This window comes from Guptibacillus hwajinpoensis (assembly GCF_020171785.1).
GTDB lineage: Bacteria > Bacillota > Bacilli > Bacillales > Guptibacillaceae > Guptibacillus > Guptibacillus sedimenti.
In genome coordinates this window covers 1-57,671 of sequence record NZ_JAIVAE010000006.1, presented here as the reverse complement: position 1 = coordinate 57,671, position 57,671 = coordinate 1, and the positions used below count along the sequence as shown (strand labels likewise).

At 42.4% G+C, this 57,671-nt stretch carries 53 protein-coding genes, 1 pseudogene and 1 riboswitch (1 of these 55 running past the window's edge); of the genes and pseudogenes, 10 read left to right on the top strand and 44 right to left on the bottom strand.

The genetic code is table 11. From position 1 onward, the window contains the following. From tagH to LCL91_RS09525, 7 genes and pseudogenes are all read right to left on the bottom strand, one after another. A pseudogene (tagH, locus tag LCL91_RS09555) lies at positions 1-471 on the bottom strand (teichoic acids export ABC transporter ATP-binding subunit TagH); its annotated part reaches 315 nt to the left of the window's first position; the annotation flags it as partial. Positions 472-486: 15 nt separating this feature from the next. Next, positions 487-1,290, bottom strand: coding sequence for an ABC transporter permease (locus tag LCL91_RS09550; protein ID WP_224881971.1), 804 nt, complete (start codon positions 1,288-1,290; stop codon positions 487-489). 2 nt (positions 1,291-1,292) lie between these two features. Then, positions 1,293-2,495, bottom strand: coding sequence for a CDP-glycerol glycerophosphotransferase family protein (locus LCL91_RS09545; protein WP_425589673.1), 1,203 nt, complete (start codon positions 2,493-2,495; stop codon positions 1,293-1,295). Between the two features lie 121 nt (positions 2,496-2,616). Further along, positions 2,617-4,776, bottom strand: coding sequence for a bifunctional glycosyltransferase/CDP-glycerol:glycerophosphate glycerophosphotransferase (locus LCL91_RS09540; RefSeq protein ID WP_224881970.1), 2,160 nt, complete (start codon positions 4,774-4,776; stop codon positions 2,617-2,619). 47 nt (positions 4,777-4,823) lie between these two features. After that, a complete protein-coding gene (tagD, locus tag LCL91_RS09535) occupies positions 4,824-5,219 on the bottom strand; it encodes a glycerol-3-phosphate cytidylyltransferase (protein ID WP_165998134.1) in 396 nt (131 codons plus the stop codon). 130 nt (positions 5,220-5,349) lie between these two features. Continuing rightward, positions 5,350-6,123: a CDP-alcohol phosphatidyltransferase family protein gene (locus tag LCL91_RS09530; protein ID WP_224881969.1), complete on the bottom strand. Its 774-nt coding sequence runs from the start codon at positions 6,121-6,123 to the stop codon at positions 5,350-5,352. Further along, positions 6,083-7,138, bottom strand: coding sequence for a glycosyltransferase family 2 protein (locus LCL91_RS09525; RefSeq protein WP_224881968.1), 1,056 nt, complete (start codon positions 7,136-7,138; stop codon positions 6,083-6,085). The genes LCL91_RS09530 and LCL91_RS09525 overlap by 41 nt, the downstream gene beginning before the upstream one ends. Before the next feature lie 836 nt (positions 7,139-7,974). Here LCL91_RS09525 and galU point away from each other — a divergent pair. After that, positions 7,975-8,865, top strand: coding sequence for a UTP--glucose-1-phosphate uridylyltransferase GalU (galU, locus tag LCL91_RS09520; RefSeq protein WP_224881965.1), 891 nt, complete (start codon positions 7,975-7,977; stop codon positions 8,863-8,865). 75 nt (positions 8,866-8,940) lie between these two features. Here galU and LCL91_RS09515 read toward each other — a convergent pair whose 3' ends face one another. Beyond that, the gene (locus LCL91_RS09515; protein WP_224881964.1) at positions 8,941-9,318 is read right to left on the bottom strand and encodes a DUF4870 domain-containing protein; all 378 of its coding nucleotides are present in this window, start codon (positions 9,316-9,318) and stop codon (positions 8,941-8,943) included. A 138-nt stretch (positions 9,319-9,456) separates the two neighbouring features. Here LCL91_RS09515 and LCL91_RS09510 point away from each other — a divergent pair, with 138 nt between their 5' ends. Both LCL91_RS09510 and LCL91_RS09505 read left to right on the top strand, forming a co-directional pair. Continuing rightward, positions 9,457-11,433 (top strand): LuxR C-terminal-related transcriptional regulator, encoded by a 1,977-nt coding sequence (locus LCL91_RS09510; protein WP_224881963.1) that lies wholly within the window; start codon positions 9,457-9,459, stop codon positions 11,431-11,433. A 57-nt stretch (positions 11,434-11,490) separates the two neighbouring features. Continuing rightward, positions 11,491-12,057, top strand: a complete 567-nt coding sequence (locus LCL91_RS09505) for a histidine phosphatase family protein (protein ID WP_224881962.1) — start codon at positions 11,491-11,493, stop codon at positions 12,055-12,057. 41 nt (positions 12,058-12,098) lie between these two features. Here LCL91_RS09505 and LCL91_RS09500 read toward each other — a convergent pair whose 3' ends face one another. Together LCL91_RS09500 and LCL91_RS09495 are read right to left on the bottom strand one after the other, a co-directional pair. Next, a complete protein-coding gene (locus LCL91_RS09500) occupies positions 12,099-12,596 on the bottom strand; it encodes a DUF6843 domain-containing protein (protein WP_224881960.1) in 498 nt (165 codons plus the stop codon). Positions 12,597-12,817: 221 nt separating this feature from the next. Then, the gene (locus tag LCL91_RS09495; RefSeq protein WP_224881958.1) at positions 12,818-14,212 is read right to left on the bottom strand and encodes an L-cystine transporter; all 1,395 of its coding nucleotides are present in this window, start codon (positions 14,210-14,212) and stop codon (positions 12,818-12,820) included. Between the two features lie 349 nt (positions 14,213-14,561). On the opposite strand from LCL91_RS09495, the gene LCL91_RS22025 reads away from it, so the two are divergent. Next, positions 14,562-14,684, top strand: coding sequence for a hypothetical protein (locus LCL91_RS22025; protein ID WP_255639990.1), 123 nt, complete (start codon positions 14,562-14,564; stop codon positions 14,682-14,684). A 57-nt stretch (positions 14,685-14,741) separates the two neighbouring features. On the opposite strand, the gene LCL91_RS09490 is transcribed toward LCL91_RS22025, so the two are convergent. The 6 genes from LCL91_RS09490 to LCL91_RS09465 all read right to left on the bottom strand — a co-directional run bounded on the left by LCL91_RS09490 (position 14,742) and on the right by LCL91_RS09465 (position 21,915). Next, complete coding sequence (locus tag LCL91_RS09490) at positions 14,742-15,839, bottom strand: iron-containing alcohol dehydrogenase family protein (protein ID WP_224881955.1); 1,098 nt, start codon at positions 15,837-15,839, stop codon at positions 14,742-14,744. Positions 15,840-15,851: 12 nt separating this feature from the next. Beyond that, positions 15,852-16,958, bottom strand: a complete 1,107-nt coding sequence (locus LCL91_RS09485; RefSeq protein ID WP_224881952.1) for an alpha-hydroxy acid oxidase — start codon at positions 16,956-16,958, stop codon at positions 15,852-15,854. 11 nt (positions 16,959-16,969) lie between these two features. Beyond that, positions 16,970-17,644: a methionine ABC transporter permease gene (locus tag LCL91_RS09480; RefSeq protein ID WP_224881950.1), complete on the bottom strand. Its 675-nt coding sequence runs from the start codon at positions 17,642-17,644 to the stop codon at positions 16,970-16,972. Beyond that, the gene (locus LCL91_RS09475; RefSeq protein ID WP_224881949.1) at positions 17,634-18,668 is read right to left on the bottom strand and encodes a methionine ABC transporter ATP-binding protein; all 1,035 of its coding nucleotides are present in this window, start codon (positions 18,666-18,668) and stop codon (positions 17,634-17,636) included. Before LCL91_RS09475 ends, LCL91_RS09480 begins: the two co-directional genes overlap by 11 nt. A gap of 21 nt (positions 18,669-18,689) precedes the next feature. Continuing rightward, positions 18,690-19,499 carry a MetQ/NlpA family ABC transporter substrate-binding protein gene (locus LCL91_RS09470; protein ID WP_224881948.1) on the bottom strand — a complete coding sequence of 270 codons (810 nt, stop codon included), beginning with the start codon at positions 19,497-19,499 and terminating at the stop codon, positions 18,690-18,692. A 171-nt stretch (positions 19,500-19,670) separates the two neighbouring features. Next, a riboswitch (SAM riboswitch) is annotated at positions 19,671-19,779 on the bottom strand. 102 nt (positions 19,780-19,881) lie between these two features. Continuing rightward, complete coding sequence (locus tag LCL91_RS09465) at positions 19,882-21,915, bottom strand: S9 family peptidase (protein ID WP_224881947.1); 2,034 nt, start codon at positions 21,913-21,915, stop codon at positions 19,882-19,884. A gap of 345 nt (positions 21,916-22,260) precedes the next feature. Here LCL91_RS09465 and LCL91_RS09460 point away from each other — a divergent pair, with 345 nt between their 5' ends. After that, a complete protein-coding gene (locus LCL91_RS09460) occupies positions 22,261-22,410 on the top strand; it encodes a BH0509 family protein (protein WP_142329588.1) in 150 nt (49 codons plus the stop codon). Positions 22,411-22,524: 114 nt separating this feature from the next. Here the strand turns inward: LCL91_RS09460 and murQ (LCL91_RS09455) are convergent, their stop codons facing one another. The 15 genes from murQ (LCL91_RS09455) to LCL91_RS09385 form a co-directional block, all read right to left on the bottom strand. Beyond that, entirely contained in the window at positions 22,525-23,427 is a 903-nt protein-coding gene (murQ, locus tag LCL91_RS09455) for an N-acetylmuramic acid 6-phosphate etherase (protein ID WP_224881943.1), read from the bottom strand. Between the two features lie 18 nt (positions 23,428-23,445). Continuing rightward, a complete protein-coding gene (locus LCL91_RS09450; RefSeq protein ID WP_224881941.1) occupies positions 23,446-24,414 on the bottom strand; it encodes an N-acetylglucosamine kinase in 969 nt (322 codons plus the stop codon). Continuing rightward, positions 24,401-25,225, bottom strand: coding sequence for a carbohydrate ABC transporter permease (locus LCL91_RS09445; RefSeq protein WP_098445157.1), 825 nt, complete (start codon positions 25,223-25,225; stop codon positions 24,401-24,403). Before LCL91_RS09445 ends, LCL91_RS09450 begins: the two co-directional genes overlap by 14 nt. A 12-nt stretch (positions 25,226-25,237) precedes the next feature. After that, positions 25,238-26,194 (bottom strand): carbohydrate ABC transporter permease, encoded by a 957-nt coding sequence (locus tag LCL91_RS09440; RefSeq protein WP_224881940.1) that lies wholly within the window; start codon positions 26,192-26,194, stop codon positions 25,238-25,240. A 12-nt stretch (positions 26,195-26,206) separates the two neighbouring features. Continuing rightward, the gene (locus LCL91_RS09435) at positions 26,207-27,487 is read right to left on the bottom strand and encodes an ABC transporter substrate-binding protein (RefSeq protein WP_224881939.1); all 1,281 of its coding nucleotides are present in this window, start codon (positions 27,485-27,487) and stop codon (positions 26,207-26,209) included. A gap of 16 nt (positions 27,488-27,503) precedes the next feature. After that, on the bottom strand, positions 27,504-28,523 hold the full coding sequence (locus LCL91_RS09430) for a serine hydrolase domain-containing protein (RefSeq protein ID WP_224881938.1): 1,020 nt from the start codon (positions 28,521-28,523) through the stop codon (positions 27,504-27,506). Continuing rightward, positions 28,516-29,367 (bottom strand): MurR/RpiR family transcriptional regulator, encoded by an 852-nt coding sequence (locus LCL91_RS09425; RefSeq protein ID WP_224881937.1) that lies wholly within the window; start codon positions 29,365-29,367, stop codon positions 28,516-28,518. Before LCL91_RS09425 ends, LCL91_RS09430 begins: the two co-directional genes overlap by 8 nt. Before the next feature lie 60 nt (positions 29,368-29,427). Further along, positions 29,428-30,333, bottom strand: coding sequence for an N-acetylmuramic acid 6-phosphate etherase (gene murQ / locus LCL91_RS09420; protein WP_224881936.1), 906 nt, complete (start codon positions 30,331-30,333; stop codon positions 29,428-29,430). Between the two features lie 4 nt (positions 30,334-30,337). Then, on the bottom strand, positions 30,338-31,393 hold the full coding sequence (locus LCL91_RS09415; protein WP_224882345.1) for a DUF871 domain-containing protein: 1,056 nt from the start codon (positions 31,391-31,393) through the stop codon (positions 30,338-30,340). Between the two features lie 22 nt (positions 31,394-31,415). After that, the gene (locus LCL91_RS09410) at positions 31,416-32,816 is read right to left on the bottom strand and encodes a PTS transporter subunit EIIC (protein WP_224881934.1); all 1,401 of its coding nucleotides are present in this window, start codon (positions 32,814-32,816) and stop codon (positions 31,416-31,418) included. A gap of 229 nt (positions 32,817-33,045) precedes the next feature. Beyond that, positions 33,046-34,317, bottom strand: a complete 1,272-nt coding sequence (locus LCL91_RS09405) for an exo-beta-N-acetylmuramidase NamZ family protein (RefSeq protein ID WP_224881933.1) — start codon at positions 34,315-34,317, stop codon at positions 33,046-33,048. A 66-nt stretch (positions 34,318-34,383) separates the two neighbouring features. Next, positions 34,384-36,465 carry a glycoside hydrolase family 3 N-terminal domain-containing protein gene (locus LCL91_RS09400; RefSeq protein WP_425589672.1) on the bottom strand — a complete coding sequence of 694 codons (2,082 nt, stop codon included), beginning with the start codon at positions 36,463-36,465 and terminating at the stop codon, positions 34,384-34,386. 24 nt (positions 36,466-36,489) lie between these two features. Then, positions 36,490-38,169, bottom strand: coding sequence for a serine hydrolase domain-containing protein (locus tag LCL91_RS09395; protein ID WP_224881932.1), 1,680 nt, complete (start codon positions 38,167-38,169; stop codon positions 36,490-36,492). 376 nt (positions 38,170-38,545) lie between these two features. Continuing rightward, a complete protein-coding gene (locus LCL91_RS09390) occupies positions 38,546-39,472 on the bottom strand; it encodes a nucleoside hydrolase (RefSeq protein WP_224881931.1) in 927 nt (308 codons plus the stop codon). A 154-nt stretch (positions 39,473-39,626) separates the two neighbouring features. Then, complete coding sequence (locus LCL91_RS09385; protein WP_224881930.1) at positions 39,627-40,433, bottom strand: histidinol-phosphatase; 807 nt, start codon at positions 40,431-40,433, stop codon at positions 39,627-39,629. Positions 40,434-40,809: 376 nt separating this feature from the next. Here LCL91_RS09385 and LCL91_RS09380 point away from each other — a divergent pair, with 376 nt between their 5' ends. Then, positions 40,810-41,703 carry a glycerophosphodiester phosphodiesterase gene (locus tag LCL91_RS09380; protein WP_224881929.1) on the top strand — a complete coding sequence of 298 codons (894 nt, stop codon included), beginning with the start codon at positions 40,810-40,812 and terminating at the stop codon, positions 41,701-41,703. 50 nt (positions 41,704-41,753) lie between these two features. Here the strand turns inward: LCL91_RS09380 and LCL91_RS09375 are convergent, their stop codons facing one another. Beyond that, positions 41,754-42,713, bottom strand: coding sequence for an ankyrin repeat domain-containing protein (locus tag LCL91_RS09375; RefSeq protein WP_224881927.1), 960 nt, complete (start codon positions 42,711-42,713; stop codon positions 41,754-41,756). Between the two features lie 154 nt (positions 42,714-42,867). On the opposite strand from LCL91_RS09375, the gene LCL91_RS09370 reads away from it, so the two are divergent. Further along, a complete protein-coding gene (locus LCL91_RS09370; protein ID WP_224881925.1) occupies positions 42,868-43,344 on the top strand; it encodes a hypothetical protein in 477 nt (158 codons plus the stop codon). Between the two features lie 73 nt (positions 43,345-43,417). Here the strand turns inward: LCL91_RS09370 and LCL91_RS09365 are convergent, their stop codons facing one another. Together LCL91_RS09365 and LCL91_RS09360 are read right to left on the bottom strand one after the other, a co-directional pair. Next, entirely contained in the window at positions 43,418-44,125 is a 708-nt protein-coding gene (locus LCL91_RS09365; RefSeq protein WP_369522947.1) for a transposase, read from the bottom strand. Between the two features lie 71 nt (positions 44,126-44,196). Further along, positions 44,197-45,159: a 2-hydroxyacid dehydrogenase gene (locus LCL91_RS09360; protein WP_224882342.1), complete on the bottom strand. Its 963-nt coding sequence runs from the start codon at positions 45,157-45,159 to the stop codon at positions 44,197-44,199. Positions 45,160-45,328: 169 nt separating this feature from the next. Between LCL91_RS09360 and LCL91_RS09355 the strand changes: the two genes are divergently transcribed. Then, positions 45,329-45,760: an acyl-CoA thioesterase gene (locus LCL91_RS09355; RefSeq protein ID WP_224881923.1), complete on the top strand. Its 432-nt coding sequence runs from the start codon at positions 45,329-45,331 to the stop codon at positions 45,758-45,760. Positions 45,761-45,813: 53 nt separating this feature from the next. On the opposite strand, the gene LCL91_RS09350 is transcribed toward LCL91_RS09355, so the two are convergent. The 9 genes from LCL91_RS09350 to LCL91_RS09310 form a co-directional block, all read right to left on the bottom strand. After that, entirely contained in the window at positions 45,814-47,280 is a 1,467-nt protein-coding gene (locus LCL91_RS09350) for a sodium:solute symporter family protein (RefSeq protein ID WP_224881922.1), read from the bottom strand. Next, the gene (locus LCL91_RS09345) at positions 47,281-47,502 is read right to left on the bottom strand and encodes a DUF3311 domain-containing protein (RefSeq protein WP_224881921.1); all 222 of its coding nucleotides are present in this window, start codon (positions 47,500-47,502) and stop codon (positions 47,281-47,283) included. It abuts the gene before it with no gap. Beyond that, the gene (locus LCL91_RS09340; protein WP_224881920.1) at positions 47,499-49,103 is read right to left on the bottom strand and encodes an amidohydrolase; all 1,605 of its coding nucleotides are present in this window, start codon (positions 49,101-49,103) and stop codon (positions 47,499-47,501) included. Before LCL91_RS09340 ends, LCL91_RS09345 begins: the two co-directional genes overlap by 4 nt. 4 nt (positions 49,104-49,107) lie before the next feature. Then, positions 49,108-50,352, bottom strand: a complete 1,245-nt coding sequence (locus LCL91_RS09335; protein WP_224881919.1) for a M20 family metallo-hydrolase — start codon at positions 50,350-50,352, stop codon at positions 49,108-49,110. Positions 50,353-50,738: 386 nt separating this feature from the next. Next, positions 50,739-50,831 carry a putative holin-like toxin gene (locus LCL91_RS09330; protein WP_224594651.1) on the bottom strand — a complete coding sequence of 31 codons (93 nt, stop codon included), beginning with the start codon at positions 50,829-50,831 and terminating at the stop codon, positions 50,739-50,741. A gap of 187 nt (positions 50,832-51,018) precedes the next feature. Continuing rightward, a complete protein-coding gene (locus tag LCL91_RS09325) occupies positions 51,019-52,392 on the bottom strand; it encodes a M28 family peptidase (protein ID WP_224881918.1) in 1,374 nt (457 codons plus the stop codon). A 363-nt stretch (positions 52,393-52,755) separates the two neighbouring features. After that, the gene (gene panF, locus LCL91_RS09320; protein ID WP_224881917.1) at positions 52,756-54,222 is read right to left on the bottom strand and encodes a sodium/pantothenate symporter; all 1,467 of its coding nucleotides are present in this window, start codon (positions 54,220-54,222) and stop codon (positions 52,756-52,758) included. Further along, positions 54,219-54,485 (bottom strand): YhdT family protein, encoded by a 267-nt coding sequence (locus LCL91_RS09315; RefSeq protein ID WP_425589676.1) that lies wholly within the window; start codon positions 54,483-54,485, stop codon positions 54,219-54,221. The genes panF and LCL91_RS09315 overlap by 4 nt, the downstream gene beginning before the upstream one ends. 190 nt (positions 54,486-54,675) lie before the next feature. Further along, positions 54,676-54,837: a hypothetical protein gene (locus tag LCL91_RS09310; protein WP_224881913.1), complete on the bottom strand. Its 162-nt coding sequence runs from the start codon at positions 54,835-54,837 to the stop codon at positions 54,676-54,678. Between the two features lie 193 nt (positions 54,838-55,030). Here LCL91_RS09310 and LCL91_RS09305 point away from each other — a divergent pair, with 193 nt between their 5' ends. Continuing rightward, complete coding sequence (locus LCL91_RS09305; protein ID WP_224881910.1) at positions 55,031-56,053, top strand: glycosyltransferase; 1,023 nt, start codon at positions 55,031-55,033, stop codon at positions 56,051-56,053. A 13-nt stretch (positions 56,054-56,066) separates the two neighbouring features. Next, positions 56,067-56,675, top strand: a complete 609-nt coding sequence (locus LCL91_RS09300; protein WP_224881908.1) for a polysaccharide deacetylase family protein — start codon at positions 56,067-56,069, stop codon at positions 56,673-56,675. Positions 56,676-56,740: 65 nt separating this feature from the next. Here LCL91_RS09300 and LCL91_RS09295 read toward each other — a convergent pair whose 3' ends face one another. After that, a complete protein-coding gene (locus tag LCL91_RS09295; RefSeq protein WP_224881906.1) occupies positions 56,741-57,415 on the bottom strand; it encodes an MgtC/SapB family protein in 675 nt (224 codons plus the stop codon). Positions 57,416-57,671: the final 256 nt, after the last annotated feature.

Sequence of the window (57,671 nt, the reverse complement as noted above, 5' to 3'; positions counted from 1 at the left end):
TGAAATCGAAAATCCAAGACGTGATTTCATACCGCTTGAGTATTTTTTGACAGGCATATCAATAAATTTACCGATATCGGCAAACTCAATAATATCAGGCTTCATTTTTTCAATTACGTCCTTTTTATAGCCCATCATAAGAAGCTTTAACTCAATATTCTCACGACCTGTTAACTCTTTATTTAATCCAGCTGAAACGGCGATTAGAGAAACATCACCTTTAACGTCAATTTCCCCGCTCGTTGGGGGAGTAATGTTGGCAACAAGATTCGAGAAAGTTGATTTCCCTGATCCGTTAACCCCAATAATGCCAACAACGTCGCCTTCTCCTGCTTCAAAAGTTAAGTCACGAATGGCGTAAAAATCCTCACCGTAACCTCCAGGAAGAAGGATGTCCTTTAACTTATCGGAGTTCTGCCTGTGCATTTTATATTTTTTCGTAATCCCATTTAATTTAACTGAATAGCTCATAAACGACAGTCCTTATTAAATATAGTCTACGAAATGACTCTTGAACTTCATATGCAGGTAGGAACCAATCATCAATAACAGCACAACAACCACCCAATAATAAAGTGTGTATTGAAGCGTCTGATGAACCCAGCCCATGCCGAGAAGTGCATCTCTGTAGCCTTCCACTATATAGTATAGCGGATTAAGTTTCATCCCAACCTGGATAAATCCAGGTAAATCATCAATTGTCCAAAGAATCGGTGTTAAATAAAGAAACATTCGTATAAATGACTGAAGCATTTTGTGTACATCTCTTACAATTGTCGATAATGTTGACGTAATAAGAGAGATCGCAAAGATTAAAATAATTAATGCAAACATGTAATAAGGCAATTGAATTAAGTGCCACGATAAACCCTGACCGGTTAATAACACGGCTGCAAAATAAATACCCAGAAGAATCAAGTGCTGATAAAAGACCGACATGATCACAAAACTAGGAATAGTACTCATAGGGAAGTTCATTTTCGATACCATCGAAATCCTGGTATAAATCGATTTTGAGCCTTGAATAACAGCTGGATTAAAGAAAAACCAAACTACAAGACCAGCAGACATCCACAGCACAAACGGCACCCCGTCGACGGGATTACCATTACGGATCCCAAATCCAAATACAAACCAGTAAATACTCATTTGAAACAGAGGATTGAGAATTTCCCAGACCATACCAAGATAGTTGTTGCTATTTGTACTTTTCACTTGATAAATCGAAAGTCGATTTATTAAGTAAAAGTTGCTTACTTGTTCTTTTAAAACTGCAATCATCGAATTCATGCTTATTTTGCCTCACTAACAAAAATTTGGTCAACAACCTTTTTGGTAGCAGATCCTCCCTCGAGGTAACAATACGTCTGATAGAAATCGTTATACTTCTCCTCGAATGCGCCAAAACCTTCATTTTCAAACGTTTGAATGGCCTTCAACACTTCTGCGGTTGTTGTCACTACAGGACCCGGTGCTTCAACTTCTAAATCAAAGTAGAAGCCACGCAATTTGTCTCGATATGAAGCGAGATCGTAGGTGAAGAAAATGATCGGTCTCCTTAAATTTGCATAATCGAAAAAGACAGAAGAATAATCCGTAATCAAAACATCGGACATTAAGTAAAGATCGTTTACGTCGACACCTACAGATAAATCATAGACAAATCCTTCATATAGAGAAAGGTCAAATTGCTCAGCAATCAAGTAGTGCATCCTTAACACAATAACATAATCATCGCCGATTTCGCTTCTTAACATATCTAAATCTAATTTTAGCTCATGTTTGTATTTGCCCGGCTGATAGAACTCATCATCTCGCCAAGTCGGTGCATAAAGTACCACCTTTTTATGCGTTGGAATGCCGTACTCCGCTTTTAATGCGGCAATCCCGTTTTCATCATTTTCAAGATGCAGACGATCATTACGGGGATAACCCGATTCAATCATGTTCTTCTTAAAACCAAATGCTCGCTCAAAAATTTCTGTGGAGTAACGGTTAGGAGAAATAAGATAATCCCACTTCGCAGCTTCCTTATAGAAATTATCTTTATAAGAAAGCGTATTTGTCCCAGGCATATGGACCTCGTCCATATCTCCAGCAAGCTTCTTAAGCGGCGTTCCATGCCACGTTTGCACGTAAACGGTGTGCGATGGCTTGGGAATCCAAAGGGACATTCGACTATTCGTTACCCAATAACGAGCACGAGCCATCAGGTAAAACCACTTTAGTGAAAAACGCCTTACAGTAGGTATACCCTTTTTGCGGAATAAATCAGCATGTGACTCTTCAACGCTCCAAATCATTTCAAGGTTATAATTGTGCTCCACAAGATATTCGTAGATCGCTCTTGGATTACAGCTATACTGTTTTCCAGAAAAGCTTTCGAATATCACCAGTCGCTTATTTGCAGGAAACCGACCTAATGCCACGAAAAGAAGTCGACTAAATGCCTTCATCAATGGATATATTTTCATCATCTTTAATAGCTTTTTCATGAATTGGACACCTTACTCCCGACAAATAGTAGATTCATTTGAAATGCCCTCTCGCTTTAAAAAACAGGATAGTGCCATTTCGCCTTTATCAGCGGCAGTACCCTGTTTCTTAAATGTGCATCTACACTTCAGCTTTTTCGGGTTCAAACACCCTGTTAATCACTTTCTTAGCTGCATGCCCATCATCTAGATGGCAATATTTATCGTAAAATGCATTAAATTTACTTTCGTACTCGATCTCAATTCTTTCGAGATTTTCAATGGCATCAAGAACGCCCTCTGATGTTTTCAACAATGGGCCAGGTGCTTCATTTTCAAAATCCATATAAAATCCGCGCAGTGAATCGCGATATTTTTCGATGTCATAAGTGAAGAAAAGAATCGGACGACGCAGGTTCGCGTAATCAAAGAATACGGATGAATAATCGGTAATCAACACATCTGATAGCAAATAAAGCTCCGCAATATCGCCATAGTCAGAAAGATTGTAAACAAAATCACTCATACCCGTTGTATCGATGTGCTCAGCAACTAAATAGTGCATTCTAAGAGCAATCACATACTGATTTCCTAGACGCTCCTGCATTTTCTTTAGATCTAACTTTAAGTCAAATTTATACTGACCTTTCCCATGAAACTCATCGTCACGCCACGTTGGTGCATAGAGGATGACCTTCTTATCTGTAGGAATATCGAGCTTCGCCTTAATTTCCTGCTGTCGATTTTTCTTTTCTTCTTCTGGAAGGTAAAGAATATCATTTCTCGGATAACCAACATCTAGCATTTCTTTTCCGAACTTGAACGCTCTTCTAAAGATCTGCGTAGAATAATCATTCGGCGAAACAAGGTAGTCCCACTTTTGGGCTTCATTATAAAAATTCCGCTTATACTTTTCAGTCGTTGTACCCGGCATACGCACTTCTTTCATATCAGCTGCAAGCTTCTTAAGTGGCGTACCGTGCCATGTTTGCAAATACACCGTTTCGGGACGTTTAATAGCAAAATTCGGCATTCTGGCGTTCGATACCCAGTATTTCGCCGTTGCCAGGTGGTAATAATATGCTGGACTTAAACGACGCACCTGCTTCGGATTTCCAGGTATGTCCTTTTTCTGCTTATCATAAACCCATAAATAATCGTATTTCTGGTTGCTTTTTAACAGCTCCTCATAAATGTAGCGAGGACTATCAGAGTAGCCTTTGCCGCCAAAGCTTTCAAGCAACACTTTTCGCTCTTTCATTGGCATTTTCACAAGGACAGTTCGGTAGAGCTGACGCATGAGTAAGTGCTTTTTCCTTAACGCTCTTCGCCACTGTCTTAAGCGAACGCGAAACTTCATTGACTTCAGAACGGCTTCCTTCTTACCTTTCTGGAGGAGGCGATGTTCTCTTCGTTCAACTAAATTTCTTCGCTTGATTCTTCCTGGGGCCACGAGGGCAAGACAGTTTTTTAAAGCAGTAAAATGATCAAATAAAACAGATGGTTCTTTCGTCGCTTTATTTGTAATACTTTTTGAGTAATAGTTTAACAAAAGCAAGTCCAAATAACGACTAATGCTTTTCGTTTCGCCATATGATAGCTTCATCTTGTGATAAATATAAAATAAGTCAGGTAGCTTCTCCTCAACCGAGTGCAACATTAAAGTTGGATGGTCAATTGGATCGTAACATTCCCCTTTTAAATAAGTCGGAACGCCTGAAATCATCGGAATCTCTTCCGAATGCACAATCGCAGGTATGGAAAATGATAAATCCGCGTAAAACGTTGCTTCTTCATCAAAACGAAGCTGATGGTACTCAATAAAGTCTTTGCGAATTAGAAAGTTCGTCGCACTTCTACGGCGGAGAGCTTTAATCTTTCTACCGCCTCTTAATCTCCGTAAGTGGTAGGAATCTTCTCCAATTTCTGTAGGAATGTCAATTTTACCAGCTTTAAAAATAGACGCACCAATTAGATGGTCTTCTCCAACATTGCTTAGAAGAAGTTCTAGTGTATATGGGGCCAGGTAATCGTCACCGTCCATAAAATAGATGAACTCATTGGAAGCATGGTCAATTCCCATATTGCGCGCTTTTGAGACACCAACATTTGTGTCTAAATGATAGCAGCTTAGTCTTGGGTCATGATATTGCTCGATGATTTCTTTACTACGATCAGTTGAAGCATCATTGATCAGGATAATCTCAAAATCCTGATAAGACTGCTGAAGCAAAGAATCAAGGCATTTTTGAATATAATCTTGTTTATTATAAACGGTTACTATTACACTAATTTGTCCCATCACAATCCCTAGCACCCCAACTATTTATTCTCAAATTCTATGACTGCTTAGCCGTTAGATACAAGCAACTCTTTCTTGATTTTCGTTGTTGAAATTCCTGCCGTACGTGGAAGATAAACAACTTCACAATGATCTTTCAAGAAGTCAAATTTGCCTTCCCAATCATCGCCCATTACGAAAATATCAACATCGTTATTTTTAACATCGTCTACTTTTTGTTCCCAATGTTCTTCAGGAATAACTTCATCTACGTAACGAATCGCTTCTAAAATCACTTTACGATTTTCGTAGCTGTGATACGCCTTTTTATTTTTGAGTTCGTTAAATTCATCAGTTGAAATGGCTACAATTAGATAGTCGCCAAGATCCTTTGCTCTCTTTAATAAATTAATATGTCCCCAATGCAATAAATCAAACGTACCGTAAGTCAAAACCTTCTTCATTTCGACCCCTCCAGTTATTAGTGTTTAATAGTTTTTTTACGAGACACGAATTAACATACAATTTACAATTTTTAATAACACTTAACATCACACGTGCTTTATTTGCTTTATAATAGATTTGTATCCAAGTCTATCCTTTATCAAATGAGCGTGATGTAATCATGACGCGCAGGCCTGTCTTTATCACAAGCATGGCGAGGAAAAAGGATATATAGTAAAGTAGAAACTCTGCGCCTGTTACCTGTTCAATCAAAACAATGAACACAGCCGTAACATAAAAGCCCGGTAGGCCAAGCAGAACAGCTACAATATCAAAAAACAGTGAACCATCTCGAATCGAATTTACAGGATCCTGAGTGGTTGATTGCGACATCGTTAACTTCGTTAGCTGGTAGGCAATTGGAACGAGTAATGCCATGATAATCGCTACAATCGTCACATAGATCAATGTCATCTCGAGTAAATTCACCTCAAGCATCCCAGCTTGTCTTAAGACAGTTAAAACCATCGATAAAAAGACCGGCAATGCTGCAGCTTGTATAATAATGTCAATATAATACCCTTTTGATGACGTTTGTTTCGTAATTCTAGCAACTTCACCATCAACACAATCAAAGAGATAGCCAATATTATAAAACAGCGCGGCAAAAACAATCGATAAAGGTGTAGCAATCATTAGCGATAAGCCTGAGATAATCATAAAGAATGCACTCATCCAGCTTACCGTATTTGGTTTTATCCGCATTTTAATAAACAAAATGGTAATATAAATCGAAATTCGCCGCAGTACATACCATGACCATAAATCTTCTTTATAACTTAACGTTTGAGACTGCTTTCGATAAGAAAGAATCGTCTCATTATCAAGAAATGTGGTCGGTAGTAATTCTTGCCCATTTTTCATGACCGGTCTTCACCTTCCAGTATTGTTTGCTAAAGTATCCGCCTACTAGTCCAAGTCCCCTCGAAAAGTGGAGCAGAAAGAACTGCATCACTGTAGGAAAGTATGCGCGGAAACCATGTTGTTTAATAACGCCTAGTGAAGAAACACCGATCATCATCAGGTAAATTGCAACTAATGAGAGTAGCCCGATTAAAAAAGCATCATTAAAGAGTGCTCCAATTCCAAGACCTGTCCCAGTAAGGAATGCCATCAAGGGAGCAAGCTGTCGAAATCTCATTACACCTTTTGTACTTCTAGAAGCAATAATACCCCATTTACCATCTGCGTAAGACTTTTGAACAAATGTCTTTACACTATCTCTAGCAAAATAAGTGGAAGCAATATCACTAGACAAATAAAACTTTCCGCCTCGATTTCTAACCCTCGCATGAAATTCTATATCTTCACTTCTTCTTAAGTTTTCGTTGAACAATCCGGCTTTTTGGAATACTTCACGTTTGTAAGCACCATACGGAACTGTATCTACAAGTCCTTCCCATTTACTGGAGCTTTTTGTAATGCGGAACATTGAGTTCCCGACTCCCATTGGATGTGAGTAAACATACGCATTAATTGTTCCCCAAAATCCTTTTCCTTCTGTTCGAATAACGCCTCCGACGCAGTCCATATTTGGCTTGCGTTGAATTAAGTCATAGTAACCTTTAAGGAAATCTTTCGGGATCATCGTATGACCGTCTACCCTTAAAATGTACTTTCCTTTTGCATTCTGGATAGCAAGATTCCATCCTGTAGGTAAGGTTTCTTTTGGATTTTCAAATAGTCGAATTCTTCCCGGATTCTTAAGACTAACATCTTCTATAATATCTTTCGTTCGATCGGACGACATTCCATCAACGACTAGAATTTCATATGAATGCTGAGGAAACTCCTGTTGCAAGACACCTTCTAGCAACTTTCGTATATACCTCTCTTCATTCTTCACGACGAGAAGCACGGAAAAGAACAATTCTTTCATTTCTTTTCATCCCTTCACAACTTCGCCTTATCTCTTTTTTCTCTCTATGAGACTATTTTTTCAATAAATCTTTTCAATCTAATACTTAAGTATACATGAATTCGATTGAATAATCATTGTAAAAATAAGGGAAAAGCAGTTTATTTTCTTTCAATTGTGTGAACAATTTCTGCTAGATTCTTCATGTTCTCACGTCAAAAAAGCTAAGACTGACTGATCGTGGATTAATGAGAAAACTAGGTTCATTATGGTATAAAACAATGCTGTCGCTATCACTTCATCGCAACATATGACACCCTTCGTCACATCCCGGTAAATTGTGGCCCTTCATTCGCTTGTAATAAATGCCTATTTAAATGAATTCGGTCGTGCGTATAGACAAACATAAAGCCAACGCATCCTTTTAAACCAAAATGGGAATAGGGTCATTTAGAATAATAAGTTCAATCGTTTTGACAAACTACACAACAAAACAATTGAGCTTACTTCTTTAATTAACCACATTTAATAATTTCGATCACGCAGTTATCCTACATTACCCTTCTTGTATGAAATAAAACGATACAAAGACGTATCGGCGAGATTGTCTCGGTAAACGGAATTTAGTGTATTTCATCTTAACATTTCAGGATTGAGAAGGATACCGACTATTGTTGTCGAAAATTCTGTAATAGAGGCATTCACAATAAACAAAATGGAACTGAAGCAGCTAAGCACGTCGTACTACGTGGATTATGCTAAGTTGTGAAAAAGCAGGAAAAAAGTCGGGAAATATGTTAATATTAGTAAGCATTTATATAGAATTTGAAATCAATTAGTTACTGGGAGGATTCAACATGAGAGTAAGGAAGGCTATTATACCTGCCGCTGGTCTTGGAACAAGGTTCTTACCGGCAACTAAGGCGCAGCCAAAAGAAATGCTACCAATCGTGGACAAGCCAACGATTCAATATATTGTAGAAGAGGCTGTTGCCGCTGGAATTGAAGATATTATCATTGTTAGCGGTCGTGGAAAGCGCGCAATTGAAGACCATTTTGACAAATCCTATGAGCTTGAAGAAACGCTTATTAAGAAGCAAAAAGAAGCGATGTTGAAAGAAGTTCAGCAAATATCTAATTTAGCCAACATTCACTATATCCGTCAAAAAGAACCAAAAGGCCTTGGACATGCGATTAACTGCGCAAGTCGTTTTATCGGTAATGAGCCTTTCGCAGTTCTCCTTGGAGACGACATTGTCAAATCAGAGCAGCCGTGTATTGGCCAGCTCATGGATAGCTACAATCGTTACCGTACTTCCATTGTTGGTGTTCAACAAGTTGCGGACGAAGCCGTTTCAAAATACGGGATTATCGCTCCAAAAGGAGAACAAATCGATAATGGTATTATCCCTATTAAATCTCTTGTTGAGAAACCTTCCCTTGAAGAAGCACCGTCTAACTATGCGATTTTAGGACGTTACATTCTAACTCCTGAAATATTCTCCATTCTTGAAAACCTACCTAAAGGCGCTGGTGGAGAAATTCAGCTGACAGATGCGATTAAAGTATTGAATGAACAGCAAGCTGTTTTTGCTCATGAATTCGAAGGTCAGCGTTACGATGTTGGTGATAAATTTGGTTTCATTAAAGCAACCGTCGATTTTGCTCTAACACGCCCAGATCTTCAAAAAGATGTGATGAACTACTTAAAACAAGTGGTTGATCAAGAACTAACGACAAAAAACTAAAGAAGTCTACTTGAGCCTTTGAAGCTCTGATTCAATAAAAGCCGCGATTTCTCCAAAAGAGAATCGCGGCTTTTCTTATTTCATTTTCGCTAACTGCTTTTCGGAGAAGTCGCCAGCGATTGGAAGCTTATATTGTTTGCCCTGATAGGCTTTTACCATTAAAACAATCCAAACAATTAAGCTAAGAGGAGGTAAAATCAGAACAGAAACGATTGTACCAATAACAGGAACAACATTTAACACAAGGCTTATAACGAAGAAAGCTCCGAACACAACAATTGATTGCATGGCGTGAAAGCGAACGAACTTGTTTTCTTTTTCGATTAACAAAAAAATAATTCCAGTGACAAAGCCTAATACATAGGTCAACAGTCCTGCGACGTTTTCCTCCAATCCACTTGAAGTTTTTCGTGGGGTTGGCGTCATTTTTTCTGGACTATTCCCGGCCTCCACAGCGATCCCTCCCTTATTTTGTAAATTCAGAATATTTTATAAATTAATTTTATCAAAAGCAGGAATTTGGGGGTAGTATACGAAAGTATACTACTTAGACAAAATTCGAGTAATCTTTTATAGCGGAGTGTGATACGGATGATCCTTCCAGATAACCCCAATCATGATCAAAGTCAGATGAAGGCTTTTCCATTTAATATTACGAGAGAAAAAGAATTAGCTAGCTTCTCTCGCTTACTAGACCATAGTGGAAGTGGTATTCTTTCAGTCTATGGCCAACCAGGTACAGGGAAAAGCGAATTAATGACTCACTATCGAAAAGAAGCCACGGAACGAGGCGTCGTTTTTTATCTTGTTAATGCACAATATTCAAAAGCGGAACCATCTGCTTTTCTTCAACTATTGCTTGACCAGATGGGCGCTTCTAACGTATACATTTCACCACTTGAAGCCATTCATATGCACATCCAACATCTAGAGAAGCAAGGTATTCGCTTTGTCATTGCGATTGATTCCTACGAACGATTTGAAAAGTTAGATGAATGGTTTAGACAGTCTTTTCTTCCTTCGCTACCCTCTTCCAGCATTCTCATTTTCTGCGGTCGTAAGCAACTTAATGCGTCCTGGAGAGCGTCAATCTGGTATCCCTTTATCACATCGATTGAGTTAAAAGGGTTTAGTATAGGCCAATTTGATTCCGTGTTCCAAACATTGAATCCAGAGCTCGTACAGCTAGCCTGGAAATTTTCAAGCGGTAATCCTTATGCCTTATCGCTCTGCGTACAGAAATTAAATGAAACACAAGAGTGGAATGAAAGAGATGAACAAAAAATTTATCGTACTGTTGTAAAGGAATGGCTTAGTGAACTTGAAGATGATCACCTCATTCCTTACATTGAGGTGGCATCAATCGGTCGCTACATTCAGCAGGAAAAACTTGAGGTAATGCTTGATCAATCGATATCACGCAAAGATTTTGAAGCGCTCATCTCTCTTTCCTTTTTTGAAGAAACCGAAGCCGGCTGGCAGTTAAATACACTTTTCCAACGCGCAATGCGGGATGACCTTAGAAGAAGGAAGCCTTTTTATTATCATCAGCTCTGGAAGCGCGCATTGCTCTATTGTCGTTCGTTTTTCGATCATGATCGAATAGTAGATTCTACGGAAATTAGTGAGTTTTTTTATTTGCTAGGTGAACCTATGATGCGAGCCTCGTTATTTGATCATGAAACGTTATCGACGTACACGATGACTTCAGCGAATCAAGATGACTGGAGGGAGATCCTTCCTTATTTAGAAGAGAATGCTCTTGTCAGCGAAGATCTGCAGACTCCATTTGCGAATGAGCACAGTGGAGAGACGGTCAACAAATACTTCACCTCTAAAAATAACAACCAGGAATCGGCTTTTATGACAAAAGAAATGATCGAGTCCGTCGGTATTCACCACGTCAAGTTGCTTCGTCAAAGAGATGGAATCGTCAAGGGAATTGCTTTCTTGCTACCCATTCAGTCAAACACGCTTAGAAACTTGCAGAGCAGTCCTGTGACAAGAAGTTATTTTAAGAGAATCTCTCCCGCTGAAGAAAAGCGCATTCTTTCACAAGATAAACCATCCGGCTGGGTGATTCGTTACCTAGGCGTGAAAAACCCCAAACAGATGGAAGATCGAAAAGCACTTCTTTACCACCTTCTTCCGCTTGTATTAACCGAAGGGATTCTCGTAGCTTCAACGCCGCTTCCTTTTTATCAAGAATTATTAGAACAGTTTCGATTTAATGAAATTCCAGAAGCGAGGCATTTTGATTATGGCCCTGATCGACCTTCTAAAACTTATGAGCTTGATTTACGAAATGCTCGGCTCTCTCACTATCTTGAAACGTTCGCAAATGCTCTTGGAGTTAATCTATCTGAGACGCCCGACCATCATTTCCATTTTACTGCTCGTGAGCAGGAAGTCGTTTCACTTGTGATACAAGGATATTCTAATGCCAAGCTAGCACAAACTCTTTCATTAAGCGAAGTGACAATTAAAAAGCATCTTAGCCGAATTTATGAGAAAACCGGTGTAAAAAACCGGACTCAGCTTACACGTGTGATGCTTGAGAGAAAATAGTGGCGGTGTGGGGGTCAGGTACGTACCTGACCCCCGCTGCTTTAAAGAGGTGAACCAATGAAGCAAACAGAAATCTATCTTGTCCGCCATGCGCACTCGACCTATTCACCAGATGAGTACGGTCGTGGATTATCGTCAAATGGCCATCACGATCAGAAATTGCTCATGCACCAGATGGCTGAAAAGCACGTCAATGTGATTCTTTCTAGTCCATATAAGCGAGCAATTCAAACAGTTGAAGGCATCGCTCAACAGCACGATAAGGACATTCAACTGATCGAAGCATTTAAAGAAAGAACACTCGCCGGAAAGCCAGTTGAAAATTTCCAGGAAGCGATAGAAATGGTTTGGCATAACGAATCCTATGCACATCCAGGTGGTGAATCAAACGATGAAGCGCGTAATCGCGGCATTGATGCACTGAAGGACGTGCTAAAAACATATGAAGGAGAAAGCATTGTCATTGGAACTCATGGAAATTTGCTTGCATTAATCATGAGTTATTTCGATCAGAAGTACGATGTCACCTTCTGGCGTAACCTTGATATGCCTGATGTGTATTGCTTGACGTTTGAAGAAGAAACCTTGGTAAACGTACAGAGAATATGGGAGAGAGTAAACTAAAACGCCGGCGAACTCGCCGTCGTTTTCTTATCGTTATTTGGTTACTCCAATAACCCTTCTTCCTTAAGCTTCTCTTCTACACTACCTGTAATATTTCGGTTGCTCGCATTTTCCGGACCTTTTCCGTGAAAGTCGTCACTGCAGTGTGACTGAGTTAAGTAAAAAGCATTATAAAGTAAGCGCCGATCCGCTATAGTAATGCCGCTATTCGAGAAAAGATACGTGCAATTCGTCTCAATGGGGGTACGCTTATCCTTTTGATCAACGTAATAAAACTCGTCTGTTACTGCCCCATACTCCATATCTTCCGTTGATGTTAAGTACGTGCCATCCTGATCATAAGGGATAACCGTAAAGCCTTTTTCTTTTTTTAACTTAGGTGCGCCTTCTACGTTATAAATAACGATCAATTTCCCTTCAAAACCTTCCGGAACGAGATGAATTGTATCGGTTGTCTCATGTTGAACCGATGCCTGTGATGAACAAGAAGCAGCCACGACGATCACTAGACTTAAAACAAGAAGCCTGAGCCAATACATTCGCTTCCCCCCTGACCATTTATACCCTTATTTCTTTTCGACGGTGACTGCCGAACTTCCTTCCTTTGCAGAATTTCACGAGAGGAGCGAATCAGAATGAGTCGCTCCTCTTGTGACCTTTGATGGAAATTTTTTAATCCTACTGCAATACGCAACGAATCTAAGAGTACTGAAGAAATTAAAAAAACCCGCTTCTTAATCGAAGCGGGATCCTTTTTTCTTTATACAGCAATATCTTTTTCAATTGCGTTCGAATCGTTAAACTTATCATGATTAAATTTCCCAAGAATACGGGAAGTGAGCGTTCCTGATGTCATTGCACCGTTTACGTTAAGAGCCGTACGTCCCATATCAATAAGAGGTTCCACAGAAATAAGAAGTCCTGCTAAGTAAACGGGTAAGTTCATTGAAGAAAGGACGATCAATGCTGCAAAAGTGGCTCCACCGCCAACACCAGCGACCCCAAATGAACTAATGCCTACGATTAGCACAAGCTGAATTAAAAATCCTGGGCTAAGTGGATCGATGCCAACTGTTGGCGCGATCATCACTGCGAGCATCGCAGGATAAATGCCTGCGCAACCATTTTGACCGATCGTAGCGCCAAACGAAGCGGACATATTCGCTGTTCCTTCATCAACACCAAGGCTATTTTTCTGTGCAGAAATATTCAACGGAATGGTCCCTGCGCTTGAACGTGATGTAAAAGCAAATGTAAGAACAGGTAGAACCTTTTTCAAATACGTAAGTGGATTTAATCCACCCGTTGCAATCAAAATTAAATGAATGATAAACATTACAAGTAAGGCGAGATATGATGCGAGAACGAATTTTCCAAGTTCAAGAATTCCGGCTACGTTCGTCTGAGCCACTGTTGTTGCCATTAAGCCCATTATCCCAAAAGGAGTTAAACGAAGAACAAGCGTCACGATACGCATTACGATTGCATAAACGGCATTAACACCCTTCGTGAAAACGGCCGCTTGTTCAGGATTTTTCCGTCGTACGCCAAGTGCCGCAACCCCTACGATTGCTGAGAAAATAACGACCGCAATCGTGGAAGTTGGACGAGCTCCAGTCATATCTTCAAACGGATTAGCGGGAATGAAAGCAAGAATCTTATCTGGAGTACTCATATCCTTTACGCTACCAAGCGTTTCTTCAAGATAACTTCCTCGGTCCTGCTCCGCCTGCCCCGCTTCAATTTGCTCGGCATTTAAGTCAAAGATGAGCGAACTTCCGACACCAACAATGGCCGCAACCATTGCAGTGGAGACAAGAATGCCAATGATCCAACCTGACATCTTTCCAAGCTCTGATGTCTTCTCAAGATTTGTAATCGATTGAATGATTGAAACCATAACGAGTGGAATAACGATCATCATGAGCAAGCGAACGTATCCGCTTCCTACAATGCTATACCAATCGGATGTTTGACTAACGATCTTCGAACTAGCACCAAATGCAATTTGTAAGTAAATCCCCAGCGCGACACCGAAACCTAATCCAGCAAAAACCCGCTTACTAAATGATACATGCTTCTGCTGCATCTTAATTAATACACCAATAAGAACAAGTAAAATAGCAATATTCACAATAACGATAAATGTATCCATACTGAATTCCCCCTCTTTAATATGATCTTGAGACTAAAATATATAATCCTTATAAGTTTAGTCGGCATTAATCTAAAATACTACCATATTGTGGCACTGTCAAGTAGAACCGTCGGAACAGTGCCTGTCACTCCCCGTTATTTGTCGAATGGGTAAAAGACTGAGGAAATCTCCTTCTTAAGGATGAGATAAAAACCGAACCGGTGGCCGGTTTATTTCATTTCGTTGCGACGTAGAATGAAAGTAACAAAAGAAACAAAGGAGGTGCTTCTGATGGAAAACATTTATGTGCTTGAACAAGAAATCATCAACCGCCGCTAACATCTAAATCATTTAAGGAGGATTCTCTATGACAATCTTATTGCTTATCAAAAACGTCTTTAAAACAAAGCCTCATGAGCAGCAGCACATACGCAATCACCATAATCGACACCTTGATCTGCTCGCAAGGTCCCCTTACCATCATAGCTAGCCCCCTGGATGTTGAATGCAGCCAGGGGACTTTTTCTTACATTTAGGAATTAGCTCATCAGCTTAACGTCAGTTGCAAAGCTTCTAATCCCACGATCGCTTCAATGACATCACTTTTCGAAACAGGTGAAGCCATTGGAAAATGAATCGACTCTCCTTCTTTCGTCGCGTATTCAGCAATCACCTCAGCAACGCCTTCCATATTTGCAGATGTAACCCCAAGTAACTCTAATGAGAGCGGCAAGCCAATTTGCTCATAGAAAGAAAACAACCCTCTTACTTCCGCCCACTCCCCTTCTAGTACAAGCTGTACTAAAATACCGTACGCAACTTTTTCACCATGAAGAAAAGAATGTGCTTCTGTAACATGCGTTAGCCCATTATGAATCGAATGCGCTCCAGCAATTCGTCCATAGCGATCACCAAGGCCGCCTACCATTCCTCCTGATAAAAGGTTCGTTTCAACGACGCGGATAAACGCATCGCTCAGATGACCCTTTTGCTGATCTTTAACCGCTTGATCACCATCCTTCACAAGCACATCGCGGCAGCTTTTAGCAACCTCGTATGCTAATTGTACAGACACAGGCGTAGAAGGTAGCTCTTCAATTAATGCTCTCGCTTCATACCATTTGGCAAGCGTGTCTCCAATCCCCGCTCGTAAATAAGCGATTGGCGACTGTAAAAGAATTTCGGGCTCTACAAGAACAAGATATGTACTTCTTGGAAAAATAGTATACGTAATAAATTCGCCTTCATCTGAATACTTCACGCTAAGGGGAGTGGTCGCTGCGCAAGTAGAAGCAAGCGTGGGCACGAGTGCTACATCTTTATTAATTTCGTGACCAACGGCTTTGGCAACATCGAGAACTTTTCCGCCCCCGACACCTAAAATCACATCAGCCTCATGAATGCTTGCTAATTCAGCTTGTCTTGCAATTTCTGTTTCAGAACATTCCCCATTGTACGTAGAGTACGCCGTATGAAAATCAGATAAATCAGGGAAGTATTCTTGAGCCGCCTCCCAGGAGCGATGCCCTGAAAGAATAAATACCTTCTCAAACCGTCCTTCTTGAAGAAGACGAGGTAAATCTTGAAGCACGCCCGATCGACATTCATAATGCCCAGGCGTTGCCCTTACTTGTATCGATTCCAATTTTCATTCCTCCTAAGCTTGCTGAAGCCATTCTTTGTTTAGTTCTTTTAATGAAGAAACTCCTGCTAATGATAATGAGATAAAGAGATCTTCCTTAAGCTGCTTTAACACACGTTGCACTCCAACTTCTCCATCTACAGCAAGTCCATAAAGGTAGGGTCGACCAACAAAGACTGCGTCAGCTCCAAGTGCAAGTGCCTTAACGATGTCAGCTCCACGTCTAATCCCACTGTCAAATAAGATCGTCAGCTCATCACCGACTTCCTTTTTAATAGAAGAAAGAGCATCAAGAGAAGCAATACAGCCATCTAGCTGACGTCCTCCGTGATTGGATACGACAATCCCTTCGATGCCAAAATCTGCAGCAACCCGCGCATCCTCCGCACTCAATATTCCTTTTAAATAGATGGGAAGCGACGTAACGCTTCTCAAATACGCAATGTCCTCCCAACAGAGAGAAGGTTTATAGAAAACCTTTTTCATTTCATCTAAAAAGGAAGCATTCTCCGACCGCCTTACTCGTTCGTTGAGTACGGGATCAGCTTCATAGTTTGCAATTCCCTTACCAAGAAGAAACGGAGAATAACCATTGGTCCGATCACGCTCTCGATAGCCAAGCATCGCCGTATCTACCGTGATAACAATAGCAGCATATCCTGCCGTCTCAGCTCTCTCTACCAAACTTTTAGCGATTGCAGGATCATTCGGATAGTACAATTGAAACCATTTAACGCCATGAGTTTCAGATGCAATTTCTTCCATTGAATAAGAAGAAACCGTGCTTAAAACAAACGGAAGATTTTCTTTCGCGGCTGCCCGAGCCGTCGCAAGCTCCCCCTCTTCATGAACAATTCCATGCATCCCAATGGGCGCAAGTAATATCGGTGCCGCAATGACAGATCCATTCACCTTCACTTGCGTTGAAAGATGCGAGACATCTGTTAGAAAGCGAGGAACGATCTTCCACTGTTCAAACGCCTGTCGATTCGCCCGAAGCGTTTCCTCAGCTCCAGCGCCACTTTGCACATAATCAAAAACATCATTAGGTAATTTTAGTTGCGCCATTTTTTCCAGCTGCTCATACTGAACAGGAAAAGTTGTATCTACGACCACGTTCATCCCCCTTCCACTTAATCTTTTTTCAAACGAGCAGAAAGAATGTTACCAAACGACTGAAGCCCCTGAACAAGGACAATGAGCAAAAACACCGTCACGTACATCACATCAACTTCATACCGCAAATGCCCATAGCGGTAAGCAAGGTCTCCAAGTCCACCTGCGCCAACAAGACCAGCCATGGCCGTGGCCCCAATGAGTCCGATCGTGGCAATCGTTAACCCAAGCACAATTGAGGATCGCGATTCTCTGACTAGAACGTGCCAAATAATGTGTCTCGTTTTGACACCCATCGCTTCATACGCTTCAACAACTCCGCGATCTACTTCAAGTAAAGCGGATTCCATCAGCCGCGCAATGTACGGAGCTGTAAAAACAACGAGCGGCACAATCACGCCTTTCACACCGATTGTTGTACCTGCGATCATCTTCGTAAAAGGTAAAATGAAAAAAAGTAGAATAATGAATGGAATCGACCTGATCACATTAATTACCGTGTTTAGTAAGCGGAAAAGAACCTTGTTTTCAAGTGCTTTTTCAGGTCGTGTTAAAACAAGTAACACACCTAGCGGAAGCCCGATTAATACCGAAATCAGGAGGGAAATCCCAACCATCTGAAACGTTTCTATAATGGCACTCCAAATATCTGCTCCCCACAGATCGAGAAATTCCGAAATTTTAGCTGACATGTGCTTCCACCTCCTGAACATATCCTTCGACGACAACACCGCTTTCTTCTAAAAAGGCCACTGCTCGATTCGTTTCATCTGCATTGCCTTCCAAATGAACGATAAGTCTGCCAAACGGCTGATCCTTTAGCTGTGTAATATTCCCGGCTAAAATGGACGGGTATACATCAAACTTTTTACTAACATGCGCAAGAGCTGGACTTCCGGAACGCTCGCCAATAAAGGAAAGGTTCACGATCTGACCGTTTTCTTTCAAACGCGTAACGAGCGACTCTGGAAGCTCATCTTGGAAGAGCGACTGTACAAACCGTTTTGCCGTGGATGTCTCGGGTTGACTAAAGATATCAACCACTCTACCTTGTTCAATCACTTTTCCATTCTCCATCACAGCGACTTCATGACAAATTTTCTGCACAACGTGCATTTCGTGAGTAATCAGTAAAATGGTAATGCCAAAATCACGATTAATTTGTTCCAATAGCGCCAAAATGGACTCGGTCGTATCAGGGTCAAGCGCACTTGTCGCCTCGTCACATAAAAGCACATCAGGTTCATGAGCAAGCGCACGCGCAATCGCAACACGTTGTTTCTGACCACCTGAAAGCTGAGAAGGATAAGCATCGCGCTTATCCGATAACCCAACGATCTCTAAGTATTTATCCACCCGATTTTCAATTTCTTTTTTCGGTACACCCGTTAACTTAAGTGGAATCGCAATGTTCTGGTGAACAGTTCCTGTTTTCAACAAATTAAAGGATTGGAATATCATTCCAATTCGCTGTCTTGTTTTTTGAAGCTTACCCGTTGATAAGGAAGTGAGCTCGACATCATTGATAAACACTTTTCCATTCGTCGGTCTCTCCAATAGGTTCACCATGCGGACAAGCGTACTTTTGCCAGCGCCACTATAGCCAATGACGCCATAGATGGTTCCTTTTTCAACCTGCAGTGAGACATCATCTACAGCTTTTGTTACCGTCTCGCCACTTTGATACGTTTTCGTTATATTCTCTAATCGAATCATCGTATTCACTCCTCTTTCAAATTACCAGGATGGAACAACAGACTTTGCAAATTCTTCTTGAACAAAATCTTTCACTTCACCCGTATGATAATAGTCCACTAATTTTTGAATACGGTCATCTTCTGTATTCTCTGTTTTTGTCGCAATCACATTTACCCACGGGGAGTCATCAGCCTCCATCTCGAGTGAATCTTCTTTCGGAACGCGTCCGCTTTCCATAGCGTAGTTTGTATTAATCGCCGCGATCGCAAGCTCTTCCAACTGTCTAGGAATTTGAGAGGCTTCTAATGGAATGAATTCTAAATTCAACGGATTTTTTTCAATATCCTTAATCGTTGCTTCTACTCCAACGCCTTCTTTTAATTCAATAAGACCAGCTTTCTCAAAGAGTTGTAATGCTCTTGGCTCTCCAGTTGAATGGTTTGGTAAACCAACTTTATCTCCATCTTTCAATTCATCAAGGCTTTTATATTGATCCGAATAAATCCCCATTGGAAAATTAATCGTGGACGCAACTTTTGAAAGATCTAAGCCTCTTTCTTGCACGAAATCCTTTAAGTACGGTTCTGTTTGAAACACGTTCGCATCAAGTTCCCCTTCATCAAGCGCCGTGTTCGGCATCACATAATCATTAAATGCGATCACTTCAATCTCAAACCCATCTTCCGCTGCCACTTCCTTTACTTTGTTCATCACATCTTCATGTGGCCCGGCCGTTACGCCAACCTTCAGTGGACCCTCTTCATCAGAACCCCCTGACGCCTCGTTTCCTGAACAAGCTGCCAAAAAGATTAATAGTAGTGCTCCTAGTAAATAGAATGATTTCTTCATCTTTGAATCTCCTCCTAAATTATGTAGTAATATAAAGCGTTCTAGCACTAAAACTTCAAAGCGCAAAAGTTTTAGAATCTGTTAAACCCCATCCCAATAAAAAAACTCCCTCTGTAAAGGACAGAGAGAGTTGAGTGATTTCGGATAACAAATCAGCCGTGCTTGAACTCCCTCTCATCTTTCAAACGATTGCTCGTTTGCTGGAATTAGCACCTTTCTCACGAACTGAGATGGTTGCTGGGCGTCATAGGGCCAGTCCCTCTGCCACTCTTGATAAGAGTTTTCAATATTATTTAACTATTTTCAATAGTATAGTATCTTTCTCGAATGGCGTCAAGGGTAGATCGAGAAAAACCGCGTGCCGCGTGCCCGCGAGTGCCTGTCACTCCCCGGTATTTGTCGAATCACTTCCTCCGCGTTGATCAAACCAGTTTACGAGATGCTTCAGCCTCGCCACTCTTAGCTCTGGATGTCCACTTCGAGATAAATTATGATCTGAATCTGGGAATCTCACAAACATCGTATCTTTGCCACGATGTTTTAAGGCAATATACAACTGCTCTCCCTGCTCAATAGGACAGCGGTAATCATGTTCGCTATGCAGAATAAGAAGTGGCGTCTGAATTTGATCAACATACTTCAAAGGCGAATGGTGCCACAGTTTATCAGGATTCTCATCAAGATCACTTCCAACTTCCCACTTTGTGAAAAAATAGCCGATATCACTTACCCCATAGAAACTCTGCCAATTTGAAATCGATCGCTGCGTGACGGCTGCTTTGAATCGATCCGTTTTTCCAACAATCCAGTTCGTCATAAAGCCACCGTAGCTTCCTCCTGTTACATAGAGTCGATCTTCATCAATAAAGGAATAGCTCTTCAACGAAGCATCAACACCCGCCATCACATCCTCATAATCGCCGCCACCATAGTCGCCTCGGCAGCCATTTACAAAATCTTGACCGTACCCCTGGCTTCCACGTGGATTTGTGTATAAAACCGCATACCCCTTTGAAACGAGAAACTGAAATTCATGCATAAACGAATTTCCGTACATCATATGTGGGCCACCATGAATTTCGAGAATGAGAGGGTAGGTTTGGTCACCTTTAAACCCAGCCGGTCGCATCATCCACCCTTGAATTTCTAAACCATCTTTCCCAGTGTATGTAAAGCTCTCTGGAGACGAAAGCTCCATTCGTTGAAGAACTTCCTCATTGGAGTGAGAAATACATTCCTCATTGACTCGGTCACCATGAAATGAAAGCGTATAGATATCACCAATGTTTAGAGGATCACTAACTGCAACTGCCGCCTCGTTTGTCTTCGGTATGTAGTGAAAAGCGTAGAAGTGCCTGTCACCACCCGTTATTTGTCGAACTGTGCAGTCGACGTTAGCGCAGTATACGCCAGTGTTTCCCTGTTCACTAGCAAGAAAATACACTTCCGTTCCATCCTCATTCCACACTGCCCCTGGCGAAGCGCCTCCCCAGTGCATATCTGAAATTAACACATCCGAGCACTCCAAATCAGCTATATCTGTTAAACAAGTAAACTCTCTTTTGTCTACATCAACGGTCCACACCTTATTTAATGTAGCTCCTTCGTGGAGAAAGAAGTGCCCGATAAACGAAAGCTTCTTACCATCTGGTGACCATTTAGGTGTGTCAAAGCTACCGCCTTCCCTGTTTAGTTGTTCAGGTTCGACCTCCCCTTCTTCTAAGCGCTGTACGAATAAATCCGACCGCATATACGTGCCTTGTTCCGCATCCTCATTGCGGCTTCTCACATAAGCAATCGATTGACCATCTGGTGACCAGCTAGGACTTGAATGATTAAACGGAGCATCCGTCAACCATTTAATTTTCTCTCCTCCTGAAGAAACGTCGATGATGACAATCTGCTGGTGATACCCATCCAGAAAACCAACGCCATCTGATTTATACTGCAAGTCCGTTACGACAAGAGGCTTCCGTCCCTCGACCTTCTCTTCTTCCTTTTTATCTTTACTTAAAATGAGTAATGATGTACCATCCGGCCTCCAAACCGGTGCTGATACACCGCTCTTCAAATTGGTTAGCTTGCGCGCTTCACCACCATCCGTGGAAATTAGCCATATTTGATCTTCTCCTGATCGGTCGGAAACGAAAGCAATCGTCTTACCGTCTGGTGACCAGCGTGGAGAACGGTCCTTCTTTTCTCCTCCTAAAGCTGTCCAATCATGCTCAATTCCAGTATCTCGGTTCACTAGTACGAGGTTTGAAGTATATTCTCTTTCCTCATTTATCACTTTTTTCACATAAACGATATAGGTTCCATCAGGCGAAATCTGAGGACTACCCACAAAGGTGAAATCATATAAAAGCTCTTCCAACTGCTCGCTCTTTTCCAATTCTTTTTCAATTTCTTTCTTCAAACTTTCCACTTCCCTTCTTCTCTTATGTCTCTACTTCCATTAAATAGGTGAAATACCTGCTTGTTACCTTTGCACGAACAGTTCAGTTACCACTTCTTTTCCAGCCCATTTTCTCTTTTTAGATCATGTTGCGTCTTCAAACCCCAAAAACAGAACATGTATTCCTATTTTACCTCTTTTTCTCTGAACATCTGCTCACTTTCATACCAAAACCACATCGGTTTCAGGTGATATATCTCAAAACGGTATTTGAATGATCTCATTATGAGATATATAATAGAATTAACAAATTGAAAGCGGTTACCAAAATCAGAAAGCCGCTTAAAATACTAGGGAGGATTTACAATGAGCCAGCAAGCACGAAACCAATTTATTGATCTTTTGTGCGACAAAACGACGATGAATAGAGAAGAAGTTCTCAAAATGTCTGATGCAGAAGTAGAATATTTTCACTGGCTCTACTTTGATGAATCACCAGCGGACTTGATGATGTAAATAGACGTTCACAGCCCCTGCAGGGAATTCCTGCAGGGGCTGTTTTGGTATGTAAAGGTGTATTTTTGGAGTGGACATTTGTACTTTGTAGGGGTCAGGCTCGAGCCTGACCCCCTATCCTCTATCCTCCTCCATCACCGCCACAAAATCCCCACACTTCTCCTCTAACATCTGCCTCGCTCTCTCCCCATCCAGCTTCAACAAAATCATCAAAACCGCTACACGTGCATCCCCTTCCGCCTGTTCACTATAGCGCGCGGCTTCTCCCTTACTAACTCCCGTCAACTCCTGAATAATCGAAACAGTCCGCTTCCGCAGCTTTTCATTCGACGCCTGCACATTGACCATTAAATTGCGGTACACCTTTCCAAGCTTCACCATGGAAGCAGTCGTAATCATATTTAACACCATCTTCTGCGCCGTTCCTGCTTTTAACCGGGTCGATCCCGTCACCACTTCTGGTCCAACTGGTAGTTCAATTGCGTATGTAACGATTTTCGAAAGCAGAGCGCTCGTATTGCATGAAATCCCCGCCGTCTTTGCACCTATTTCATTTGCCGCTTCCATCGCCCCAAGCACGTATGGCGTTCTTCCACTAGCCGCAAGACCAATCGCCATATCACGTTCACTCATATGTTTTCGCACATCTTCAGCACCAAGCTCTCGACTGTCTTCCGCTCCCTCAATCGGATAACGAAGCGCTCGGTCTCCGCCTGCGATAATGCCATTTACAAGATCCGCTGCTACGCCAAAAGTAGGTGGGCACTCAGAGGCATCTAACACGCCGAGCCGTCCGCTCGTACCAGCACCGAAATAATAGAGTTTCCCGCCATTTCTTATCACACCAACAACCTCATCAATCACTTTTTCAACCTGAGGAAGAGCGATTTTCACAACTCCAGCAACGCTCGCATCCTCCTCATTCATTAGCTCAATAATCTCAAGTGTTGAAAACTGATGAAGATGTTCCGATTTTGCATTTCTCATTTCCGTTTTCGCATTGTTTTCATCACTCATTTGCATCTCTCCTATTCGTTATCCGCTCATGACGTGATAAGACGACATAAGATTTGATTTTCGTTCTTCGGTAATCGGCTGCCCATTCACAATCAAGGCACAAATACATGCGCCTACCGCTGGTGATAAAGTCGGGAAAAACACATTGCTAATACCGCTTTTCCTTACTTCCTTAACAAGCCCATCCTGGAAAAAAGACGATTGCATCAATCCTCCACAAACGACAAGCCTACCGCTCCGCACCTCAATCGCATTAATTAACTCGCTCAACTTTTGATACGCATGCTGAACGAGACCCAAAGCTGTCGGATTTCGCTTTTCCGCTAGGGCGATCACCACTTCAGCCACAGAAGCGATTTTCATACGCGCATATGGATCCTCATAAATCGCCGTAATCATCTCGGTAACACTGGTTAACTTCAAGAAGGAAAGAAGTTCGTCACAAAAGGCTTTATCTACGATTAATCTTCCATCATGCATCATCGCAACAGTGCGAAGCGCATGCTGTCCAATATCATAGCCGCTGCCTTCATCTCCAAACAAATAACCCCAACCACCCGCTCGTCTTGAGCCATCCGGATCTAAAGCATAAGCAATCGAACCCGTTCCAGCGATCACAACTGTTCCTTCCATGGAAAAGGTTCCACTTGCTAACGCACCGTAGGCATCGTTCCGAACCTCGAGTCCTCCTTTATATCCTGGCAGGACCTCTAACACCCACTTTTTCCAGCGCAGCTGATCTACTTCACGATCACCACCCGCTGTGGAGACAAAAACACTACAAAGCTCTCTCTCTTTTACACCTGACATTAATTCCGTCGTTACCTGATGAATCGCCGCTCGAACTTCAACTTCCGGGCGCGATTTCACATTCGTGGATCCGACTATACTCTTTGAGAGAATGACCCCATCCTGATTACAAATGAGGCCAACCGTCTTCGTGCCACCGCCGTCTATCCCCATATACACTTTTTTATTTAATGGCACCCTGAGTCAGTCCTTCCATAAATTGTTTCGATGCGATGAAGAAAAGCACAATCATCGGCAGTGAAGCTAACGTTAGTCCTGCAAAAAGCGCCCCCCAGTCTGCAGAGTATTCACCGAAAAGTGAAAGCATGCCAACCGGAATCGTCTTTTTCAGATCATCCGTAATAAAAATGAGCGGGAAAAAGAAATCATTCCACGATTGGATAAACTGAATAATCATAACCGTTCCAAGCGCTGGACGCATTAAGGGAAGAACAACATTCCATAAAATACGCAGGTTTCCAGCTCCATCAATTCGTGCCGCTTCTTCAAGCTCGCGCGGCATCGTTCGGAAGAATCCGGTCAAAATCAGAATTGACAGAGGTATCCCCGTTGCCACATACATAAAAATCAGCGACCATAAGGAGTTTAATAGATTCAAATCTTTCATTAAAATAAACAACGGCACGATGCCAAGTTTAATCGGAAGCATCATCCCCATCAGGAAAAAAAAGAAAATAATGTTATTCCAGACGAATGTGAAGCGTGCAATATAGAAAGCAGCGAGTGAAGATGTGATCAGAATTAATAACACAGATACAACACTCACAAAAACGCTGTTCATAAAATACGTCGTAAACGGAATCATTTCAAGTAAGTTCCGGTACGTATCAAGGTTGAACGTCTTCGGCAAGGAGAGTGGACTTGTGAAAATCTCCGCGCTCGTTTTGAAAGACGAAAGGATCATTAATAAAATCGGATAGATGCTGATTGACGCGATCAGAAAAGCAAATACATAGTAAAACGGTCTCGTCCAGATCGTATGGTTCATCAGTTCGCCTCCTTACATGTCCACTTGTTTTTTCTGCATGTAGCGTAAATAAAGTGCGGTAAAAAATGAGATAAAGAGAAAGAGCACAACCGCCAGTGCGGATCCTAATCCGACTGCCGTCGTTGATCCACCTGCGGAGCCGCCGAATGCGAGGCGATAGAAGTAAATCGCAAGCGTATCCGTCGAATGATAAGGTTCTCCCTGCGATCCTTGCATCGCATAGACAAGTTCGAATGCCTCGAACGACTGAATAAACGTAAGGACTGTCATAATCATGAACGAAGGAACCATTAACGGTAGAACAATTTTTCGGATCATCGAAAGGCCATCTGCGCCATCGAGCTTACCTGCTTCAAACAATTCCTTTGGAATCGACTGAAGACCAGCAAGAAAAATGAGCACACCGAACCCGATGCCGTACCAGCAGTTAACGAGAATGATCGAAATAAGAGCTGTATCTGGATCACCAAGCCACGCTTTTTGGAGCTGTTCCAAACCGATCTTCTCAAGAATGACATTTAGTGCACCGTAGTTTGGATTTAAAATCAGCTTCCATAAGAATCCGACAACAATAACGGATAACAGTCGTGGCAGGAAGTAAGCAATTTTAAGAAATTCCGACCCTTTTACCTTTTTATAGATAATATAAGCCAGAATAAAAGCAAGACCGTTTTGAAAAATCATCTGTAGCACGAAATAAAGAATGTTGTGGCCAAAAGCATTCCAGAAAAGTCCTGAAAAAGGCTCAAGTGTAAAGAGATCCTTGAAATTCTTTAAGCCGACAAACTCTCCGCGCACAATCCCTTTCCAATCAAAAAAGCTGTACGTTAATGCGGCAAATAGTGGATAAACAATAAATAGCCCATAGATGAGAAGAGCAGGAATAGGAAAAAGGTGGATGGTCCACCTTTTCCAGTTCCTCTCCTTCTTCATTTTGACGACTGAATTTGAATTCGTAGCTGGTTTCATACTCTCCGCCCCTTATTTCTGTAGTGGCTCATACCATGACTGCGCGCTTTCCTGAACCGTTTTCGCTACTTCCTCCGGTGTGCGTTCACCAAGGTACATGCCTTGTAGCTCTGTTTCAATTGTCGCTTTCGTGGACGGATTTCCACCAGCAAAGTGAACAAGCATCATGTAAGGTGTCGACTGCTCTTCTGCTGCTTTTCCGAGCGCATTCACAAGCTCATCCTCAGACTCAATCCCTGGAATCGCGCTGATCATTTTAAATTCTTCTGTGAACATCGTGCCAAACTCTTCCGTTGTCATAAACTGAAGAAATTTCTTTGCGGCATCTTTATGCTCAGAACTCGCATTGATCGCATAGGAGCCATCCACCCATGTTGTAATCGTCGGCTCTTTTCCAACAGCAGACGGAATCGGGAAGAAACCGAGTTCAAGGTCAGGATTCATTTCACGTAGCACTTCAATTTCCCAGCTTCCTAGCGGGAACATCGCTGCGTCACCTGTAAAGAACATCGTGCGAATATCTTCCATCCCAAGTCCTTCATAGTTATCAGGGAAAAACTGTTTTAGCTCATCCATTGCGTCAATCGAGCTTTGAAATTCGTCGCTTGTAAAATCGGTTTCGCCTGCTGTAATCTGATCGACGAATTCATTGCCACCATAGTGAGCAGGTCCAATGATGCCATGTGATAACGACAACAGCCAGCCTTCTTTTGTACCAAGGGCGATCGGTGTCGTACCTTCTTTCTTAATTTTTTCATTTAGCGCCATGAACTCATCCCACGTTTGTGGTTCTTCAAGGCCCATTTCTTCAAACATTTTTTTGTTGTAAAACATTTGGGTCGTGCTCATATTAAGCGGTACACCATATTGCTTATCATCCGATCCTTTTGAAGCGGATAGCGTTTCTTCTGGATATTGATCGAGGCCTTCTAAATCATCAAGCGGCTCCAAGTATCCTGCATCCGCAAGTTCGATCCCAGGTGTATAAGGACGTAGGTGAATGATATCAGGTCCTTCCCCACTTTGAAGGGCTGTGTTTAAAATCGTGTTATACTCCGTGTTTTTGGAAGGTTTAAACTCAACGTTAATGTCCGGGTTTTCTTCATTAAATTTATCGATGATTTTTTGATAACTTGCTTTATCTTCTGTTCGCCAGCTGCCAATCGTTAGCGTGACGCTGTCTTCACTCGCTTCAGAATCTCCTGAATTGCCACCACTTTCAGAGCTACATGCGGATAAAACTAAAATAAATGCTAAAAAACCAGTTAAAGTAAACGCTTTCATTCTATTCATTACTTTTCCCCCTCGTTTAGTTAGTAAAATGAGCGTGAATCAAAGAATGAAGATTAGGACGAATGTGTTTCATATTGTGCTTCCTTCCATACTGAACAACATTCGTTAAAAACGTAACAATCAGCTCTTTCTGCGGATCAATCCATAAACTCGTTCCCGTAAATCCCGTATGGCCGAAGCTTCCTGCTGACCACCCCCTTCCGCATGATAAAGTAGTGCCTTTCCCGCTCCACACTTCAAACCCCATGCCGCGGTTTTCAGCAACGTGATTCCGAGTCTTTCTGATCAATTCATGTGATAGCACCGTTTGCGTTTCTGGATAAAGAAAATAAGATCCAAAATTGCCAACATCACTCGCAGTAGAAAAGAGACCAGCACTTCCGCTCGCGCCGCCAAGATGGAGCGCTTTTTCATCATGTACTTCTCCTTGTAGATAGCTCTCTTTCGTCCACTCTGTTGAAGCGACTTGCAGCGGTTGATCTGGATGAAAGCTAGTCTGTGTTAACCCCAACGGTTTATAGAGAACCTTCTTTGTAAAAGCGGAAATCGGCCGGCCAGTTATCTTTTCAATGACCATTCCTAGTAAAATCATGCCAAGATCGCTATACTTTACAACTGTTCCAGGCTTAGAAATAAGTTCAGCATTCACCACTTCGTTAAAAACATCACGTGTCTCGAAACGTTGTACAGGTGGCGTAAGGTCGGCTGGAAGTCCTGTCGTATGGGTAAGCGCCTGACGAATCGTAATCTCTTGGTGTACGAATTCTGGGATGTAGGTTTGAATCGTGTGATCGAGTTCAACAGATGTGTTGTCAACAAGCCATAGGATCGACGGAAGGGTGGCCATTACTTTTGTTAAGGAGGCAATGTCAAACCGTGTTGATATTTTCATGGTGTGGGGTTGATGGTTTGAATCAATAAATCCACCGTATGCACGATGGAAAACGGTGCTCCCTTTCTGTTGAACGTGAAGAACAGCGCTAGGGAGCTCCTTTTTGACAATAAGATCGCGGAGATAGGCGTCAATTTCAACCATGCTTTTTCGCAACCTCCACCGCTTTTCGCGTGCGTTCAAGTGCCGCTACGCTTTCCTCGTAGTTTCGGCTTGTCATGCCTACGTATAAAATATCAATTACATTAAGCTGAGAAATACGGGAGCTCATCGCGCCGCTTCGAATGCTTTTCTCAAGAGAGCTTGTGAACAGCTTAATATCAGCAAGATCTGATACTGGGTTCGTGCCGTACTTGGTTAATGTTATAACGGTGGCGCCGTTATCCTTTGCGATTTTAAGCGATTCAATGATATCGTTCGTTTGACCTGAGTAGGAGATACCAAAAACAACATCCTGCTCCTCGAGATTCGCGCTAATCGTACCTTGTGTATCATAATCGACGGCCGCTTCACACCAGCGATTGATGCGAGAAAGCTTTTGTTTAAAATCCTGAGCAATTAAGCCAGATGCTCCAATGCCAAACAGGGCAATTTTGCGCGCCTGACTAAGGGCAGCGATCGCTTTCTCCACTTCCTCTTTTGAAAGAACCGAGATCGTATCATTGATTGATTGAATGTTGTTGTTTGAGACATTTTCAATAAATGAATCCACTGTACCATCAATCGAAATTTCTTGATAAGATTTACTCGTTTGCTTTGTCGCAAGATCCCCTGCAATCCGAAGCTTCAGTTCTTGAAATCCTTTGTAATTTAGCGTACGAGCCAGACGGATGATCGTCGCTTCGCTTACTTCTGTTCGTTTTGAGAGCTTCTGGATTGAGAGATTGATCACTTCTTCTGGGTAATGAATAATGTATTCCGCCACTTTTCGTTCTGAAGGTTTTAATGAAGTGATTGATTCCTGAAGACTGATCAGGCCACCGTTCATAACTAGCCCACCTTTATCTTATAAATTTTCAATCATTTCATTTTAGCATATCCTCTTAGCCTAGCTCGGCACAACAGCAGATTCAATTGCTTTTCTTAAGTGACCGTCATACCTATCTAACGTAGCGTGAACCGCTTCACCTGTTAATCCAGTTAGTAAGGATAAAATCGCTGCCTTCGTTGATCCATATTTTTCTAGCGATTTTTCAGCCTCTTCGACCGATACCCCAGCAATTTCAGCGACAATGTTCTTCCCGCGCTGCACGAGTTTCCGGTTCGTTGGCACAACATCGACCATCAAATTGCTGTAAACCTTTCCAATTTTGATCATGGAAGCGGTAGTCAGCATGTTCAGGACAAGCTTCTGAGCCGTTCCCGCTTTCATACGCGTTGATCCTGTTACAACTTCCGGCCCTACATCCGCAACGATACTGTAATGGGCCACTTCCTCCATTTTCGAATGGCGACTACAAGTTACCGCACCAACCGTAGCACCTACTGTTTTCGCGTACGCCATGGCTGCTACTGTATAAGGCGTTCTTCCACTTGCGGCAATACCAACAACCACATCGTTTGAAGTAAGGTTAAGCTTCCTCATATCCTCTACGCCCTGTTCTTCATCGTCTTCTGCTCCTTCAAGAGCATATTGAAGCGCCTGATCTCCTCCTGCAATGACGCCGATCACCTTTTCAGATGGGGTGCCGAACGTAGGTGGACATTCTGATGCGTCAAGAACACCGAGCCTGCCACTCGTTCCTGCCCCAACGTAAATTAAGCGACCGTCCTTCTGAAAAGCCTCCACAATTTGATCAACGAGTTGATCAATGATAGGCAACGATGCTTTAACGGCTCCTGGTATCACATGATCTTCTTGATTTATCACGTGAAGAATTTCATACGTTGTCATTTGATCAATCTTGAGTGTGTTTTGGTTTCTTCGTTCAGTCTGGATGTTTGTTAAATTCATTTCATTAATTCCTTTCATCTGTAGCATCATTTTTCAAACGTAAGTCAAAGGGCTGCGACGCCCCGATCCATTGTAAGAGCGGCAAATCAGTTGTTGTTACATTTCCAATTACATTCACTCGATCATCTGACGGAAGATCACGTTTTGTTAGCTGGATTTCGCCGGCATAGCGGCCATAGTTCACGTTATCAATCGTCACCGCCCCATATTTTCGTTCCATTGAAATCATGGGCTCAGGACGATCATGAAAACGTCTGGAAGTCGCGGAACGAATCACATCTCGAGCTTGATCAGGTCGATTTTCATGACGACCTGCGACGTGGTATCTATCAAACTGTGCATTTGAATTCTCCACTTCAAGTGGAATCACGCCCTCTGAAAGAAGTGATAGTTTACGAAACTGATTGTCGCTAATCGAAATATCCCCAACCAGCACGTGGTCCACATTATAGTGATAGAGAAGATCAGCGCAGGCGATGTGCGGTGGGACGTGGCGATGTTTCTCAAGTGTTGGTAAGCCCGCATAAATAGGTCCTCTCAGCTGTCCATCTCCAGGAATGAATGCCATCGTTTGGATGCCGTATTCTTTAAATAATCGATTTCTCTCAGAAAAGAATTCCTCATCAAGTCCCGTTTCAGGACGTGGGTAATAGTTATGCCATGCTTCGAGATTCTGTGTGTTTGCACCTAATTCAACCCACCGCTTGATGTCTTCTCTTGTTACGGTGCTCGCATTAAGACCAACTTTCATCTTTTGAGACAGTGAAACGATTAAGTCATCAGTATACCCGTAATCAGGCCGAATTCCACTCAATCCCCACTCTAGTAAATCTTCAAAGTTCTCAATTCCTAAAAAGGTGATGGAGTGAGGCGAGATGTCCGCCACTAACTCCATCTTAAATTTTTTTGCCAAACGACCAAGCTCTTTTAAACGAGTTTGATAGATCGTGTGATCGTCTTCTGGTATATGTAAGGAAGTGAAAAGCACCTTCACTCCGAAAGACTGCGCTTTTTCTAACTTCCGTTCCATATCACCATCACTTCCTAGATAGATAGACATTCCGAGCACCTTGGTACCTCCTCTATGCAGCTGTCGTCTTTGAGACTCCTTTATCAATCGCAACCGTCATTTCTTCTTTAAATCCGAACAGATACGTGAAGACAAAGCCAAAGAAGTACGCCACGACAAGGGAAATGATGTAGTACAGAATTTGATTTGAATTCACAAGAAAAATGAGCGGCAAGCCGGATACGCCAATTGCGATGGTTGCGACTTTAAAGAATGCGGCAAAAGCGCCTCCGATCGCTGCACCGAGACATGCTGTGACGAACGGTCGGCCAAGTGGCAATGTCACCCCAAATATTAGTGGCTCTCCGATACCTAAAATCCCAACTGGTAATCCAGCTTTAATGACTTTTCTAAGCTTCTTATTTTTTGTTTTAAAATAAATTGCGAAGGCTGCTCCAACTTGACCGGCGCCTCCCATTGCAAGAATCGGAAGCAGTGGATCATCACCAATCGTGTTAATTAATTCCATATGAACGGGCGTTAGTCCCTGATGGAGCCCCGTTACGACAAGCGGTAGGAACGTTCCTGCAAGAATCAATCCTGAGAAAATACCTCCAGCGTCAATTAATCCTAATAGTCCTTGTGTAATCAAATCTGAAACGAATCCGCCGATCGGCTGAAGCACGATTAACGTCGCAAACCCTGTAATTAACACCGAAATCGTTGGCGTTACGATAATATCAAGAGAAGAAGGAACGAAGCGACGCACGCGACGCTCTGTCCAGGCCATGAAAAAGGCAGCGAGCATGACACCGACTAAACCACCACGACCAGGAACGAGCTGTTCACCAAAGAGCGTAATATCCGCAAGGGCCGGGTTAATGATCAGGATACCTGCAATTCCACCTAGTGCAGGGGTTCCACCAAATTCCTTAGCAGCGTTAATCCCAACGAAAATACCAAGATAACCAAAGAGTCCCCAACCAATGAAATTAAGTATCGATACGATTGACGTTTCAGGATCGACACCTGATCGAATGACGATGTTCGTAATTCCGGCAATTAACCCTGAGGCTACGATCGCTGGAATAAGCGGAATAAAGATGCTGGCTATTTTTCTTAAGAACAATTTGAAAGGCGTAGCGTTTTTTTGCTTCAAATCTGATTTCGTTTGAGCTGCAAGTCCTTCAAAAATGTCTTCATTATCATCCAAATCCTCAGCTTCGACGCCACTCATCTTAGAAACTTCTTCTGCTACCTTCGTCACAATGCCTGGTCCTAAAATCACCTGAACCGTTTCAGCTTCGACAACGCCGAGTACCCCGTCAATTTCTTTTAACTGTTGGAGCGCTACTTTTGACGAATCAATAGGTGTTACGCGAAGCCTCGTCATACAACTTGTTAATGATTGAATATTCGATGGCCCACCGAGAAGAGGTAAAATCTCACTAGCTAACCGTTCTTCTTTTCTCACAAGCTTTCCCCATTTCTTCTGATGATTTCATGACACGTCTTCATATCCTTCTTCAGCTATGTAATCAGATAACTGCCCCCTAAGGCGTGCGTAATCCTCCCCTCTTAGTATGTTTGTATTGAATTTTCTAATAATTTAAGTTTAACAAGTTTTATTTAATAATGTAAGTGTTTTTGTGAAGTTTTATTACATAAAAAAGCACTCGCCATTCACGAGTGCGTTTAAACCCTTAGTAAAGCAAGTATTCTTCTCTTACTTCTTTAAAACTTTCAAGATCTTCTTCCCACTGCTGCTGCATTTCTTCGACGCTTTCGCCATTTTCAATCGCTTCTCGAATCCAACCGTTTCCTACGAGAAGATCAAAGAACGAAACCCCAGCGCTGTTTTCTGCACGGAATTCGAAGTCCTCTGGGTATAGATCATGTATGGTTTTCACTAGACTAAGGCCTGTTGTAACTGGTTCAAATGCTTCTTTATCGGTTACATGAATTTGAACGCCGTGTGTTAACTTCCCAGCGTGCTTCGAGAACGAAGGCGTAAAGGAAGCCGCTCGAAAATCAACGCCTGGAAGCTCAAGATCGTTCAATTCATTGGCTAGTTCCGTTGCGTTAATAAAAGGTGCGCCAATTAATTCAAATGGCTTTGTCGTTCCGCGACCTTCTGAGACATTCGTTCCTTCAATTAAAGCGGCACCTGGATAGACGAGTGCTGTATCAAGCGTTGGCATATTTGGCGATGGAAGCACCCATTCGAGAGGCGTGTCATCATAGTACATGTCCCGCTTCCACTTATCCATTTCAACAACAGTCAAATTAGCACCTATTTCAAATTCTTCATTAAAAAGTTGGGCGAGCTCTCCTACCGTCATACCGTGGCGAAGTGGAATTTCATATTTTCCAACGAAAGAAGAGTACTCATCATTAAGTACAGGGCCTTCTACCGCTTCACCACCAAGAGGATTCGGTCGGTCCAATACGATAAATTCAATGTCATTTTCAGCTGCAGCTTCCATGGCATAAGCCATCGTGTAAATATACGTGTAGAATCGCGTTCCAACGTCTTGAATATCAAATAGAAGCACATCGATGCCTTCTAGCATTTCAGGCGTTGGTTTTTTCGTATCGCCGTACAGACTATAAACAGGAAGACCTGTTTCTTCATCAATATAATACTCCACGTATTCTCCCGCCTGTGCACTTCCACGCACGCCGTGCTCTGGACCATAGAGCGCTTTCAAATCAACATCAGCGTCATTGTGTAATAAATCTACGATACTGTTAAGCTCTTGATCAACACCCGTTGGATTTGTAATGAGGCCAACGCTTTTACCTTCGATTAATTCTTTCTGATCTTCAAGGAGCACTTCCACACCAAGCTCGAATTTCTTCTTATTTTTATCATGACCATACGCATTTCCTTTTCCATTGTTATCCGCAAGCGCGACTGACAAAGAGGATAGAACAAGCATCACTGTCACAACCATAACCAACCACTTTTTCATATTCCGAACGCCTCCCCATTTTTTAAAAGATCGGAAAGAAGGAGCGCCTCTCCCCGATCATCAGTGTTAGTACGTTAATCCGTGTCCAAAGTCGTAAAGGATGCCGCCTGTTTCCCCTGGAATCGTGATCGGGAGCTTACCTGTTGGTGCATTTTCACCAAAAATAGTAGCAGCTGTCGCTTCAAAACTCGCTGTTCTAAAACCATACTGTGTGAGGTAACTGTCAACATCCGGATACGCCATAATGTCATATGGATTCCGAATCCCAACAGCAATAACCGGTGCATCTGCTTCATTCATGATGGCGTTAACCATCAGCATTTGCGGATGCTCAGGTGAACGCGTTCCTACGCTATACGTGTACGTTCCTACAATAATTTGATCAGCGGAAACAATCGTTTCACGCTGTTCATCCGTTAACGTGTAGCTGGAATTCGCTTCAATGACTGTCGTATTCTCATGCTGTGCTTTTACAGCGTCACCTAGCGTAGACACAAAACTTCTCCCAACCACGACTACGTGATCATCACTGTTTGCATCAAGCGGTAAAACATCCTCATTTTTCACAAGTGTGATCGACTTGTCGGCAGCTTCTTTCTCAACCGCTTTATGCTCGCCTGATCCAACGGTTTGAAGCGCTTCTTGAATTTGGTCTTCTACATCAATAGGATGCTCAGACTTGATAATCCCTCTGTTCACTTTTAACGTTAAAATGCGTTCAACGGACGCTTCAATGCGCTCCTCAGGAATATCACCTGATTCTACTGCTTCATATAATCCTTCTGCTACTTCCGGAAGACCAACAGGCATCAAGACAATATCCGTTCCTGCTTTCACGGCGCGGATTGCTGCATCGACAGATCCGAAGTGATCTTGAATCGCGCCCATGTTCATTGCATCGGTTGTAATGACGCCTTCATATCCCATCTCATCGCGCATTAATTCGGTTAACACTTTGTGAGAGAGCGTGGCAGGAAGCGAAATTTCCGTTCCATCTTTTTTTGAAATTACTTTCGTATCATCAATTTTCGGAAACGTCACGTGAGCGGTCATGATCGCGTCGATCCCAGCTTCCATCGCCTTTTGGAACGGATAAAGCTCTACTTCCATAAGGCGATCTTTGTCATAAGGAACTTCAGGCAGGCCGAGGTGAGAGTCTACGGCTGTATCACCGTGACCAGGGAAATGCTTTGCCGTTGCCGCTACGCCAGTTTCTTGAAGTCCTTTTGTATAAGCAATCCCGAGATCAGCAACAAGCTCCGGATCTTCTCCAAATGAACGAACGCCAATAACAGGGTTATCGGGATTGTTGTTCACATCCATATCAGGTGCAAAGTTCATATTGATTCCAAGAGAAGCTAGCTCTTCTCCAATCGCATGACCGACTTTTTCCGAAAGCTCTGGTGAACGCGTTGCGCCAAGCGCCATGTTCCCAGGCATGTCGGTTCCCGACTGAAGACGCGTAACGATGCCGCCTTCTTGGTCAATCGTCATCAGCATGCCGTATTTTTCAGAAGCCTCTTGATATTCAGCGACTAGCTTCGTTGTTTGTTCAGTAGTCACCACGTTCTCACGAAATAAAATCACGCCGCCAAGATGATACTGTTTGATCTGTGCTTCGATTTCCGGAAGCATCTCAGTGACATTTTCACCATTCCAGTTTCGGTAATCTGGCATGAGCATTTGACCAACTTTTTCTTCCATCGTCATGCCCGCAATCGCATTATCAATCAGGTTATACTTCTTTCCTTTTTGCTTAACGATCACTGGAGAAGACGATTTTTTATCCGCTTTATTCACTTTGTAATCAATCGCAATGCGATCGCTGCTTTCGCCATCAGAAACGCTAATGAATGTGCGGCCACGCTTACCTGTTAACGTAACCTCCCCATCCTCATCTACTTTCGCAACATTTTTATTCGATGACTTCCATGTAAGATTTTGCTCTGTTTTCATAAAATGTCCGTCTTCATAAATATGGAGTGGATGAAGGGTGATGGTATCTCCCTCAAACTCTGCGCTTACTTCAGGAACGTTTTCCATTAAAATGATTTGTGGCGCACCTTCTGCACTAGCCTTTGGCAGCCACATTTGTGAAAACATCATCACAAACGCCAATATCCCCACCGCGATTTTTCGTGCTTTCATTTTATCCCTCCTGTTTGTTGAAAATTAATAAGCTCGCTTCACCCATTCATTGCTTGTGAACGAGATTTTCTGTTGATCAAGTTTGGCATCATCAACGTACCAGCCGCGCTTATTCGTTGATCCGTCTGTATGATAAGTAAAGCGAACTTGTGTCGTATTCGCTGGAATCGTAACTTCTTCTCTTTCCCAACTTTCGCTTGCGCCAGTTAGCGACGCTACCTCTGTCCATTTCTCGCCATCCTCTGTAACCTCAACTGTTCCTGTATCATAGCCTTCCTCCATTTGATACCACGTATCAAACGAAAGTGTCGTTGCTTCGTCCACATCAACTTCAGCCGTTAACTGTTTGGACTCGTTATTGCCATATCCTGCAAACCACGGATCTGCTTTTTTATCCATCGCAACTGGAATCGCATCCGCTACTTGTCTCGCAAATGCTCGTCTCGTTGGTGACGTTGAAACTGTTTCGCGCGTTGGATGCACGCGGTTCGTTAACAGAATCGCAATCGTTTGATTTGTTGGGCTCACAACGATCGACGTTCCAGTATACCCGGTATGCCCGAGCGTCGTGCTTTCAGATAAAGCATCCATAAACCAGCCCTGCTGAAGCTCCCAGCCAAGTCCATGATCGTCTCCAGGGAACTCTGGAATCCGGTTCTCCGTTAAAAGTTTGACAGTTGCCGGCTCTAGAATCCGCGTTCCGCCGTAGCGTCCTTCCATCAAATACATATGTGCAAATTTCGCGAGGTCCGATGCCGTTGAAAATACACCGGCATGACCAGCTACTCCGTCAAGTGACCAGGCGCTTTCATCATGCACCTCGCCCCAAACGAGTCCACGATTTGTCCACGGCTGGTATTCGGTTGCGGCGATTCGTTCTTTTAATTCAGCAGGCGGGTTATACATCGTATCGTCCATGCCAAGCGGCTCTGTGATTTCCTGCTTTACATACTCATCGAGACGCATACCTGAGAGCCTCTCAATCAAAGCACCAAGCGTAATCATGTTCAGGTCGCTGTATGTATAGTCTGTTCCTGGCGCTGATTGAAGTGGGTATTGAAAGACATACTCTAAGCGATTGTCTCGATCTTCTCCGATTGTGTAAAGAGGAATCCACGGTTTAAATCCAGAGGTGTGGGTCATGAGCTGTTCAATCGTCACGTTTTCTTTTCCATTTGCCGCAAATTCAGGAATGTACTTGGCAACAGGGTCATCTAACTGAAATGCCCCATCCTCATAGAGCGTCATCGCCGCCGTCGTTGTGAAGAGCTTACTAATAGAAGCAAGATCAAAAATGGTATTCTCGCTCATTGGAATCGGATTGTCCATTTCAGTAAAGTCGCCATCTGTGTATTGAGCCGAATATCCGTACGCTTCTTCCTTCACGATCTGTCCTCTTCTTGCAACAAAAGCAACAGCGCCAGGCATTACTTGATCCTCAATGGCGCTTTGCAGTAAACCGTCAATCTTTTGGAGCGGTTCTTCACGCATTCCTGCTCCTTTGTATGAGCCAGGATGAAGAACAGGAGAGGTTGGTCCCGGGTTATCCCAAGAAAAAGCGGGGTGAGCTTTTCTCGATTGATGCATGTTAACCTTTCCCTCTTTTTCGATTGTCGGACCGGGTGCAGCTAATCCTGATCCAGGGGCTAAAAGTGACGTTCCAAGTGCCGTAGTTAGAAGCAGCGACAGCGTTTTTCTTCTCATAGTGCCCTCCTCTTATTAGTTGAATACAGCTAAATGAATGACTCCTCCCTTTCCAAATGAACTAACATTCAGAATATTCTATTCAAATCGTACCCTCTTCCTTTATAGTCGTCTATACCACTTAAGTCATGGATTACCAAAAAACAGCGTCATTTATAGACCATTCCGCATAGGTCATTGGAATGAATTTGAAGTATTGTAACAATTAATTTAAGTTCGTTTTGTAGCTTTATTTCAAAATTTGAGAGAATTCGGGTGGTGACAGGCACTTGCGGTTTTTTCAGTCCTTCGAGGAGAGACTTTTATGTGATTTTGTCTTTATAGGGGGCCAGGTACGTCACCGGTGACGTACCTGACCCCCTATAAATAACCTCTTTCAATTCAACGCACTAAGCAACAACCCCCAAAACCTCTCCTGATCAATACCACGCGTAAATTTCACATTGGGCTCTCTTCCCGTTACATGCAGTAGGTCCACGCAGGTGGTGCCGTATGTAAATTCTCCCTTCGTCTCAATATCCACACGAACCGTCTCGAATTCAAAAATCGATTCATCGATTAAATACGCAATCGTGCACGCATCATGAATCGGGGCCCCTTCAAAACCAAAAACATCTTTATAGGTTTTGGTGAAATAAGCAAGAAGTTCTCCAACAAATTCAGAAATAGGACTACCAATTGAAGCGATTTGTTCAAGTATAGCTGGGGTGGTGATCGCCTGGTGCGTTACATCAAGCCCAAACATGGTAACGGGAACGCCGCTGTTAAAGACCAGTTCCGCCGCCTCTGCATCAACGTAAATATTAAACTCAGCCGTAGGCGTCCAATTCCCAAACGTACCCCCGCCCATCAGAACAATTTCTTGAATTTTTTCAACGATCGCCGGTTCTTTTTGAAGAGCTAATGCGATATTTGTGAGCGGACCTGTCGGAACCAGCGTAATCTCACCATCCGAAGCCAACAAACGCTCTATGATAAAATCGACCGCATGCTGATCAATCGCCTTTTTTTGTGGCACTTTAGGTAGCTGAGGTCCATCTAGTCCCGAATCACCGTGAATATCGGGCGCAAATTCACGCACTTTTACAAGCGGTTGCTCGGCACCACGTGCAACAGGTACATCCAGCCCTAGCAAATCACACACTTTTAACGCATTCAGCGTCGTTTTCTCAAGTTCAACATTTCCTGCCACCGTTGTAATGCCTTCTATCTGGATTCGATCACTTGATGCGGCCAGAATAATTGATATTGCGTCATCATGACCCGGATCACAGTCTAAAATCACTTTTCTTTTTTCGCTCATGAAGCATTGCTCCTTTTAGGTAAAATGGAAGAACCCTGATCGGCTCCAACTTTGGAGGGGAGTCAGGGTTCGAACTCTATTGATTTCAAGCGTTTATTAGATTTGAGATTTGTTTAAAAAGTCTTTCAGTGTACAGAGAGACATACGCTCCCCCCTACAACCCAACAAACTCCTTCTTACGTTCCCGAAACACCGTCCAATTCTTAAACCCAATCTCCTTGAGCTTTGCGCGAACTTCTTCAAACTCTTCTCCCACTCGTGCTGGCCAATGAGCGTCTGAACCAAACGTTACACCTACACCGTAATGACACGCCATTTCAAGCATATCATTTGCCGGGTACCAGCCACCGCAGTCTTTATGCTTACCAGATGTGTTAATTTCAATCGTTGATTCGAGCTCACCGAGTCGCTTGATCGCTTTTTCTACCTCAGGCGTTTCCACATTCGTGAAATCAGGATAAAAGCCTTTCATCGCGTCAATATGAGCTAAAATATCAAAAACGCCGCTTTCAGCTGACTCAACAATTAACTTGTAATAATGTTCTTTCTCCTTAAGAATATCTTCTTCGGTTAAATTCTCCCATCGACTTTTATCAAAGATGTTGTTTCCATTACTAAAATGAACGGAGCCGATAATGTAATCAAATGGATACTGGTCATAAATGCTTTTATATAATGGGTAATGCTCTTGAAAGAAATCGGATTCTACACCGAGTAAAACGTCAATTTTCCCTCGATACTTTTCTTTTAAAGTCAGTACCTCCTCCACATAAGAAGCAAACTCGCTCTTTGCCATCGCGATACGCGGCAATGCGCGATCCTTTTCACTCGCAAAAAACGGCGAATGATCCGATATGCCAATCATCTGTAGATCATTTTGAATCGCTGCTTTTATGTACTCTTCAATCGTAGCCTCCGCATGCCCGCACCGTTCATGATGCGTATGGTAATCAAATTTCATCCTTTTGCTCCTTCCAAATAATAGTAAGTATTTATATCATAATCCTATCATAGTTCTTCTACTCTATAAGACTATTTTCCTCTCGACATCAACTGACAAATAGCGGGTGGTGACAGGCACTCTATATTTAGAAATGATGAACTTTTATAAGTTAAAGGTCCTTATTTGTATTGCTAGATTCCATCGGTATAAGTTCCTAAATACGGATTTGATTCGAAACGATCAAGAGACCTCTTTCTTATTTATAAGAACATTTCTCCTTCGAAATAAGGATTTTCAATAACCCGATTCTCTTCTATATCCGCTTTATGTAAATCAGAGTTTACACTCAATGAATATACTATCAGTTGTAGTAAATGTTGAAAGGATGATGATAATGAAGCGGAAAAAGAAGATTGCAGCGTTCACAATGAGTATGGCTCTGATTGGAAGTTTACTTTCGCCAGGGGCTGCCTCAGCGAGTGGAAATGAAAAAACACCAAGTATGAACACTAGCAAACTACTAAACGTTGCCCATAGAGGGGCTTCAGGACATGCACCTGAACACACAATTCCATCTTATGAACTTGGTGAAGAAATGAAAGGTGACTACATTGAAGTAGACCTTCAAATGACAAAGGATGGAACGCTTATCGCGATGCATGATGAGTCAGTTGATCGAACCACAAACGGGACAGGCCTTGTGAAAGACTATACACTGGAGCAGATAAAAGAGTTAGATGCTGGTAGCTGGTTTAATGAAAAATATCCTGAGAAAGCTGATCCAACTTACGAAGGCATTCAAGTACCTACTTTTGAAGAAGTGATTCAAACTTTTGGGACAGGCGCTCGCTATTATATTGAAACAAAATCATCCGAAGTTTATCCTGGCATGGAAGAAGAATTACTTCGCGTTCTAAACAAATATCATTTAACAGGTGTTAATGAACGATCTAGCAAAGTGCTTATCCAATCATTCAGTCAAGAGAGTTTAATGAAAATGCATAACCTGAATCCGAACTTGCCCCTCATTCAGCTCATTTCATATAAAGAGCCTGCTACGATTTCAGAGAATGAATTACAAGAGCTCTCTAAATACGCTGTCGGTGTCGGCATGTCTGCTTCAAAAATTGATGAAACCTACGTCCAAAAAGTAAGAAATGCAGGATTTCTTATCCACCCTTATACGGTAAATGACAAAGAAGAAATGACGCGTTTATTGGACTGGGGCGTTACAGGAATGTTTACGAACTATCCGGATGTTTTGAATGATGTACTTCATGGTAAATGAACGAAAAAAAGGTCCTCGTTGGTTACTGCCAACAAGGACCCTTTTTACATTCACCATCCGTATTGCTGAAGGAGCTCTGCCACCGCAGTGTGATCGCTCTCTTCCGCTAACCCAAATGCCTCTTCACTTTCCTCAATAGAAGAAGGAAGCGCTCCAGCTACGAGGAATGCTTCAACAAGAGAAGTGTTGTCTTGTTTGATTGCTTCAAACAGCAATGGCTTCCCATTGTAACGAGTATTCGCATCGCCGCCTCTACCTAATAGCAAGGAAACTAGTTCAGTAGACTTTTCTTCAGTAACTGCAATAGCCAGCGCACTTTCCTCATTGTTTTCAACCGTAAAGTTTGGATTTGCTCCAGAATCAAGAAGTAGCGTAATTATTTCTTCATTTCCTTGAATGATGGAATAAGTTAATAAAGTATCATGCTCGCCTTCCACTTCTATTTCTAGGTTAGGATTATAACCATTGTGTAATAAAATTTTGATGAGTTCGATGTTTTCTTCTTTTACTGCTTTGACTAACATTTCCTCATTTCCGATTTCAAAATGAGCACCCATTTTTAATAGCAAGTCAACAATTTCGTTATTTCCTTGTTCGACTGCTACTTCTAGAAGGTTCTCATTTTTCTCATGATTTACTTCAGCATCCCCATCGTGATCCGATTCTTCGTGATCATGTACTTCTACCCCGTTCAGAAGCAGGAACTCGACGAGCTTGCTGTCTCCTTCCATGACCGCGTAAGTAATTGGTGATACGCCATCATTATTTACTGTATTCGGTGAAACGCCCTCATGAAAAAGATCCTCCATCTCCTTTAATGTCGTTTCATCTGAACGATTCTGATAGAGAAGTTGCCACAATTGGTCTTCTTCCGTAAGAACGTCGGTGTCTGCTCCTTGGTTTTCTGCACTAGCTTCTTTATGTGATTCAGACGTCGTGTTATCTCGATTTAATTCAGAACATGCCGCTACCACGATCAGCATGAGCATCCAAAGTAACTTTCGCTTCATTATTTCCCTCCAACTGTCTAAAAAGTCAATTCCTAAACCATTATATCGTGAATCATTGTGAGGAAGGATTAAAATTTAGTGAAATATGTCTTCGAATGGGACAACTTACGCCTGTCATACAATTTAATAGTCAAGCTTCAGGGAGGACGAAACGTTGTCATATTTTAAAACGAGGAGGAAGCGTGGAGGTTCAGGAAAGATTATTTTTAGCTTAATCGTCTTGCTGCTTCTCGGTGGCAGCATCGGTATTTGGATCTGGAAACAACCAAAATCACAAGCTGTAGCAACTGTAAAAGAGTTTTATTTATATGAACAAAGTGGTGATTTCAAGAAATCTTGGTCCCTGTTTCACTCTGAGATCAAAAACCGGTTTTCAGATGAACAATACAGCCAATTACGCTCCCAACTGATCACGCAGGATATTGGGGCCACGTCATTTACTTTTGATGTTGGAAAAGTGAAGACAAAAAAGAACTGGCGATCGGGAGTAAACGGCGTCATTATGAAAAAAGTCTATAAGATAAAAGTAACCCAGCATTTTCAAAATCAGTTCGGTAATTTTGATCTCGTTCAGGAAGTGTTCGTCGTTAAAGAAGAAGGAGAGTTTAAAGTTTTGTGGGACTATAAATAACGAGGAATTTAACTAAATAAACGTTTGTTTAAGAAAAAGGTGCTGGACGAAGCATCTTTTTTTTGATTTTGCTTTATTTTGATAAGGGAAATGCCATGATGAGTTCCTCTCGTGCAGACACATAATCACAGTATTGTTTTTTCTTTTCTTCAAGCGTACCTGGGTAACTCTCTATTAGTGGAAGTACGTTAAGATAAGGTTTTTTCATAGGAACTTTCAGCCCATAATAGCGATAACTGGACCATGGGTAATCTGCTGGTTGTAAGACGAGGTTTGCTTTCAATGGATTGAGGTGAATATAGCGACTAACTTCTAACATATTCGCTGGGGTGTTAAGCGGCTCATCAAAATAACGTTTCTCAAAAACGTGACCAGTCAACTCGTACCTTCCATTAAAATAGGTTGCGTAACGCTTGTTCACAAGAGACATAATTTTTGAAATCGGCTGTTCTTTTGATCGGAGTTGAAGATGATAGTGATTATTCATTAAACAATAAGAAGCTAACTCAAATGGATGTGTTTCGAAGACTTGCTGAAGGATATACAAAAACGTGCGGTAATCTCTCTCATCTTTAAAAAGAAGATCTTTTCGGTTTCCTCGACTTACGATGTGATAAAAATGATTTGGGAGCCAGACCCTCGGTTTTCTCACCATCTCATGTATGTTGCTAGGTGAGCATGGACTGACCCCTTGCCCCATAGACGCTTCGTCAAAGTTCTTCCTCCTCTGCTTTTTTTCTACTCTTTCTCCAAGAATAATCTTCCTTTGCTTACCCGTCAATGGAATCTCTTCGACAAATACCGGGCGGTGACAGGCACCATCTACTCACCCGCCGCCCAGCAGTCAGCCCCTCATTCAACCTGATGAGGGGGCTTTTCTCCGTTCAACACTTTCAATAGATTCATCATAGCTACTTCTGCCATCTTAAGCCTTGTTTTCCTACTCGCACTTCCGATATGTGGCAGGGTTACTACGTTTGATAAACTTAAAAGAGGATGATTGAGTGATACTGGCTCTTCTACGAAAACATCTAAACCAGCAGCCCAAATATCGCCGTCCTTAAGCGCATGATAAAGAGCTTCCTCGTTAACAATTCCCCCTCTTGCTGTGTTGATTAAAATAGCGGTTTCTTTCATCATCCTAAGTTCTTTCACTCCAATTAAGTTCTCCGTCTCTGAGGTTAACGGTGTTAAGACACAAACAAAATCAGAATCTTTTAAGAGCTGATTGAGTTCAGCAAATTGAAGACCCATCTTATCTTCAGCTTCTTGATTTCTACGACGGTTGTGATAAAGAACATTCATATCGAATCCTTTGGCTCTTTTCGCCACGGATTCTCCGATTCTTCCCATGCCAATGATTCCTAACGTTGCTCCGTGTATGTCTTGACCGGTTAGTTGCATGGGAGTCCAGGCTTCCCATTTTCCTTCGCGTAAATAGGTGGAAGCTTCAGGAATTCTTCGAGCTGTTGCCATCAGCAAAGCAAAGGTTAAGTCAGCTGTCGTTTCCGTCAGCACACCCGGTGTATTTGTCACAACAACTCCCTTTTCTTTAGCTGCTTGAATGTCGATATTGTTATAACCTACTGCCATGTTCGCTACGACTTTAAATTTAGATGCCTTTTCTAAAAGCGAGCGATCAATTTCTTCGGTTAACATACAGAAAAGTCCGTCCGCCTCTTGGATTTCTTGCTCAAGAACATCAGGAGGTACAGGTTCTTCCTCAGATTCCCACATCTTCAACTCACAATTTTGACGTAAACTATTAACAATTTCATCTGGTAATTTTCGCGTCAGATAGACTTTAGGTTTCAACACTTTTCTCCACTCCCAGCTGTTATTTTCCCCCATGCTACACTTTTCACGAATAAAGTCCAAATCCCTTTTCCACATAGAGACATTACCCGGGAAATTTCGTAATAATGCTCTCTTTATAAACTGAATATTGTGTTAATATGAAGAAAAAAGGAACTTGAGGTGAATTATGTCTCAAAACGAGCATTTTTCGTATCCTATCCGCGTTCGCTATTCTGAGATTGACGGTCAAAAAATTGTTTTTAATGCCCATTATTCCACTTACATCGACATTGCTACGACCGAGTATTTCCGACATGTTCTTGGTGACCGGTTACAACAGCTTGCTGACGATCACTCATTTGATCCCGTATTAAGAAAGATTACCCTTGAGTTCATAAAACCGGCGAAGTTAGATGACGTTCTTGACGTGTTCTGTCGCGTTACGAAGCTTGGGAAATCTAGTTTTGAACTGAGTCATACAATTATGCGAAATGATGAGCTCCTTGTGAAAGCTGAAGTCATACAAGTGAATTATGATATGAAAAGTGGTAAAGCGCAGTTGATTCCTCAGCAAATTAAAGATGCACTGAGTCACTTTGAAAAGTTAATTGAACATTAGATCTAAGAATCTCATAAAAAAGTGGCATGCATTCACGCACACCACTTTTTAAGTTAACCAATTTTCCGATACTCTTCTGCCATTTGCATGCTTTTTGGTTGAGTAAAACTTGATATAACCACTACAAGAACAATGTTACTGATTAACCCCAAAATACCTGCGTGGATATCAAAAGGTGTGCTTGAAGCTACTAGTTGAAAATAGTAATTCACAAATGTACCAGCCACAAGTCCGACGATAACAGCGGAACCTGTGATCCGCCTTGAGTATAGGGCACCATAAACGCCAGGCGCAAATTGAACAATGGAGCCGTAAGCGCCAAGAAGTAAGGCAATTAATCCTTGGCCACCGAAAACAGTAATAAAATATGCAAGACCACCAATCACGAAAACACCGATTCTCATCAAAAGAAGGGTTGTTTTGTTCGTTAGATCCGTTTTCACATTTTTAATTACACCATCTGTAAATTCAAGAGAAGCACTATGAGTAATCGCATCAGCTGAAGACATGGCGGCAGCAAGAGCACCTGCACCAACTAATCCATACACCCACCCTGGCAAGCTTAATACAGCGGTGATTAAGTAAGGAAGAATTTCATCAGGTGAACCGATGAGTGAAGCATCTACAACATTGGCAGCCGCGAACCCTACAAATAATAACGGAATTAAAAACAAGGCGAAAATCGGATAGACAAGCACGGTTTTTTTGATCGTTCTGGCATTTGAAGCGTATGATTTCGAGAAAAGATGTGGCCACATGAGAAACCCAATGACCGATACTAGAATTGTGGTAGTATAAGCAGTTGGTGACATAGCTGACCCTTGATTTCCAATCTCAAGAAAACCAGGCTTTGCATCCACCAGGTCAGTAAACATCCCTGATACACTATTGTGAAGCTGGTTCACAATAGCCAGACCAACCACCCAGGAGATAATAATCATGAGTAATCCTTGAAAAACATCTGACCACGCTGCCGCTCGTAAGCCTCCTGTTGCAACATACACAACAACGATACCGTAAGAAACAAGCGCACCAAGCCAGAAAGGAATTCTTCCTTCCGTCATAATATTAAATATGTAAGCCATGCCTTTCATCTGGGTGGCTAAATACTGAATTGAGGCAAGCACCGCAATCAAACCAATTAATATTGGAAGTACTCGACTATTGTATCTCTTTTTCAAAAAGCCTGAAACAGTATAAATGCTGTACTTCCTTCCGATCTTACCAATCTTCGGACCGATAATGTACCATGGAAGAATGGCAAAAGCAGTATATGTAAGAATATAAAGAGCAGGTGCACCTTTTGAATATGCCCAGCCTGGTGCGCCAAGGAACGAGAAGGCGCTAAATACTGCTCCACCCATTAAGAACCACATCACGAAAAGTCCTAACTTTCCACCTGCTACTGCAAATTCATCTAGTGAGCTTTTATCCTGATTTCTTCCAGCCAAAACACCAATTACAAGAGCAATAACCAAATAACCAATCATAATAATCATTGCAATTTGCCATGCTTCCATTTACTGCACCTCCTCTTCGTCTTTATCTGGATCTAAGATATACATCATTAGGACAATTAAAAATGTTACAATAATCCATGCAATTACCCAGAATACTGAAAAGGGTAGACCTACGATAAATGGTGTACTTCGATTTCCAAGTGAAAAGAGAGGAAAAATCAGTAGAAGTAAGGGAATGACTAAAGACGTACAATATATCGTTGTAAATTTCTTTTTACTCACAAAACGCCCTCCTTTTGATTTGAAAATACAATTTCTCCATTGATCATCGTAAGATCGACACTAACCTCCTTTAGCCTATCTGGTTTACACGTAAGAATACTTTCATTAAGAATGACAAAGTCGGCTAGCTTTCCACTTTCGATACTCCCTTTCTCGTTTTCTTCAAAACTCGCATATGCTCCTGACAATGTATAGGCTTTAATCGCATCTTGAATCGAAATCCCTTGTTCATTTCCAATCACGTTTCCTGATTTACTATGACGTGTAACCGCCGCATAAATACCTAGTAGAGGATTTACATCTGTAATTGGGCTATCTGATCCTATTGCAAAAGGGATATTGTTTTCGACAAAGTCCTTTAGTGGAAACATAATTTGAGTTCTATCTCCATAATCCTGAACATACCCATCACCAAATTCATAGAGAAAAGCTGGGTTCGGAATCGGAATAACTTTTAAAGATCCCATTCTTTCTAACAGATCAGATGGGGTCATCGCAGCATGCTCGATACGATGACGGTGATGATTGATGGGAGTATCAGCCAATCCTCTTTCAATCGTTCGAAGCATCATTTCAACAGCTTGATCACCAATTGCGTGCGCTGTAATTTGCCAACCTTTTCTATGTGATTCTATAAGGGATTGATCAAGTTCATCTTGTTGCAAATATAGAATTCCTGAGTCATCAGGATTGCTCGAATATGGCTCTCGGGTTTTCGCTGTTGGGCCACTGCTACTTCCGTCAATAAACACTTTAGCTGGACCAATTTTAAACCACTCATCGCCAAGACCAGTTACAATTCCACTCGCAAGTCCCTTTTCTACCATCTTCCCTGATTCGTGAAGTGACCCATAGAGTGTGTAAACACGTTGTTGGATGGCTTTTGACGAAACAGCTTTTTGTAATGAGCGTATATGTGAAGGCCCATAACCTCCTGCATCATGTACACTCGTAATACCATGCTTTAAGAAATGTTCAGAAGCAATCTTCAATCCGGTTTGGATTTGTTCCTCAGAATGCATCGCTTGTAAAAAGAAATTCATATGAGCGGACTCGAGTAATACGCCCGTTAACTCTCCATTTTCTCTTCCATATTTACCACCTGAAGGGTCAGGGGTATTATGTGTTATTCCAGCCATTTCTAGCGCTTTACTGTTCACACACGAAAGATGTCCACACGTTCTTACTACAATAATCGGGTGCTCAGTTGAAACTTGATCAAGATCCCATCTCGTGAGATGACGTCCAAGAGCATTTTGATTATATCCCCACCCACGAATCCACTCTCCTTTTGATGTAAGAGGAACACGATTGGACAGTTTCTTAATAATGTCATCGATTCCGCTAACTTCTTTACAATTCACATCGAGGTAATTCGTGCCAAACAATTCAAGGTGAGCATGTGCATCAATAAACCCAGGCAGCAAGCTTCTGCCTTGTAAATCGATGAGTTGAGTATGTTTCCCCTGAAATTGTGCCACTTCTTCATTTGTACAAGTGGCAAGAATGCGGTTTCCCTTAATTGCTACTGCTTTTTTAATCGAGAAGGCCTCATCAACCGTAACAACCTCGCCATTGAAAAAAATGATATCTGCCTGCAATCCATCACCCCTCCTCATCGATCGCAATCCGCACTGCTGTCTGATAAAGCAACTGAACCCCCTTCTCAATATCATCCATTTCGGCAAATTCAAGCGGATTATGACTGATGCCTTTTTCACATCGAACGAAAATCATTCCGTAGTCACTGATATACGACATAAAAAGAGCATCGTGAAATGGACCGCTCATTAAAACGGGCGATTCATAACCGAGTTTCTTATCTTCTTCGCTCATGATTGCTTTAATCCAATCTGCACAATAGCGTGGTTCACTCCTGGTGTCTTCCGTAATCGTGTACGTAAGCTTGTAAATCGAGGCAGCTTCTTCAATAATCGTGTAGAGCTTTTTTTCGAGCGTGGTGCGATGCTCAAGATCGATATCACGTAAATCCATCGTAAATTCCACTTTCTCCGGAATAATGTTACGAGAGTTCGGAAATACCTGGACACTTCCAACGGTACCGACCGTTGTTTCTTGTCCTTCTTCTTTAATGAGGTGATCAAATTTCGTAATAATCTCACTCGCTCCAACCATGGCATCTTGCCTTAATGGCATCGGAACGGAGCCAGCATGGCCGGCAAATCCTTCAAGCGTGACGGTTAGCCAGATTGGTCCTGAAATTCCTGAAACAATTCCTACAGGTTTATTTTTAGATTCTAAAACAGGCCCTTGCTCAATATGAAGCTCTAAGAATGCCTCAATATCTCCGTTTTTGTAGACGGGACTTTCTGTGAGATCAGGTTCGACACCGAATTCTTTCAGTGCTTCTTTTCGCGTCATTCCATTCTTATCTTTCCGCTCAAGTTCACCTTCCTCTAGCAGGCCAGCAAGTGCTCTCACACCGAAGACACCTTTGTTAAAACGGGAACCTTCTTCATCTGAAAAACAAATCACCTCAATCGTTCGCTTCGGTATGATGCCGTTATCTTTCATCGTATGTACAACCTCAATCGCACCAAGTGCGCCGGCTGTTCCGTCAAAGCGCCCGCCATACGGTTGAGAGTCGATGTGAGATCCAAGCATAAGAATTGGCTTATCCTTCTCGGATCCCTCTATCCTTCCTATTAAATTCCCAAAACCATCGATACGAGCTTCCAAACCAGCAGCTTCCATCCACCCCTTCACGACCTCAACTGCTTCTCGATCTTCCTTCGAATGCGCTAGACGACATACACCCGTCTCACCAATCTTTCCGATATTAGCTAATTCTTCAAGATGACTCTGTAAACGATCGCGGTTAATTCCCATTCACACTCATCCTTTTCAACGTTTTATTCACTATAGCAAAGCCGTTTTGAATGATCATTGTACACAATGTCGTTTAATAATTGAATATTATATATATTTCGTCTATTTAATCTGCAGCATGACGCAAATGACCTGCCATTCGTTCGACAAAATCACCCAAAAACCGGGTGGTGACAGGCACCGATCGACTGTTCGAACAACCACTTCCCGAACGATCCCTCTTGTCACACTCACCCTAATTGCATATAATAAAGCTAGAGAACATAAGGTATAAAAAAGAACGCCGGTGCTTTCGCACCAGCGTCCATACAGCTGCTCCGCATGACGAGCGGCGGCTCAAAAGGCAAAAAGTAACTCACCTTAATCCTTGGCCGGGGCAGGGTGGGTTACTTCTTTTTATTACTAGAAACCGTAATAATTGTGACCACGAGAGAAGCAAAACTAATCATTAAAACAAGCGCCTCAAATGTGCTCATCATTATAGGCAGCACCCCCTTTCTTCAACGGGGTACCGCCGCCCACCCTGCTTTGCAACTGATACTTATTATCTTATCATAGACCGCTATCTTAATTGGATAGACCATTTACCTATGTTGGTCTCAAAACTTCATCTGCTAACATCCTAAATAAAGCAAAAAGAGGTGGGGAATCCCCGCCTCTTTTCTCTTACAATGGCCTGTCATCAAAATCATAGTCTGCTGGATTTGGTGCCACGCGCGCTTTTTCAAGAGCTGGCGTATCTGGTCTTGCCACTTGATAGACAGAGGCTCCAACAATTTCTGCTACATTTTGAAGCTTCTCTTTGCTAATTTTATCAATTGTATCTTCAGGAGAATGGTACCACGGCTCAAGCGGAGCGTGAATAAAGAGAGCCGCTGGAATTCCTTTTAGAAAGAAAGGCACGTGATCGCTTCGACCGAGTTCACCATAGTCAACTGCGCCTGAAATCCTTGCTCCAGCTGAGGCACCAAGATCAGTGACGAGATTCTTATTTCCATCAGGAGTGAACATGATAAGTTCTCCTGCATCGCGACTCCCAACCATATCCAATTGGAAATGAGCGACTGAGTTTTCGATCTCCTCATCAGTCAAAGAGTCCGCATAATAATAGGAGCCGACCAATCCTTTTTCTTCCGCTCCAAAAGTGACAAATCGAAGTTCCGTATCAGTAGGGGTTTTCGCCATAATTCTCGCTAGCTCAAGCGTAGCAGCTACTCCTGAAGCATCATCGTTTGCCCCTGGTCCATTTGGAACAGAATCGTGATGCGCGCCAACGGTCACAATTTGCCCGGTGTCTTTATTCGGATGAGGCTCTTTTTTCGCAATGACGTTATAAGAAGTTTTATCAACCGTCCCAGCGTTTTCTACGCTTACAGTCGCTTGAACGTCTTCCTTTTTCAGTTGATCAACAAGTTGAAGACCCGCTTCTCTTGTAATTCCTACAGCTGGAATATCTTGTCCTTCATAAGCATAGCCAAATGAATTCCCAGAGCGTCCTTCGCCGTTAAACATAATAACGCCAATCGCTCCTTTATCGTAGACGTTCTGGATTTTTTCGTAAAAACTATAAGAACCGCGCTCAATTAATGCGATCTTCCCCGCTACTTCATCGCCCACTTCATCTTTAGACCCAAGTCCTACATATACAAGGGATCCTGAGACACGATCGTTAATCGAGCCTTCAAACGTATGAACATCGCCAGGAAAGACTTGATCATTCAAGGCAAGCGATGAAGTTCCACCATCCCACTCTTGAATGGTAAACGGCTGCAATTCAGTCTCATACCCATACCGCTCAAACTCGCTTTTTATGTACTGAACGGCTTGGTACTCCCCTTCCGTACCAGCTTCACGAGGTTGCTTTGATAAGAGGGCAATGTTGTTATACATGTTTTCACTACTGATTTTCTTAATTACTTTGTTGTCAAACGCATGGTCAGCTTGTTCATTTGGTACCGGTTTTGCCGCATCAACAGTGAAAGACATAGGACTTAGGACTAAACCCGTGGCAAGAGCTACTGTAACCGCTTTCTTTCGCAAACGAAATTCCTCCTTAAGATTAGTGATCAGCATAATTATTCCATTAATCCAATGTTTAGTAAATTAAGGAATCTAGTCTAAAAAGAGGTAGGGTAGTAAAAACTGGACTTTTAACCTAGAAGAAATTGCACTAATTTACTCTAGTTCAGTCGAAATTAAGATATATGTGTAGAGAAAATGAGCATTCTCGGTCATTTTTTAGTCGCATTAAGTTTTGTGATCGTTTTGACCACATACGAAATCATCCTTTAGTCAAATCAACAAAGAGCCCTTCAAAGATGAAGAGCTCTTCAATATTTCCTTAGCTTTCATTCGACAATTTCTCTCAAAAAGCGGGTGGTGACAGGCACCGTTATACCGTTATCACGCTCTCCACAATCTCAAGAGCACTTCCTCCTGCACATTCGCATGCTTCTTCGTCGTTAGCAAACTGACGCTCACATAACCAAGAAGCGAAAGTAACACCGGGAACACAACCGTATGCATCCCAAACGCATTTGGCATAAACGTATGAAAGCCAATATAACTGCCAACACCTACAAGAATGGAGGCCATTGCTCCACTCGCATTCCCTCGTTTCCAGTAGAGTCCCATAACGACTGGCCAAATAAAGGCCGCCTCAAGTCCCCCAAATGAAAACAAATTTAACCAGATAAGAAGTTCAGGCGGATTGACGGCCATCGCAAATACTAATACGCCTAATACTGCGGTCACACCTACGCTAAATCGCTTGATCGTTTGATCACTTGCTTCAGGCTTCACATAATTCAAGTAAATGTCTTTCACAATCGCAGAACTAACGAGAAGTAACAGAGAGTCGACTGTCGACATGATCGCAGCCATTGGCGCTGCTAGAACAATCCCAGCAAGCCAGGATGGTAGCACCTCTAGTGCAATCCTCGGCATTACCGTATCGCCAACTTCAATTCCAGGTAAAACGGCACGCGCAAATACGCCCGTGAGGTGCATTCCAAGCATGATCACACCTACGACGATTGTTCCGATAATGAGAGCGCGGTGCATCCCTTTTGAACTTTTATAAGACATGGCTCTGACAGCCACTTGTGGTAACCCAACAACACCAACACCTACCAGAATCCAGAAAGATGAGACGTACAGCGGTGTCAGAGATTGATCAGCGCCAAATGGAGAGATCAAATCAGGATTTTCAGCCCCTAGCGTCGTAATAATGTTTTCAACACCCCCACCAGCAATGACAGTTCCGATGAGAATGACTAGTGTTCCACCGAACATCACAACACCCTGTACTGTGTCCGTAATCGCTACCGCTCGAAATCCACCGATAATAACGTAGACAAGAACCGAGGCGGCAAAAAGAAACAGCGCTCCCGTATAAGGTAGGCCGGTTAACGATTCAATGAGCCGCGCGCCACCAATCCACTGAGCGGCCATCGCAGAAAACAAGAAAATGATAATACTAAGCGCAGATAAAATAACCACGCCTTTACTCTGATAACGCTCCTTTAGGAAATCAATTAACGTAACCGCTCGAATTTTCCGAGCCATAATAGCAAACTTTTTCCCGAGCACCGATAATACAAAATAACCTGTGGCGAGCTGCGTCATCGATAAGAGGACCCAGCCAAGTCCCATCGTGTAAGCGACACCAGGACCACCAATGAAGCTACTTGCACTTCCATATGTAGAAACCATTGTCATCGCAAGAATAAATCCACCAAGTTCACGGCTTCCAAGAAAATACTCCTGTAAAAAGTTCGATGTTGATTTCAAATGGGTAGAAGCATAGAACCCGATTAAAAAAATGATAACAAGAAAGATAAGGAGTGGAATCACAACGTCCCAGTTCATTCGCCTTCCTCCTCATCAAACGAAACTTCTTTAAACAAGAAGACAACCGCTAAAATCACGAGGACGATCACAATCCCGGTTCCGAGCACACAGCTGTAGAAAAACCACGCTGGCAGCCCCCATATATATTGATAGTCATCTACTGGTTTTGATCCAAAACCGTAAGCAAACCCATACCATATAATAAAATTAATGATAACAAGAACGACGCCGATGAGCGCTTCACGATTGGCGATTCGATAGCGTGGATCATCTTTTGGCATCTTATCGTGTTGCTCCATGCTTTTCCTCCTTTAAGACAAACCTCGTTCTATTATAACCAGAAGAAAGCTTCAACCATAGTGATAAGATTTTATCGTGATTGATCAGTTGGTAAAACATTCAAAAAAACGCCTATCATCTACCGACGCTTTGGTTTATGTCCTGTTTAAACAAACGTTTATTTAAGTACAACTACGCCTTCCGATAAGCCCTTCTCTCAGCATAAGTAACACATTTATAACAAACCGGCTTCCGATTGCCCACATCATCTAAATAATACTGTGGACGTACAGGCTTCTTCTTACAAATCATGCACTTCTCTAACCCCATCAATCTTCCGAAAAAACCCTTCATTTCTGTCACCCTCCTTACCTTTAATAAACTAAATGAAAGCAAGATGAAACACAATACCCGCGCATCACCATAAATCCTGTTAAACTAATAAGACAACATACGACAAATACCGGGTGGTGTCAGGCACTACGCAACAGGCACTGCTGTACTACGCCATACGTCCCGCCCGTCTACCAAAAGGATGAGCCCATACATGAAAGTAATTCTTGCTACGCCTTTCTATCATCAGCTTCGTGGTAATACCATTACCGTCCAGCGTATCGCCCGGGGGTTAAACGAAGCAGATATTGAGACGGAAGTCATTTCTATAACCGAACAAACAAATTCGATCGCGGTTCTAAAAGAAGCAGATTTAATTCATGGCTTTAACGCTTATCGTTTTTATCAGTTTATGAAAACCTTAAGCATTCCGATCACCAAATATACGATTACGCTCACTGGAACGGATCTGAATCATGATCTAACGAATCCACACAGACAGCATGATGTGATCGCCTGCTTGAAAGCTGCGCTCGCGGTACACGTTTTTGATGAAAAAGCGAAGCGTCGTATCCTAGAGGTTTTACCAGCTCTAGAAAGAAAGTTGTTTGTAATTGCACAAGGAACGAGATCCTTAAGTAGTAAGCGCTCACCTAAAAAGACTTCTGATGTCTTCCATTTTCTCCTTCCAGCAGGCATTCGAGAAGTTAAAAACATTCCCTTCGCGATCGAGAGTTTGCAGAAATTGCGTCAAACTCATCCTGAGATTAGGTTAACGATTGTCGGACCAGTGATTGAAAAGAAGGAGGGAGAACTCGTTAAGGAATTAATACGCGATAGCGAGTGGGTGAAGTATGAAGGCGCTATCCCTCATAGTGAAATGGAAGGGGTGTACAGTCGTGCCGATGTCGTACTGAACACCTCCCATAGCGAAGGACAATCCTCCGCTATACTTGAAGCGATGAGCTACGGACTACCGGTTCTTGTGTCAAAAAACAAAGGAAATTTGAGCCTTGTTACGCATAACAAAACAGGACTTGTTTATGAAGGCGTCGAGCAATTTATTACTTGTGCACTTCGCCTCATTGAGCAGGAATCTCTTCGCCAAATACTCGGCCAACAAGCGGCGGAGTACGTAGAAAAACATCACTCCGCAACACTAGAAATAGCCGCCATACTTAACATGTATGCGTTCAGCTTAAACCTTTTAAAGAAAGGGGATAACTCAAATGATTAAAAGTCCTTGAGTAGTGGATCACACAAGGGTCGTGTACGACTCTCCTAATCATGATGTGATCACGCATAAAAACTCAGCTGAGAAGAAAGTAATTTTAACCTTTGATGACGGTCCCGGCCGCGTTCTCCCAGAGCTACTTGATATCCTAAAAACAGAGAAGGTACCAGCTATGTTCTTCTGGCAGTCACGGCTACTTTACCAAGCTAGGGCCTGGAAAAGGGTGCTAGATGAAGGCCATGTCATTGGCACTCATTCGTGTAAACACCTTAATTTAAGCAAGCTCAGTTATGCCGAACAATACGAGGATCTCGAAAGAAGCAAACGAAAAATCGAGGATATCACCGGTACCCCCGTGACTTATTTCAGACCGCCATTCGGGCGCTACGACCTTGCTACGACGAAAGCTGCTAGAGATCTTGGATTAAAGACGGTCATGTGGCGTATTAGCTCAATGGATTGGGAACTCGCTTGTCATCCGGAAGAAATATTGAGTAATGTCATTCCAAACCTTGAAGATGGAGCGATTATTCTTCTGCACGAGTTGAAGCAAACGGTTCAAATATTGCCCGAGCTTATTGAACGAATACGTTCAGATGGCTATGGATTTACCATACTTTCGTAGAAAAAGAGGAGATGGCTAATTTTGATAGCCACCTCCTCTTCTCCCTACTACTCAAAACGTCCTATTTACCCCTCCACCTCAACTTCATTCACACCGTCCACTTTTCGAAGCTGCTCATAAATGTCTGTCGTATGATTCTTCTCAAACGTCATTAGTTTAAGCTCAATCTGTGGATTTTTTTCTTTCGTATCACGAACACGTACGTGACGAATTTCAAAGTCATTCGCAACAATGGCTTTCATAAAATGACTCACGTTTACGTTTTTTTTCAGGGTTAACTTTGCCCGCATTTCACGCTGCCTTAGGGCTTTTGGACCGATGCGTTTTATAATCCAGGGTAGGATGTTGACGCTGAACAGAATAAGACCAGCCCCAACGAACGCTTCATAGTAAAAACTGGCACCAGCTGCGATGCCTAATCCCGATGCTCCCCATATAATAGCAGCTGTCGTTAACCCTGAAATCGCGTCATTGTTTCGTCTTAAGATGACACCAGCACCGATAAAACCAATCCCAGAAACAATTTGAGCCGCTAACCGCATCGGATCAGTTCGGATATTCGGAGAAAGCTCAGCGAATGTTTCCGCTGACTCAATTGACACGATCGTTAACAAACAGCTGCTGACTGCAATTACAATGCACGTCTTTAATCCAAGAGGCTTATGCTTTAATTCTCGCTCAATTCCAATCAATAATCCAAGTAAAGCAGAAACAGATAATTTAATTAGAACAATCACCATCGTTCGTCATCTCCACCGTTGGAATAGAGAAGGACCCCATCTCTCTATTACCCTATTCACTTGAAGGAAATATTAGAATGAGGCGAAAGACTATATGAAGCATTCGACAAATTGCGAGCAAAAACGGGCGGTGACAGTGGTTGACCCCCTTATAATGGACACATGAGGTATCATAAAGATACGAGACAAGTGAGTTTAAGGGGGAAAAAGGTAATGGCGAGAAAACCACATTCTACATTTGAATTAAGAAAAAGGG

Excerpts from the sequence above, each read along its gene's own strand:
- LCL91_RS09550 (WP_224881971.1), bottom strand. The coding sequence starts at position 1,290 with ATGAATTCGATGATTGCAGTTTTAAAAGAACAAGTAAGCAACTTTTAC.
- LCL91_RS09545 (WP_425589673.1), bottom strand. The coding sequence starts at position 2,495 with ATGAAAAAGCTATTAAAGATGATGAAAATATATCCATTGATGAAGGCA.
- LCL91_RS09540 (WP_224881970.1), bottom strand. The coding sequence starts at position 4,776 with ATGGGACAAATTAGTGTAATAGTAACCGTTTATAATAAACAAGATTAT.
- tagD (WP_165998134.1), bottom strand. The coding sequence starts at position 5,219 with ATGAAGAAGGTTTTGACTTACGGTACGTTTGATTTATTGCATTGGGGA.
- LCL91_RS09530 (WP_224881969.1), bottom strand. The coding sequence starts at position 6,123 with ATGAAAAATGGGCAAGAATTACTACCGACCACATTTCTTGATAATGAG.
- LCL91_RS09525 (WP_224881968.1), bottom strand. The coding sequence starts at position 7,138 with ATGAAAGAATTGTTCTTTTCCGTGCTTCTCGTCGTGAAGAATGAAGAG.
- galU (WP_224881965.1), top strand. The coding sequence starts at position 7,975 with ATGAGAGTAAGGAAGGCTATTATACCTGCCGCTGGTCTTGGAACAAGG.
- LCL91_RS09510 (WP_224881963.1), top strand. The coding sequence starts at position 9,457 with ATGATCCTTCCAGATAACCCCAATCATGATCAAAGTCAGATGAAGGCT.
- LCL91_RS09505 (WP_224881962.1), top strand. The coding sequence starts at position 11,491 with ATGAAGCAAACAGAAATCTATCTTGTCCGCCATGCGCACTCGACCTAT.
- LCL91_RS09500 (WP_224881960.1), bottom strand. The coding sequence starts at position 12,596 with ATGTATTGGCTCAGGCTTCTTGTTTTAAGTCTAGTGATCGTCGTGGCT.
- LCL91_RS09495 (WP_224881958.1), bottom strand. The coding sequence starts at position 14,212 with ATGGATACATTTATCGTTATTGTGAATATTGCTATTTTACTTGTTCTT.
- LCL91_RS22025 (WP_255639990.1), top strand. The coding sequence starts at position 14,562 with ATGACAATCTTATTGCTTATCAAAAACGTCTTTAAAACAAAGCCTCAT.
- LCL91_RS09485 (WP_224881952.1), bottom strand. The coding sequence starts at position 16,958 with ATGAACGTGGTCGTAGATACAACTTTTCCTGTTCAGTATGAGCAGCTG.
- LCL91_RS09480 (WP_224881950.1), bottom strand. The coding sequence starts at position 17,644 with ATGTCAGCTAAAATTTCGGAATTTCTCGATCTGTGGGGAGCAGATATT.
- LCL91_RS09475 (WP_224881949.1), bottom strand. The coding sequence starts at position 18,668 with ATGATTCGATTAGAGAATATAACGAAAACGTATCAAAGTGGCGAGACG.
- LCL91_RS09470 (WP_224881948.1), bottom strand. The coding sequence starts at position 19,499 with ATGAAGAAATCATTCTATTTACTAGGAGCACTACTATTAATCTTTTTG.
- LCL91_RS09460 (WP_142329588.1), top strand. The coding sequence starts at position 22,261 with ATGAGCCAGCAAGCACGAAACCAATTTATTGATCTTTTGTGCGACAAA.
- murQ (WP_224881943.1), bottom strand. The coding sequence starts at position 23,427 with ATGAGTGATGAAAACAATGCGAAAACGGAAATGAGAAATGCAAAATCG.
- LCL91_RS09445 (WP_098445157.1), bottom strand. The coding sequence starts at position 25,225 with ATGAACCATACGATCTGGACGAGACCGTTTTACTATGTATTTGCTTTT.
- LCL91_RS09440 (WP_224881940.1), bottom strand. The coding sequence starts at position 26,194 with ATGAAACCAGCTACGAATTCAAATTCAGTCGTCAAAATGAAGAAGGAG.
- LCL91_RS09435 (WP_224881939.1), bottom strand. The coding sequence starts at position 27,487 with ATGAATAGAATGAAAGCGTTTACTTTAACTGGTTTTTTAGCATTTATT.
- LCL91_RS09430 (WP_224881938.1), bottom strand. The coding sequence starts at position 28,523 with ATGGTTGAAATTGACGCCTATCTCCGCGATCTTATTGTCAAAAAGGAG.
- LCL91_RS09425 (WP_224881937.1), bottom strand. The coding sequence starts at position 29,367 with ATGAACGGTGGCCTGATCAGTCTTCAGGAATCAATCACTTCATTAAAA.
- murQ (WP_224881936.1), bottom strand. The coding sequence starts at position 30,333 with ATGAATTTAACAAACATCCAGACTGAACGAAGAAACCAAAACACACTC.
- LCL91_RS09415 (WP_224882345.1), bottom strand. The coding sequence starts at position 31,393 with ATGTCTATCTATCTAGGAAGTGATGGTGATATGGAACGGAAGTTAGAA.
- LCL91_RS09405 (WP_224881933.1), bottom strand. The coding sequence starts at position 34,317 with ATGAAAAAGTGGTTGGTTATGGTTGTGACAGTGATGCTTGTTCTATCC.
- LCL91_RS09400 (WP_425589672.1), bottom strand. The coding sequence starts at position 36,465 with ATGAAAGCACGAAAAATCGCGGTGGGGATATTGGCGTTTGTGATGATG.
- LCL91_RS09395 (WP_224881932.1), bottom strand. The coding sequence starts at position 38,169 with ATGAGAAGAAAAACGCTGTCGCTGCTTCTAACTACGGCACTTGGAACG.
- LCL91_RS09390 (WP_224881931.1), bottom strand. The coding sequence starts at position 39,472 with ATGAGCGAAAAAAGAAAAGTGATTTTAGACTGTGATCCGGGTCATGAT.
- LCL91_RS09385 (WP_224881930.1), bottom strand. The coding sequence starts at position 40,433 with ATGAAATTTGATTACCATACGCATCATGAACGGTGCGGGCATGCGGAG.
- LCL91_RS09380 (WP_224881929.1), top strand. The coding sequence starts at position 40,810 with ATGAAGCGGAAAAAGAAGATTGCAGCGTTCACAATGAGTATGGCTCTG.
- LCL91_RS09375 (WP_224881927.1), bottom strand. The coding sequence starts at position 42,713 with ATGAAGCGAAAGTTACTTTGGATGCTCATGCTGATCGTGGTAGCGGCA.
- LCL91_RS09355 (WP_224881923.1), top strand. The coding sequence starts at position 45,329 with ATGTCTCAAAACGAGCATTTTTCGTATCCTATCCGCGTTCGCTATTCT.
- LCL91_RS09350 (WP_224881922.1), bottom strand. The coding sequence starts at position 47,280 with ATGGAAGCATGGCAAATTGCAATGATTATTATGATTGGTTATTTGGTT.
- LCL91_RS09335 (WP_224881919.1), bottom strand. The coding sequence starts at position 50,352 with ATGGGAATTAACCGCGATCGTTTACAGAGTCATCTTGAAGAATTAGCT.
- LCL91_RS09330 (WP_224594651.1), bottom strand. The coding sequence starts at position 50,831 with ATGATGAGCACATTTGAGGCGCTTGTTTTAATGATTAGTTTTGCTTCT.
- panF (WP_224881917.1), bottom strand. The coding sequence starts at position 54,222 with ATGAACTGGGACGTTGTGATTCCACTCCTTATCTTTCTTGTTATCATT.
- LCL91_RS09315 (WP_425589676.1), bottom strand. The coding sequence starts at position 54,485 with ATGCCAAAAGATGATCCACGCTATCGAATCGCCAATCGTGAAGCGCTC.
- LCL91_RS09310 (WP_224881913.1), bottom strand. The coding sequence starts at position 54,837 with ATGAAGGGTTTTTTCGGAAGATTGATGGGGTTAGAGAAGTGCATGATT.
- LCL91_RS09305 (WP_224881910.1), top strand. The coding sequence starts at position 55,031 with ATGAAAGTAATTCTTGCTACGCCTTTCTATCATCAGCTTCGTGGTAAT.
- LCL91_RS09295 (WP_224881906.1), bottom strand. The coding sequence starts at position 57,415 with ATGGTGATTGTTCTAATTAAATTATCTGTTTCTGCTTTACTTGGATTA.